The organism is Pseudomonas sp. S2_B07 (assembly GCF_054668435.1).
Genome location: NZ_CP162769.1, coordinates 3583297 through 3640967, shown reverse-complemented (window position 1 = coordinate 3640967; position 57671 = coordinate 3583297). Strand labels below are relative to the sequence as shown.

The window sequence follows — 57671 nt, the reverse complement described above, 5'->3', positions numbered from 1 at the left end:
TGATCGGCAACAACGCGGCGGTCAGTAGATCACCCGTGGCCCAGGCACCCAGCATGGCGAGTGCGATCAACTGGTCGGTGATCCCGTGCAAGCTTGGGTAACGCAGGCTGTACCACGCCGAACGCATGACCGGCACGGCCACCAACAGCGAAGCAAAGCCAAGCAGCAATTGACTGACGCCGGTCTGTTCCGGTGACAGCCAGCGCCAGATCAGACCGAGCCCGAGCAAGCCCAGTGCGAGCATGGCCAGCGTCAGTTGGCGAGCGGCGCTGCGTTGTTCGGCCGAGGACAACATGCTCGGTGCAGCGGCGGATTGCGCGGTCATTGTGCAGCTCCCTGAATGATCAGGCGGGAATCGTCTTTCGGATCAACCGTGGTCACGGAACCGGCCTGACCAAGAATTTTCGGCATCCGTTCGCGGTAAGTACGCAGCAGCATTTGCGGGTCGGTGCCCTGCTGTTGAGCCGTGGCCAGGCTCAGGACGGTGGCGGTGTCGGCAGACGCTTTTGCCAGTCGTTCGCTGGCTTGTGCATGGGCCACTTGCAACGTTCGATCCGCTTGTTCGTTAGCGGCCTGGGTTGCCTTCTCGGCTTCGGTACGTGCGTTCGCCACGGCTTTGTCGGCTTGTTGACTCGCGGTCAGTACCGCGTTGAAGGCGTTAACCGCAGGGCCGGGCAAACTCGATTGCACGTCGACTCGGGCGACTTCGATGCCCAAGCCCTGCCCTGTTGCCCTCAGTTCGGCCAACCGCTGATTGATGCCCTGCACCAGATCACCGCGCAGACGTTCACGGCGTTCGGCAGCCTGATTGTCGGCGCCGATCAGCTCCGGACGCGCCACCAAAATGGTGTCCAGATCTCGCGCGGCGGTCAGGGCCACGGCACTGCGGGTGACCAACCGATCCAGCGCGGGCAGCACATGTTCACCTTGCAGCACGAACGCATAGGGCTCGGTGACTTTGTAGAACACCCGCACATCGAGTTGCACCACGCCGGCATCACCCGTCAGCAAATAGCCGGACCCGGCGAGTGCATCACTGAGCGGTGTGGCGAACGTGGCCACGCGATCAGCCTGCAAGGCGACATCACTGCGCAACAGGTTTTCCACCCGGCGTTCTATGACCCGATCAGCGGCGGGCAGTAAAACCACCTGCTCAAACGGTCGCGGCCACGCCAGTAATAAACCGGCATTCTGAATGCGATCCAGCGCCCCGAAATGCAGAACCACTGCGCGATTCTGTGGATCAATCTGCCGCACATTGGAGAACGCCCAAGCCAATGCAGCCAGAACCGTTACGGCATACAGCGCCAGAAAAGCCAGGCGTCCGGCCTGAATCCAGGGACTGCTTAACTCATGTGTTCCACGTGGAACTAAACTCATGGCTGCGACCCGGACTTGTTTTCGAGGGTCTGCGGGCCGTCAACCAACACCCGGAACGGCGCGGCATCGGTGCGCAATATCAGTTTGGTGCCCGGCGAAACAATGGTGCCCAAGGTGTCGAGGGAGCGCAGCAAGTTGTAGAGCTGCGGAGATCCGGCGTACGCACGGCCGTAAATCTGTGCTGCTTCGACCCGCGATTGAGCTTCGATGTCAGCCGCCTTTACCGTTGCATCGGCCTGCACAATTCGCGCATCCCGCTCGGCAGCGGACCGGATTTGCGCAGCTTCACGCTTGCCGATTGCGGTGCGTTCGGTCGCAATTGTTTCACGCTCGGCGCGCATGCGATCAACCGTGGCAGTGAGCGTTACCGACGGCAGGGTCAAACGTTCGATGCCGACTTGCAGCACGCGCACGCCATAAGTGGTGAGCAATTGCTGATCGATCTGCTGCCGCAGTTGCGCCTCAAAGTCGGCAATGTGCACTTGATTCGCATCGGTATTAACCAGGTTTGCCAAGTCAAAACTGCTGGCCGTGGTTTCCAGCGCGGAGCCGACAAACGTGCGGATCTGCCGTGCCGCTTCATCCGGCTGGTTTTGCACGGCGCGCATGAAGCGTTGCACGTTGTCTGGATCGCCCTGCACCTGCCACGCCACGTAGGCCTGAACGATGATGCGCAAACCGTCGCGGGTGCCGACATCCTGCAAACCACTGGAAGTGGTCCGTAGCCGCAAGTCGACAGGAATGGCCGCTTCAAACGGTGCCGGCCAGCGCCAGCCAAGACCCGGCTCCAGCAATACTCGCGATGGATTGCCGAAGCGCGTGATCACGGTGGCCTCCCCCGAGCGCACCTGGACCAGGCTGGCGGCAGCGATGGCAAACGCCACGAGCAACGCCGCCCAGCCCATGCGCCGCCATGGGAACGGGCCGGCTTCTTGTGGATCGCCGTGGTGGTGATGGTGGTGCCCGTGGTGATGCCCATGTCCGCCATGGCCGTGATCGTGGCCGGCGTGGTCATCGTGATCGTGTGTGTGCGACTGGCTCAATGGGTAGCTCCTGGCTGGGCGCTCGTACGCGGCGACGCAGGATCAGCCGGCAGCGTGAATGTACGGAGGTCGATGGTCGGCGCATTACTGCTGCCACCCAGACGATGATCAAGAATCAGCAGCTTGGCGTTGGCCAGGCCCTGGCTCAGTTGGCTGAGGTATTGTTCGAGCACAAAGGCTTGGCCGGCGCTGGCGTAAGCTTTCCGTTCGGCGTTGAATTTCAGGTCTGCCGCCTGGGCCGTGGCGTTGATTTCATGCGCGCTGGCGGTCGCTTGGTCGCGGGCAATGCTGGCCTGCAGTTGCGCCTGGTTGGACGCCTCCGCAGCCGCACCGCGTTCCCGCGAGATCAAGGCTTGCGCGCCAATCTGCGCAGCCTGCACACCGTGATAGGCATTGGCGGCGCCGGCCGGTGGGTGAATCGCCTCGACCACGGTGGCGAGAATTTCCACACCGCTATTGAGTTTCCGCAAGTCAGCCTGCACTGCCCGGCCGATCTCTTCAGCGAGCCCTAACCTGTCCTCGCCGAGCAAACCGTCGAGGGTTCGCGAGGCGAAGTCATGCACCAGAATCCGGCTGGCGGTACTGCGAATCAGCGTTGGCACGTCCGCGCTGTTGTAGGTGGCCGCCAGCGCCGCTTGATCGGTCAGGCCGATGCGATAGACAAAACGCACGTCCATGTTGACGATCTGGAAGCTCTGTTTGTCGGCGCGACTGCTGGCGATGACCTGGGATTTATCGTTCACGTGGCTGGCGTCCCATAGCCGATTGGCAATCGCCGGCGCCGGGCCTTCGGCAGGCTCGGGCACGACCGGTGTCGACGCTTCGCCAACACTGGTAGCCAACTCGTGAACTACGCCATTTTCAATACTCAGCACGCGCCCCAACGGCCACGGCAAACCAGCGTGCAAGCCAGGTCCAAACACCTCCACCGGTTTGCCGAAACGCTCGTAGATGCCCCGCCCTTGCAACGGTATTTCGTGAATACCGGTAAGTGACCAGCCGACAAAGGCAATCACCGCCAGCACCGGCAAAAACGCCCGGCGCATGTAAGTGAAGGCCCAGATCTGCCGCAAGTCGATGCCAAAACGGTTGTGCAGTTCGTGTTGCAACGCAAGCAGCGGTTGCGGCGGCCAGCGCAGCATGTCGGCGACAAAACTGCGCGCCAGCAACGTCGGTTCCAGTTGTTCACGCTTCGGGCTGAACAGCGACAACACCGCACGCAGTAGCAACTCGACCGCGACCAGCCCCGGCAGCAAACCGATCAGCACCGCCAATCGCACCGGCCATACCGAGGTTTCACTGGCGAACAACAGACACAACGCGCCGATCACCAGGCAAATGATTGCCACCCGCGTCAATTGCGCCAACGGCCCGGCTTCGGGCCATTGAGCGATGTTTTCCTGGGCCAGTTGCCGCTCGACCACCAGCAGACCAAACGCCAGCAGCAATGCCAGCGCCGCGCCGACGCTGGCCGATAACCCCAGCGCGGCGGGCGGTAATGCGAGGTTCCAGAACTGACTGATGCTGAACAACGTCAACAGCGCCCAACCGCCGAGCCAGAGCGTTGGCGCGCCGATCTGGCCAAGCATTCTCATCGAGCCCTGACTGAGTCGCTCCAGCAGCCGCTCATACCACCCTTGCGGTGCAACGGCTTCTTCGACCACGACCACGGACAGCGGCGGGTCCATCGCCTGCGTTCGCCACCGGGTCACCCACCAGGCGGATTGCAGACCGGCGACCAGCACCAGTAAAGCGGCGCTCTGACTCACCAACAACGCGCCCCACAATGACTGCGGCGCAAACAACCCGACAAACAACGCCAGCACCAGCCCGGCCGCTGCCAAAGCACTCAGGCCAATGGCGAACTGGCGCAATCGCCGCCCCTGAAAGAGCGCCTGCTGAAAGCGCGGCAGCCCTGCTACCTGCGCGCCATCGACTTCGAGATCGACTTGCATACCACCCCAGTGCTTATTCAATGCGGACATCGCGTTTCGTTACGATATAACGAAAACGGTGAAATTTTTGTATTAAATCCTGCTATCTAAAGGCGCTGAACCTGTCTCTTGGCTGAAGCCTTGACCGAAACTGCGACAAACGCTCATATTACGCTCGTAATTTTTATCAACTACTATTTTTAACCAGCCCGATCCCTTCACTTCAGGAGTACATCCATGAGCAGCTACGACGTCGTGATTCTGGGCGGTGGCCCCGGTGGTTATAACGCCGCGATTCGTGCCGGCCAGCTAGGCTTGAAAGCGGCCTGCGTCGAAGGTCGCGCGACCCTGGGCGGCACTTGCCTGAACGTCGGCTGCATGCCGTCCAAGGCGCTGTTGCACGCTTCCGAACTCTACGACGCAGCCATGGGCGCGGAATTCGCCAACCTGGGCATCGACGTAAAACCAACCCTCAACCTCGCCCAGATGATGAAACAAAAGGATGAAAGCGTTACCGGGCTGACCAAGGGCATCGAGTTTCTGTTTCGCAAAAACAAAGTCGACTGGATCAAGGGCTGGGGCCACATCGACGGGCCGGGCAAAGTCACGGTCACCGACAGTGCCGGCGGCAAGACCGAGCTGAGCGCCAAGGACATCATCATCGCCACCGGCTCCGAGCCCACTCCCCTGCCGGGCGTCGACATCGATAACCAACGCATTCTCGATTCCACCGGGGCGCTGTCGCTCGCCGAGGTGCCCAAACACCTGGTGGTGATCGGTGCCGGCGTCATTGGCCTGGAACTGGGCTCCGTGTGGCGGCGCCTGGGTGCTCAAGTCACGGTAGTCGAATTTCTCGATCGCATCTGCCCGGGGGTGGACATTGAGGCAGGCAAAACCCTGCAGCGCTCGCTGAGTAAACAGGGCATCACCTTCAAGTTGAGTTCGAAAGTCACCAGCGCCACGTCAACGGCGAGCGGTGTTCAGCTCAGCATTGAACCGGCGGCCGGCGGCACCGCCGAGTGGCTGGAGGCCGATTACGTGCTGGTGTCGATCGGGCGCCGGCCGTACACCCAAGGCCTGGGTCTGGAAAACGTCGGCCTCGTCACGGACAAGCGCGGCATGCTCGCCAACAAGGGTCACCGCACCGAAGCGCCTGGCGTGTGGGTAATCGGTGACGTCACGTCCGGGCCGATGCTCGCCCACAAGGCCGAAGACGAAGCCATGGCCTGCGTGGAACAGATTGTCGGCAAGGCCGGCGAAGTGAATTACAACCTGATTCCCAGCGTGGTCTACACCAAACCGGAGCTGGCCAGCGTCGGCAAGACCGAAGAGCAGCTCAAGGCCGAAGGTCGCGCGTACAAGGTCGGTAAATTCCCGTTCACTGCCAACAGCCGGGCCAAGATCAACCACGAAACCGAAGGCTTCGCCAAAGTGCTGGCCGATGAACGCACGGACGAAATTCTCGGCGTGCATCTCGTAGGCCCGAGCGTCAGTGAAATGATTGGCGAGTATTGCGTGGCGATGGAATTCAGCGCCTCGGCCGAGGACATTGCGCTGACGTGCCATCCACACCCGACACGGTCGGAGGCGTTGCGTCAGGCGGCGATGAATGTGGAGGGGATGGCGACGCAGATGTAAGGCTGTAGGTTTTCGTTATCCGGTCTACCGCTGTCGCGAGCAGGCTCACTCCTACAGTTGATTTGTGGCGTTCACAAAACCGTGTAAAAGTGAGCCTGCTCGCGATGGGGGCGATGCGGTCTAAAGCGGAAGATGCCCCAACGGCAACGCCCCGGGCGTCTTCACCGTGTGAATCGCAAAGTTACTGCGGATATCGCTCACACCCGGCAACTTCAGCAGCCTCTCGGTGAGAAAGCGGTCATACCCACGCAAATCCGGCACCACCACCTGCAGTAAAAAATCCGATTCGCCAGACACCAGAAACGCCGAAATCACTTCCGGCAACGCCGTTACCGCCACACGGAACGCTTCGGCTTGCTCGTCGTTGTGACGCTCGACCTTGACCCCGACAAACACCGTCAGCCCTAGCCCCACTTCATCGCGATCCAGATTCGCCTGATAGCCGCGAATCACCCCGGCCTCTTCCAGCATCCGCACTCGACGCAAACAGGGCGAGGCAGACAAACCGATTTCGTCAGCCAACTGCACATTGCTCAGTCGACCGTCCCGTTGCAGGGCCGCGAGGATCTTGCGGTCGTAGGCGTCCAGTTTCATGGTTCGGCAGATCCTGATGGTTCAATCATGTTAAAGCAGCAGGTTATGCCAATTTTCCATGCTTTAGAAGCTGACTTCGCAACCACCTGCCCTGTCCTTGCGTCCTAGACTGGCCCTACCGAATCGACAACGAAAGGGGCGCAACATGGCAGGACTCTGGCTGTTTTTCATGGCATTGGCGGTGGTGTATTTGTTGCCTGGGCCGGACATGATCCTGCTGTTGCAAACCGGCGCCCGTCAGGGAAAAGGAGCGGCATTGGCGACGGCGGTGGGCTTGGGGATTGCCCGTGGCTGCCATGTGGCGTTGGCCGCGTTGGGGTTGGCGGCATTGTTCAAAGCGGCGCCCTGGACGTTCGATGTGGTACGTCTGGCCGGGGCCGCGTATCTGCTGTGGATGGGTATTCAATGTCTGCGGACGACGATGCTGCCGAACCTGAACGGCACCGAAACGACGGCAGTAAAACCGCGCTGGTCGGCGTCGATTCAGCGCGGCCTGCTCACCAATTTGCTCAACCCCAAGGCGTTGCTGTTCTGTTCGGTGCTGCTGCCACAGTTCATCGATCCACACACCGGTTCAGTCCTCAGGCAATTCGCGATCCTGGGCATGGTGCTGGTCAGTGTCGGCTTCCTCTTCGACAGCGCCTACGCATTGGTCGGCGCGGCACTGGGCCGTTGGCTGCAACGCAGTCCTTCGGCCCAGCGACTCCAGCAATGGCTGTTTGGCAGCCTGTTGATCGGTTTCGCAGTGCGGCTGACCTTTGTGCAACAAGCGTAAGCCTTACCGCGTCCGACGACGGCGACGGTTGATCAACAGCAATGCCACCGCCGTCACGCCGAAGACACCGCCGATCTGCAGCGGCCACTTGTAGGGCCGCAGTATGGAACGCGTTGCGTCAGTGGCCTGGGTTACATATCGCTTGCTGGCGTTTTCGAAGTCGGGATAAGGGCACTGGTGACCAAAATCCACCGCCCAATCCACATAAGGTCCTTCTTTTACATAGCGCTGGTACAGCGCACTTTGCTCTTCAAGGCTGCTGTTCCAGCCCGCCGCCGCGCACAGCACCGCCGCAAACGCCTGGCTGGTGTGCGGCAAGTTATCAGCGGCGCGACTGGCCAATGCCGTGGCCACGAACCGATAGTGATAGCGCTCGTCAGGTTTGGCGGCACTGGCTTGCTGGCGCCGGACTTCACCTTCAGCCACTAACGGTCCGACCTTCAGCTCAGTGTTTTCGAGGCTGTAATTGCCGCCAAACGTGGCGTAGTCCGGGGCCATCTCGTAACCGAGAATGTCCATGCCCCACTCGCGCGCCGTCCAGGCGGCATTGAACAGGGCGGCGGCGCGTTTGGTCGGCCACCATGCTGCATCAGCCAATTGACGCTGTTGCGCATACAACCGGGCTTTCTTCTGCAGATCAGGATTGTCGAAGTACACCAGCGCTTCGTCGTAACGCTCTTCGCGCAACAACCGACGGCCGAGCAGATTTCGCAGTTTCGCCGCCACCGGCAGTGGCACGTAGTTGTCACGGTCCTGCTGGGTCAACGGCGGTGGCTTGGGCACCTGAGTGTCGACGTAATGCTTGAGTTCATCGACGGTCAGCACCCGTTCGGCCACCGTCGCGGCATCGAACCAGTAGAGGCTTTGGCTGCGATACAACTGATCGAACGCTTGCAGATAATCCCCGCGTTGCAGCGCCAGAATTGCGCTTTCGCCTTCGACCCGACACTTGGGCTGAAGCGTTTCGTAATCGTAGTCCGGCGTGCGACGCTCACCCCACGATTCATTCTGCGGGAACGCTTGAGCCGCCTTCGCATACGCCGCAGCCGCCGCGGTTCTATCGCCATCGCGCAACGCCAGTTTCGCCCGCAACCACCACGCCAGGCCGCCGTCACCGGCGTGTTCCAGGAAGGCCTTGGCGCTCGCGTAATCGCCTTGTTGATAATTCATCGCGGCCAGTCGATCCGCGTTATCCAGGCTGCCGCGGGTGCTGCTTTGCAGCAGTTTGATCAGTTTCAATTCGTTGGGTGGTTGATCACCAAATGACCAGCCCAGGCGGCTGATCAACGACGCGGTGACCAGTTGTTGTACCGGTTTACCTTTGAGCAACGCGGTCAATTGATCGTCAGGCATCGCCAGCAGATCGGCCATCAGCAGCTTCAATGAGGTGTAACCCACCGCCGAGCCGTGCAGGTTTTGCGTGGCGTAGAGTTCGATGGCGCTGTCCCAGTCGCCAGCGGTACGGGCCACCCGAGCTTCTTCGCCGAGGCTGGCGACACCCAGTTCCAGCGGATCGCTGAAGCCATCGATACTCAGCTGACGGGTTTGCTCGAACGCCTTGCGCGACTGCGCCAGCCGATCGGGTGATGCGTCCACCTCGGCGCTCATGGCAAACAGCGTCCGGCCCAGCGAATACGCGGCCCAGGTGCTGCGCAAGGCGCGTTGATCGGCCGGCAGCGCCAGCACTTTTTCGAAGTATTCGGCAGCCAAACGATGATCGCCCGCACTGAATGCCGCAGCGCCCGCCAGATACAGCTTGAGCTCGGCCGGCAGGCTCGCACCTTGTTCTTCGACCTGATGCGCCTGCGGCAGGCTGCGCAATTGTTTCACCAGCGCTTGCTGTTCCGCCGTCAGCCCGGTCTGCTCAGCGGTGTCCCGCTGCGCTGCGTAATCCGTCGCCTCCATACTGTAGGGCGACTGCGCGACATTCTTGAGCCCCGCGATCGCATGCCCGAGTCGATTGACTTCAAACTGGAAGTTGCCTTCCGGCAGCTCCGCCAATGACTGGCTGCGGTTATCCAGCAGGCGCATCGGGAAGTCCGGCCCGCAGGCCAGCGCCGAACCCAGCGGCAGGCTAAGGCTCAGGCAGAGCAGATGGCGGGGCCAGTTACGGGGAAACATTCGAACCTCCTTGATCAATTTTTGTGCAGCGTGCCCAACCGATTGCACGCTGCCCACCGGCGGCTATTCGGCCGTCGTTAAGGCGGGTGAAGGTAAGCAGATCGGGGCTTTGTTGCAACGCGTAACCGGCCAGCGCATCGGCGCCGTCACAGTCCTGCACGGCCAGGGTCACGCGTTCGGGCCACGGGCGGTCGAGGTTGCCCTGGTTGCTGACGCTGATGTCATAGAGACCGTCTTGCGCACTAAGTTTCACACTCAAGCGGCTGTCGAGTGCGTCACCGCGTGCCACCGCAGCCAGGGTTGTCAAACTCCAGGCCCGACGGTCGCCCGCCAGCGGCAGGCGAAACCAGATCAGGCCGGCCAGATGAGCCGGCGGATCGGCGCGTAAATCCATGGCGAGTGTGCGCAGTTGCAATGGATCAGCCAGCAGTTCACGGCGCTCGCCGCCACGTCCCACCGGCACTTCGCTTTCCACCACCGGCGCACCACTGGCGCCGGACAATAAGGCCACGCCGTAGGCCGGGAGTGCCAGATAGAAAGGCTTCGTCGTGACGCGCCCCCAGCCCTTGGCCCACTTTCGTGCCTGATCCGGGTCGAACAACCCGCGCCGAGGATCGCTCACCGCATGCACCTGCAACACGCTGCTGTCGACGGTCGATAACAGCGCCGGCAGTTCGGGGCTGTCCAGCCAGGCCGGCAGCGCCGTGATGCTCAGCGGTAATGTGGTCGGCAAAACCGTACGCAGGTGCGTCAGAAATGCTCGATAGGCCGCTAGCCGGGCATTCCCCGCATCATGGTCAATTTCCACACCAGACAGCGTCAGCCCCTGGCCTTGCCAGTCGCTGAGCAGCTGTTGGATTTGCGCAGTGACCTCATCCTGGTCCAACGACTGGAGCTGACCATCCAGGCGAATCACCGCGATCAGCGGCCGATCATCGCGTTTAAGCAACGCCGCATCGACCCGTGCACGACGCCAGCCGTCCTTGGGAAACGCCTGTAAGGCCAACACCCGTAACGTCGAAAAGTCCCCCCGACTGTCGCGCAGGGCCGCGTCATGGGCGGGCGTCCATTGCCGTTGCCAGACGTAGAGTTGTTGATCGAGCGGCGGCACGTCGTGTTGCTCGCAGCCGTTGAGCAGCATCAGCACCGTCAGCCAGACGATCAAACGCGGGGAAAACACCATTGAAACCCTTGAGCCAAAACCGACCTTTGTAGCAGCTGCCGTAGGCTGCGGCTACCTGGGTGTCTACACCATCGGCTTGCGGGCGATGATCACCTGACTTTTCGCCACGACCGCGTCCAGCGCCTGTTTGATCTGTGCGCCGCGAGGGGACGCCAGCACCGCTTGCCAAGTGTCGGCCCAGTGGTTGAGCAACGGGTGGTCGGCATTGCTGAAGTCGACCTTGGCTTCCCAAAACAGCAACATCCACATCGACCAGTAAAACCCGTACTGGCTGTGGCTGAGCACTTCCAGGCCGGCATCGCTGACCATCGCCTTGAACTGCTCTTCGCTGATGATGCGAATGTGGTTGGGCTTCTGGAAATACTCCGGCGCGGCGATGTCCTTTTGCAGGTCTTCGGAGCTCGGGTGCGGAACGCTGAGCAAATACAGCGCCCCCGGCTTGCCGACCCGCACCAGTTCGGCGAGGAACTGCGCAGGATCGTCCACATGCTCGATGACTTCGGTGGACACCACACGGGTAGCGGTGGCGTCGGCAATCGGCAGCGGATTGCAGTCGGTGACATGACATTCAACATCGCGCGCCGGGGTATCGCCGAGGCGCTGGCGGGTGGCTTCGACCTTGGCCGCGTCGATGTCGGCGATGATGATCTTCGCCCCGCGCATGCCGCAGAAATGCACGTTGCCGCCGTCACCACAGCCCACGTCCAGCAGCGTGTCTTCGGCGCTCACCGGGAACCCGGTGAACAGCTCGCCGGTTTGCTGATTGAACCAGCCACTGAGCATCGCATCGTGCAGGCCGAGCATGTACGGGTCGACTTTCTCGACTTTCTCGACCTTGTCTGCCGCAGGCGTCGCGGGAGCGGGCGTGCCCGCCGTGAGTTTCTTCAAAAGGCTCAGCATGAGGTAGCTCCAGAGGATGGGACGGCTGTTCGGGACGTGCTCAGGCGTTTGACCAGCGAGGCGCCGCGGTTGCGCATGGGCATTTCGATGTAGCGGTAGTTGAGTTCACTCAGCAGCACGATCAGGCCGCCCGCCATCAGCAACGTCAGGACCGGATGGCCCGCCGGGCTGGGCAGCCCGGCAGCCTGTAAGCGGAACGTGAATTCACGCACCAGCAAGTAGGCCGGGATGTGGATCAGGTAAATCCCGTAAGACCGGCTGCCGACCCACGTCATGACATTTTTCAGCAGGCCTCGAGGCAGCAGATAATCACGGTTGTAAGACGCGACCCAAACCAGCACCGCGCACAACACGGCAATCACGCCGATGCGGTATTGGGTAAAGGTAAAGCGATCAGTCGCCATGAAACTGAGCGCCAGCGACAGCACGATCAACGCCAATACGCCAGCCCAGGGGCGACGCAGAAACGTCGGTTCCCAGCGCCGGTACGAAGGCTGCGCACTCCACATCGCCAACAACACGCCGAGGGCCAGCGCATCGGTGCGAACCACCATCAGGATCGGTGTGCGCAACGTGAAAATCTGCACCGCGACCAACGCCAGCAACGCCCAGACCAGATGCTTGCGGCAGACCAGGATCAGCAGCGGAAACAGCAGGTAGAACTGCTCTTCCAGCGACAGGCTCCAGTACACAAAACTGGTGCCGTATTCGTAGTGATAGAAGCTGTCGGCGAAGCGGAAGTTGGCGTATTGCGCCACACCGGCCAGCGTCGCCTGCACGTTGGCGTGCAGCGTACCGAACGCACCGGAGCGGTTGAGAAAGAGGCACGCCAGCAACATCAGCGCCAGCCACAACCAGGCCGACGGCAACAATCGAAAGGCTCGGCGCAGCCAGAAATTACGCGTCTGCTGCCAGTACTCCTGACGGGTGCTGCACCCTTGCAACGCCGGGATCAAACTGCGCGCGATGACAAATCCCGAGATCGCGAAAAACAGATCGACGCCCCACCACGGCTGACCGAACGCGGTAATGGTTTGCAGCAACGGCACCGAGGCTGCAAAAAGGCTGTCTTGCAGGTGATGAAACAGCACGCCAAGTACCGCGATACCGCGCAACAACTCGATGTCCATGATCCGTTTGTCATTACTCATGCCGTCCTCCTGGACGCTGCATCGGCATTCACCGGTTTGCGCGCAATGATCACCTGGCTCTTGGGCATGAACTGATCGAGCATCTGCTTGATCGCCAAGCCGTCGGGTTGCGCCAGCAAGTCTTGCCAGGTTTTCGCCCAGCTTTCCATCAGCGGCGGGTACGGCGCCTGAATGCGGTCACGCACCGCGCCGCCCAGATCCCGACCGGCAGCCCGCTCGCTGGCCCAGAAGAAGATCATGCCCATCACCCAGAAAAACCCGGTGGCCTGACGATGCTCGATCACCAGCCCCGCGTCCTCCACCAGTGCGGCAAAGCGTTCCGGGGTAAAAATGTGTACGTGATTGGGCGATTGGAAGTAATTCGCCGGGGCGATGCCCTTTTGCAAATGTTCGCCCACCGGTGCCGGAACGCTGAGCAGGTACAACGCACCAGGTCGGCCCATGCGCACCAACTCGGCCATGAACGGCTCCGGTTGATCGATATGCTCCAGCACTTCCATGCACACCACTTTGCTCGCGCAACCGTCCGCCAGCGGCAATGGCAGGCTGTTGCTGACCAGACCGAGATTGGCTTTATCCGATTGCGTCTCCACTTGCCGGGCCAGGTCGCGGACCTTGTCATGTTCGCTGTCGGTGAAGATCACCGACGCGCCTTGGCGCACCGCAAACAAGGTGGCGACCCCTTCGCCACAGCCGACGTCCAGCAAGGTGTCGTCGGCGGTAATGGCAAACCCCTTGAGCAGTTCGCCACTGTCACCTGAAAACCAGCCGTCATGCATCGCATCATGCAAACCGACTTCTCTTGGCGACACACGGGTGGGCTCAACCGGCAACGGCGCGGGTTCTGGCTTCGCTTCAGGAAAGAAACGTCTGACCAATGCGCGGATCATGCCTCGGGGGTTTCCACGGCGCGGGTTTCGAACAGCCGGGCAAAAAAGGCCTTCAGGCGCTGCTCGGCAGTGGCCTGGCTGCAGAATGCCTTGAGGCTGGCCACGGCGTGCGCGGACATCTGCGCATAACGTTCAGGGTCGTTCCTGGCGACGTCGTAGCTTGTCCGGTATGCGCGGCACAACGACGACCAGTTGGTGACGTATCGCAATGTCCGGAATGCCCGGCGCGGATCATGCGGCCAGGCGGTCAGTTCGTCCGTGGACTCGATGAGGAACGCATTGTCGACATCCAGGTAATCGATCATCGCCGTGGTCCGTGGCGCCACCGCCGGTTTTCCACAGGACATGAACTCCATCAGCGGCAGGCACTGGCCCTCGCCGTAGGACGTGTTGACTGCGTAACTGGTCGCCTGCACCAGACGCTCATAATCCGCATCCGCGAGGTAGCCATAAATCAGCACGATGCGGCAGCGATAGGACTGGTTTTTGTACAAGTGGTGAAGGATGTCGGTCAGCGCGGCTTCGGCATCGTGGTGGGTCAGTTTGAGCACCAGTGTCGCGTCATCCACTTCGCGGAACGTCACGCAAAAAGCACTGAGCATGTCTTCCCAGTTCTTGCGCCCGTCGCCGGGATTGAACACCGAGGTGTAGATCACGCCGTCCAGAACCAACTCGTGTTCACGTGGCGGGGCCTCGAAGTCGATGCCTACGCCTTCGCGCGATGACGCAGGCCCGAAGGCTCGCAAGTCGAGTTCGCGGCTGTCGGCCAGCAGCCCTTTGATCTTCAATCGCACCTGGCTGGCCAAGGGCTGACGCTGCAATTGCGCGCCGCGCTCGGCAAACCGGTCCCACACCGGAGCCGGCACCGCGACGATCGGATAGTCGGCGCCCATCGCCTCGCGCACTGCCGTCACGGTGTAGCTGGAATGCGTAATCGCCGCACCTGCTGCCCGCAGCACCGTGCGCCAGTCATTGAGCGGGTCACCGGCAAAGGGCTCGTTGGGGATGGTGCTGAACTCCCACGCGAACACCGGCAGCGTCGGGCAAGCAAGATTGACCGGCGTGCGATGAGGGGGCGAAAACGACAGAAACACACAGTCTTCGCCTCGGGACAGACACTCCCGGTACAAGGCATCAACTTCAGTCTGCGGGTCGCGGACTTCCACCACGCGCCCCAGCCTTTCCAGCACGGGCCGGTACTCCTTGAGCACGAAGTAGTAGCTGTATTCCGAACGGCCCAGGTTCTGGGCGATGGTGTGCTGGTTGGTTTCCGAATGAATGATGATCAGCATGCGGCGTTATCCGTTGCGGTCGCTGCCGGCGAGCCCTGTGGCGCAAGCCCGAAAAAGTCCGCCAGGCGCTTTTGCACCGGGGCGAAAGCGCAATAGTCGTGCATACGCTCGACGGCGGCTTGGGACATGCGCTGATAGTCCTGCGGTTGCGCCTTGGCCATCCGGTAGCTGTTTTCGTAGGCTGTTTTAAGCGAACCCCAGTCCGGTCGATAACGCAGGGTGCGGTAGATGATCCGGGTGTCCTGCGGCCAGATGGTCAGTTCTTCGCTGGACTTGACCACAAAGGCCACGCGCTCATCGATGTAATCTTCCATGGCCGTGTGATCCGGAGCGATCACCGGTTTGCCGCTGGCCATGAATTCCATCAGCGGCAGGCACAGCCCTTCGCAGCGCGAGGCATTGACGTAGAAACTGGCCGCTGCGTAAAGCCGGGCGTATTGCGGATCGTCCAGGTAACCGTGCATCACCACCACCCGACAGGCGAATGGCGAGAGTTGCGCGAGCAAGGTCATCAGCTCGTCGTAGTAAGACGACAGGTCGCTTTGGGTAATCTTCAGCACCAGCGTGGCGTCAGACGTTTCACGAAAGGCCCAGCAGAATGCGGTGATCAAGTGATGCCAGTTCTTGCGCCCGTCACGCGGGTTGAACACGGTGACGTAGATCACGCCATCGACCCGGGTTTCTACCAAAGAGGTGGTGTCTGGCCAATTGCGCGGTTCAGGTTCTGGCACAGCAATTGTCAGCGGGCCGGCGATGGCTGGCAGGTATTCGGCCACTCGAGCATGCGCTGCATCGGAGAGCAAATCGCGGATGCCTTCCCAGTACCACTGGCTGAGATAGTGCGTGCGAGGCAATGGAACCGGCAGCGTTTTGCCCATGTCTCGGCGCCACATGTGCACGTAATGCCGGGCAATGACCAAGCGGCGTTTCAGTGTCAGTGGCGGCGGCTTCAACGCTTCCAGCGCCGCGAGTTCCTCGGCCGTGGGCGGCGACGGAATCAGCGCATCGGCGCTGAGCCCGAGGGTACGCGAATCGAAAATGCAGCCCTTGATGTCCAGCGTCGAACCGGTGTTCACCGGGACGCTGGTGTGCTGGCTGCGAATGGCCGCAAAGTTTTCCCACAACGGCGTCGGCAACACCAGCACCGGGAAGTCCTCACCCATGGACCGACGAATCGCCCGGGCGGTATGAGTGGATAGCGTGATCACCCGGCCCTGACGCGCGAGCATTTGCGTCCAGTCCTGACGCGGGTCGTTGTCCCACTGCTCATCGGGAATCGAATCAAACTCCCAGGCCACCACGCAAATCGTCGGGCACTCAAGGTCGTTCGGGGTTTTCTGTGGCGGCGTAAAAGACAGGAACAGACTGTCCTCGCCAGCGGCCAGCAGTTGTTTGTAGAGGGGATCGACCTCGGCGGTGGAGGACACCACGTGCACGCGCCCAAGGCTTTCGAGCACCGGGCGATACGCCTTGAGCACGAAGTAGTAGCTGTATTCGGGACGACCGAGGCTCTGACTGATCGAGCTGTCGTTGACGTCCGAGTAAAGAATGAAATTCATGGCATCCCACGATGAAACCGCCATCCCGGCAGCCCCACTCTATGACGGCAAAGCCAACAGAGCGCCGGTGTTTGCCGGTCGTCGTCCATCGTCTTTTTGCTCGTCTACGTTCTTGTTTTAATGGTCAGTCTCGTGGGGTCCGGGAGCAACCCGCACGAACACTGGATAATCGTGACGAGGGGCATTCTAAACACATCCGTCGAGGATTCGTGAACCGCCCGGCGAGAATAAATCAGCCTACGCTAACGAGAACTGACCAGTCACGGTTGGACCTGTTGAAATTGATGAGCAATTGGCACAGATTGGATACCAAACAACTACAACAATGCATTTCTCCTGTCTTTCGACCAACCCATCCACCCGGTCTGTCAGACATCTCCATAAAGCCTGTGGGGAAACGGACGAAATGAATGACCAAGGGGCTGCTGTTTGAAAAAGCGTCTGTTCGTGACGGGTCTGAGTGGATTCGTCGGACAACACATCCAATCTCGCCTGAACGCTGATGCCTCGGCATGGACACTTCTGCCTGCCGCTTCCCGTTACGATCTCGCCGAGCCCGGCAGCCTCGAAGGCCTGTGGCCCGAGATGCCCGATGCAGTCATTCACCTGGCCGGCCAGACCTTCGTCCCCGAAGCCTTCCGCGATCCGGCGCGCACGCTCAACATCAACCTGCTCGGCACCCTGAACCTGCTGCAAGCCCTGAAGGCCCGCGGTTTCACCGGGACGTTTCTGTACATCAGTTCTGGCGACGTCTACGGCCAGGTCATCGAAACCGACCTGCCCATTACCGAACAACAGCCACCCTGCCCGCGCAATCCCTATGCCGTGAGCAAACTGTCGGCGGAATTCCTTAGCCTGCAATGGGGCCTGAGCGAAGGCTGGCCGGTCATGGTTGCCCGTCCGTTCAACCACATTGGCACCGGCCAGAATGAAAGCTTCGCCATCGCCAGCGCAGCCCGGCAGATCAGCCGAATCAAACAAGGCTTGCAAGCGCCGCAACTGGAAGTCGGTGACATCGACGTCACGCGCGATTTTCTCGACGTTGACGACGTGATTTCGGCCTACCTGGCGCTGCTGGAAAAGGGCGTGCCGGGACAGGTCTACAACATCTGCTCGGGACACGAGCAGAGCATTCGCAGTTTGATCGAACAACTGGGGGACCTCGCCCAGGTCGACATGCAATTGATTCAAGACCCCGCGCGCCTTCGTCGCGCAGATCAGCGTCGCGTTTGTGGCAGCCATGCCAAGCTTGCCCAGACCACAGGATGGACGCCTGAAATCACAACACAACAATCCCTGCGGGCGATCCTGTCCGACTGGGAGAAGCGAGTACGACAAGAATGACTAAAAGTGCACTGATCACAGGGATCACCGGCCAAGACGGCGCTTATCTGGCCAAACTGCTGCTCGACAAGGGGTATAAAGTCCACGGCCTGGTGGCGCGGCGCAGCAGCGATTCACGCTGGCGCTTGCGTGAAATGGGCGTCGAGGGCGACATCGTTTACCTGGACGGCGACATGGCCGATGCCTGCTCGGTGCAGCGCGCGGTCATCAAGTCAGCCCCGGACGAGGTCTATAACCTGGCGGCGCAAAGCTTTGTCGCCGCCTCCTGGGACCAACCCGTCACCACCGGTATCGTCGACGGCCTGGGCGTGACTCACCTGCTCGAAGCCATTCGCCAATTCAGTCCGCACACGCGTTTTTATCAAGCGTCCACCAGCGAAATGTTTGGCCTGATCCAGGCCGAGCAGCAAGACGAAAACACTCCGTTCTATCCGCGTAGCCCGTACGGCGTGGCCAAACTGTATGGCCACTGGATCACCGTGAACTACCGCGAAAGTTTCAATCTGCACGCCAGCAGCGGGATCCTGTTCAACCACGAATCGCCCCTGCGCGGCATCGAGTTCGTGACCCGCAAAGTGACCGACGCCGCTGCCCGCATCAAGCAGGGCAAACAGCAGGAACTGCGCCTGGGCAACATCGACGCCAAACGCGACTGGGGATTTGCCGGCGACTACGTCGAAGCCATGTGGCTGATGCTGCAACAAGACAAGCCTGATGACTTTGTGGTCGCCACCGGCATCACCACCACCGTGCGCGAAATGTGCCGGATCGCCTTCGAACACGTCGACCTGAACTACCGCGACTTCGTGAAAATCGACCCGGCGTTTTTCCGCCCGGCCGAAGTGGAAGTGCTGCTGGGCAACCCGGCCAAAGCCCAGCGCGTACTGGGCTGGAAGCCGAAGACCGATCTGGATACCTTGATCCGCATGATGATGGATGCGGACATGAAACGCGTCGCCAAGGAGTAGGCCATGCTGATTCCCGTGATTCTCTCCGGCGGTGCCGGTACGCGCTTGTGGCCGGTGTCCCGCGAGGGCCATCCCAAGCCGTTCATGACCTTGCCCGACGGTCAGTCGCTGCTGGGCAAAACCTATCGGCGGGCCGCCGGCCTGCTCGATGGCTGGGGCGATATCGTCACGGTGACCAACCGCGACTACTACTTCCAGAGCAAGGATCACTATCAGGAGGCGCAGCTCAGCCGTCATCGCGGGCACTTCATGCTGGAGCCGACGGGCCGCAACACGGCCCCGGCCATCGCCGCCGCCGCCCTGTCACTGCAAGCCCTGCACGGCGATGAAGCGATCATGGTGGTGATGCCCGCCGACCATTTGATCCTCAACGAAGATGCTTTGAAGACCGCCGTGGAACACGCCGTGGCACTGGCCAGGGAGGGTTTCCTGGTGACCTTCGGCGTGGTGCCGACCGCGCCGGATACCGGTTTCGGCTACATCGAAACCGGCGCTGCGCTGGACGGAAAAGGCGCTGCCAAAGTGCAGCGCTTCGTCGAGAAACCTGATTTGCAAACCGCGACACATTACCTGGAGAGCGGCCATTTCCTGTGGAACTCCGGGATGTTCTGCTTCTCGATCGCCACCGTGCTGGCCGAATTGCAGATCCACGCCCCCGAGTTGCTCGAGCAGACGAAAACCTGCATGGCGGCCAGTAGCCCGGTGGAAACCGTCGGTTGCCTGCAACAGGAATTGTCCCCGGCGTTGTTCGCCGAGATCACCGACATCTCCATCGACTACGCGCTGATGGAACACTCCGACAAAGTGGTCGTGGTGCCCGCCCGATTCGACTGGAGTGATATCGGCTCCTGGGGCGCAGTGGCCGCACTCGTGCCTGCCGATGCACAAAACAACCGTGCCAGCGGCGATGCCGTGTTCATCGACAGCCACAACAACTTTGTCCAGAGCGAAGAACGGTTGGTAGCGGCCGTGGGTGTGGATAACCTGATCATCATCGACACCGCCGACGCCGTGTTGGTCGCCCACGCCGATCGCGCGCAGGACGTGCGTCGGGTGGTCAAGCAGCTCAAGGACAAGAAGCACGAAGCCTATCGCCTGCACCGTACGGTCAGCCGGCCGTGGGGCACCTACACCGTGCTCGAAGAAGGCCCTCGCTTCAAAATCAAACGCATCGTGGTCAAGCCCGGTGGTAAGTTGTCGCTGCAGATGCACCACCATCGCAATGAACATTGGGTGGTGGTCGAAGGCATGGCCAAGGTCACCAACAACGGCACCGGTACTCATCTGGTCGCGAAGAACGAATCAACGTTCATTGCCGCCGGCCACAGGCATCGCCTGGAAAATCCCGGCGTGATTGACCTGGTGATCATCGAAGTGCAAAGCGGCGAATACCTGGGAGAGGACGATATCGTCCGCTTCGAAGACCAATACGGCAGGACGGTTTGAATGCTGCTTTCTTTGTACCGCTCGCTGTGGGGCTATCGGGGATTCATCCTCGGTAGCGTCAAGCGAGAATTCCAGGCGCGTTACCGAAATTCGTTGTTCGGTGCCCTGTGGACCGTGCTTAACCCGCTGTCGATGATCATCGTCTACACAGTGATCTTCTCCCACATCATGCGCGCCCGTTTGCCAGGGGTGGATGACGGTTTGGCCTACAGCATTTACCTCTGCGCCGGCCTCCTGACGTGGGGGTTGTTCGCAGAAATCACCGTGCGCAGTCAGAACATGTTTCTCGACAACGCCAACCTGCTGAAGAAAATCAGCTTCCCGCGGATCTGCCTGCCAGTGATCGTGTTGTTCAACGCCGGCATCAACTTCGCGATCATCATCGGCTTGTTCATCGGCTTTCTGCTGATTAGCGGGCGACTGCCCGGCATGGCGCTGCTGGCGCTTATTCCGCTGTTGGCCTTGCAGGTTATGTTTTGTGCCGGGTTGGGGATGATTCTGGGTGTATTGAATGTGTTCTTTCGCGATGTCGGACAATTTTTCGCCATCTGCCTGCAATTCTGGTTCTGGCTGACGCCGATCGTGTATCCGATGAGCATCCTGCCGGAATGGGTACAACGCCTGCTGCAACTCAATCCCCTGACCAATCTGATTACCAGCTATCAGAATGTGTTCCTTTACGGCCAATGGCCGATCTGGAGTTCTCTGCTGCCAATATTCGTGAGCGGCACGGTGTTCTGCGTGATCGGGCTGCGGTTGTTCCGTCAGCGGGTCGGTGAAATGGTGGATGAACTCTGATGGGGCACATACGCGTCACCGGCCTGGGCAAGGCCTACAAGCAATACCCCAATCGCTGGAGCCGACTGGCTGAATGGCTGATCCCGTTTTCGCCGATCCGTCATCGCCAGCACTGGGTGCTGCAAGACGTGGCCTTCGAAATTGCGCCCGGCGAGTCCGTGGGCATCGTCGGAGTCAACGGCGCGGGCAAAAGCACCTTGCTGAAAATGATCACCGGCACCACCCAACCCACCTGCGGCAGCATCCAGCTCGAAGGCCGCGTTGCCGCCCTGCTGGAACTGGGCATGGGTTTTCATGCGGACTTCACCGGCCGGCAGAACGCGGTCATGGCCGGCCAACTGCTGGGCATGCAAGTCGAAGAAATCGAAGCATTGATGCCCGAGATCGAACGCTTCGCGGAAATCGGCGACGCCATCGATCATCCCGTGCGTACCTATTCCAGCGGCATGCAGATGCGCCTGGCATTCAGCGTGGCCACCGCGCGGCGACCGGACATTTTGATCGTCGACGAAGCACTGTCAGTGGGCGACGCCTACTTCCAGCACAAAAGTTTCGACCGCATCCGCAGCTTCCGCAAAGCCGGTACCACGCTGTTGATCGTGTCCCACGACCGCTCGGCAATTCAGTCGATCTGCGACTCGGCGATCCTCCTGGAAAAGGGACGGATGGCCATGCACAGCACACCCGAAGCCGTCATGGATTACTACAACGCGCTACTCGCCGAGCGTGAAGGCCAGACGGTGCGTCAGGAAATGCTCTCAGGCGGCCAGGTCAGCACTATTTCAGGCACCGGTGAAGCCGGGATTTTGCGGGTGCGCTTGCTGGACGAGCACGAACGGTCCATCGATGCGGCGGAAGTCGGTCAGCCGGTGGTGCTGGAGGTGGACGTCGAAATCCGCCAGGACATCGAGCGGCTGGTGCTGGGCTTTATGATCAAGGATCGCCTGGGCCAGGCTATGTACGGCATCAACACCCATCGCCAGGACCAGGCGCTGAATGATCTGAAGGCCGGGGAGCGCGTGACCTACCGCTTTGCTTTCATCATGGGACTGGGCAAGGGTAACTATTCGGTGGCCCTGAGTCTGTCCCGTCTGGATTCGCACCTGGACCGCAATTTCGAATGGCGGGACTACGGTCTGGTGTTCCACGTGATCAATAACCGCCACGAAGACTTCGTGGGCTGCTCGTGGCTGGGGGCGAAAACCACCATCACCCGCTCCGTTGAAACGCTGATGCCGGAAAACACACCATGACGCGCCTTCTGGTGGAATGCACCCACGTTTTCCAGCACCCCAAGGTCAACTCGGGCATCCAGCGAGTGGTGCGCAACGTCGTCAATCAATTGCCGGAATCGGTGGATGGTGTCGACTGCATCCCGGTAGTGATGCTTAAAGGCAAACTCTATCGAGTGCTGATGCTCGGCGCGTTGAACATCCCGTTTTTCGATCACTTGATGACCTTCGGTGGACGCCTGGAACGCCTGGCTCACCGTTTCTGGCAACTGCACCAACGCCTGCATAACCGCAGCCACTCGCGAGTGATCAAACGCTTGCTGCACGTGGCCTACCGTTTGACGGCGATCACCTGCTTCAGCATTCCACTGCGGGTGATCGAAGGCATCAACCAGTATCAACTGCCCAAACGCTGCACGCCGTTGCTGCATCAGCCAGGGGATCAACTGGTGTTGCTCGACTCATCCTGGCATACCGACTTTTTCCCGTTTGCCGAACAGCTGAAACGTGAAGGCGTGGGCATCATTTCGGTGGTCTACGATCTCATCCCCCTGACTCACCCGCAGTTCTACGACACCCGGCTAGTCCAGGTTTTCAATGAATGGTTCGATTGGATCACCCGAACGGCCGATGGCTACATGGCAATTTCTGCCACGGTGCGTGACCAGGTGCGTGAGGAATTACAGCGCCGTCTCGGTCCTGCCAAGGCCAATGAGCTGTGGTTCGACTATTTCCACCTTGGTTCCGAACTCGACCTCAGCGAAGCAACCGCGGCTGTGGAACCGCGCCTTGCCCGGCTATTTGAAACACCGGAACCGGTGTTCTTGATGGTCAGTACTATCGAGCCGCGCAAGAACCATGATTACCTGCTGGACGCTTTCGAATTGGCTTGGGCGGCGGGCTCCAAGGCCCGGTTGTGCGTTGCCGGTCGAATCGGCTGGAAGTGCGACGCCCTGCTCGCGCGGGTACGCAATCACCCGCAACTGAACCAGCGTCTGTTCATGTTCAACGACCTGAGTGACACCAGCCTCGAACACGCCTACAGCCACGCCAGCTCACTGGTGTTTCCATCGTATGTCGAAGGCTTCGGCCTGCCACTGGTGGAAGCCATGCAGCGCGGACTGCCGGCCATGGGCAGCGATATTCCGGTCTTTCGCGAAATCGGTGGCGAGTTCATGGCGTACTTCGATCTGGCCGAGCCACACAGCCTGTGCGACCTGGTCGTGGATTTCGAGCGCAGCGGTCAATTCCCGGCCACCCGCGACGTCGCGCACTGGCGCTGGATCGGCTGGCGTGAAGCGAGTGCCCAGTTGGCCGAACGAACCCTGCACAATCTTGTAGAAGCGCCGGTCATGACAGAGAGGCAACATGCGAATTGCCCTTAATGCCCGGATCCTCCAGGCTCCGCGTACCGGCATTGGCCACTACGTCGCCGAACTGGCGAACGCGTTAGCCGATGAGCCGGATATCGAACTGGCGCTGTTTCATGGCTGGGGTTGGAGCTCGGCTCTGCCGGAAGCGGCCATGCCCGGTTATTCGCGACTGACGCCGCTGCTGCGGCAGATTCCAGGGGCCTATCAGGCCCGGCGCTGGCTGGAGCAGAAACGCTTCGATCAAGGTCGCGCGCAATCCATCGACCTCTACCACGAACCAAGTTTGTGGCCGCTGTCGTTCGACGGCCCGACGATCATCACTCTGCATGACCTGACTCACCTGCACTACCCCGACACACAGCCGCCCGCGCGTTTGCGGGAAATCGAACGGCGGCTGGCCGACGGCGTACGCCAGGCGAGCCTGATTCTTACCGACTCGCAGTTTATTGCCGACGAAGCCCAGGCGCATTTCGGGCTTCCAGCCGAGCGGTTTGTCGTCGCACCACTGGGTGCAGCGGCGCGTTTCCACCCACGGACTCCCGAGGCCATCGACGCCGTTCTCAAGGCCCATGGCGTCGTCGCGCGGGAATATTTCCTCTGCGTCGGCACCTTGGAACCGCGCAAGAACCTGACCCTCGCCCTGCGCGCCCACGCTTTGTTGCCGGAGGCGGTGCGTCAGCGTTTTCCGCTGCTGATCGTCGGTATGGCCGGCTGGCAACACGAGCAGTTCAGTGAAGAATTGCGCACAGCCCTGGCCACAGGCGACGTATGCCTGCTCGGGTATCTGCCGGATGAAGATCTGGCGCAACTGCTGGCCGGTGCCCGGGCATTGATCTTTCCTTCGCTGTACGAAGGGTTCGGGCTGCCCGTTCTTGAAGCCATGGCGAGCGCAACGCCGGTCATTCTGACGCGCCATTCGGCCATGCCGGAGGTCGCTGCAACCGCTGGCAACTACATCGAGCCGGATAATCCAGACCATTTACGCGATGCCATGAACCGGTTGATCGACGACCCCATTCACTGGCAGGCATGCCGCGACGCCGGTTTGCAACAAGCGAAGCTTTTTTCCTGGAAGCGTTGCGCGAAGGTCACGGCCCGAGCCTACCGTCAGGTTATGGGAGACTGATATGCGTGTATTGCACTTTTACAAAACCTACTTGCCCGACTCCATGGGCGGTATCGAACAGGTCATTTTTCAGTTGTGCGAAAGCGGCGCGCGACATGGGGTCGACAGCACTGTCCTGACCTTGAGTAACAACCCGGCACCTGGCGTGATCCAGATCCGTGAACATCAGGTCCATCAGGCCAGAATGGACTTTCAACTGGCGTCCACCGGCTTCTCCTACAGTGTGTTCAAGCAATTTCGTGAGCTGGCGGCAGAGGCCGACGTGGTCAACTACCACTTCCCGTGGCCATTCATGGATCTGGTGCATTTTTGTAGCGCAACCAAAAAGCCCTGCGTAGTGAGTTACCACTCGGACATCATTCGCCAGCGTCATTTACTCAAACTGTATCGACCCTTGATGCGCCGGTTTCTGGACAGCGCCGATCGAATCGTCGCCGCTTCACCCAACTACTTTCATACCAGTGAAATTCTTCAGGATTACCGCGAAAAAACCCGGGTAATCACCTATGGGTTGGACAAGGCAGGTTATCCACAGCCTGAAATGGAGCGCACTGACCGCTGGCGTCGACAGTTGGGCGACAAGTTCTTCTTGTTCGTCGGCGTTATGCGTTACTACAAAGGACTGCACATTCTTCTCGAAGCGATGCAGGGGCTGAATTATCCGGTGGTGATCGTCGGCGCCGGCCCCCTGGAAGCTGAACTGCATGCTCAGGCCAAAAAACTGGGTTTGCAGAACCTGCACTTTTTGGGACGTTTGGGTGATGAGGATAAAGTGGCCTTGCTGCAGCTGAGCTATGCCGTGGTGTTCCCGTCGCATTTGCGCTCTGAAGCGTTCGGCATTTCGCTGCTGGAAGGTGCGATGTACGGCAAGCCGATGATTTCCAGCGAGATCGGCACCGGCACCAGTTACATCAACATCCACAATGAAACCGGGCTGGTGGTGCCTCCAAGTCATCCACAAGCCTTCCGTGAAGCGATGCGCACGCTGTGGGAAAACCCGACACGTGCGGCAGAAATGGGCGTGAAGGCTGAGGCCCGGTATCGGCAGTTATTCACAGCCGACGACATGGGTCGCAAATGGACCGAATTGTACGAAGAGCTGCTTGAGGAAAAATCCCTGTCTTACGCCTGACTGCTTTCCTGCAGGAGCCGGGCTTGCCCGCGATGGCGGCGTGTCAGTCAACATGAATGTTGAATGTTAAACCGTCATCGCGGGCAAGCCCGGCGCCCACAGGGGTTGAGCCGCAGGACCTGGGTTTACAGATCCAGCACCAGCGGCTTCGAACCCTGCGCCGGCACCGCACAGCAAATCAGTACCTCTCCAGCGCCGGGCACTTCTGCCGGCACTTGTGGATAAGTCACTTCGCCGCTGATCAGGCGCGTCTTGCAGGTCCCGCAGGAACCGCCACGGCAGCTGAATTCCGGGCGCAAACCACGGCTTTCAGCCAACTCCAGCAAACTGCCGCTATCGGGTTTCCAGCGCGCCTCTTTGGCCGAGCGCTCGAACACCACCGGTACTGACGTCGTGGCGGCCGGTGGTTGCTCGATGATCACTGCATCCGGATCGGCTACCCGGCGCAACGTCGACGGCCCAAAGGTCTCGGCGTGAATCGTTGAATCGCGGATGTCCATGTCACGCAAGCTGTCGTACATCGCCTGGGTGAACGCTCCTGGGCCGCAGAGGACAAAATCCAGCTGATCGTAGTCTTCCACCTCAAGCACGTTCTTGAGCAGGTCGGCGTCGATTCGCCCGGTCAGGTCGAAATCTTCCCCTTCGCGCGCCTCGGGCTCCGGCTGACTGAGCAAACGCAGGACTCGCACCGCGTCGCCGAGCCCGTCGAGCAAGCGGTTCAGTTCAGGGCGGAATGGTTGATCGGCCAGGGTTCGCGAGCTCTGGATGAACCAGGTCGGGCGGATGCTCCGCGTGCGCAGGCCTTGATAAACCACCTCACGCACCATCGACAGCAGCGGCGTAATGCCCACGCCAGCGGCCAGCAATACCAGCGGGCGCCGCTCATGCGGTGCCACGGTGAAATGCCCTTGAGGCGCACGGGCTTCCAGCACGTCACCGACACGAATCCGCTCATGCAGGTGCGATGACACCAATCCGTCACGCTTCACACTGATACGGAAAAAGTCATCGGACGGCGCACTCGACAGGCTGTACGTGCGGATATGCACGTCACCGTCAATGTTGAACCGCAAAGGTAAATGCTGCCCGGCCTGGAACACCGGCAATCCGGCGCCATCGGCAGGCTCCAGGTAGATCGAACGAATGTGGTGGCTTTCCTGTTCGATTCGCGCCACCCGCAGCGACCGCCAATGATCGCCCAAAGCCTTGGCTTGCAGGCGTGCATTGGCCTGCGCCCAGGTGCCGGTCAGCAGACTGGTGGGCGATACGCCGTCAAAGCGCCAGCGCAAAGCCAGCGCTGCAGGCCGGCGCACCACGTGCTCGACCTCGAAGGTCCACAGCCGCTCGGCACCTTGAAAGGCTTCGATTAGCGGGCCGTCGAGGATGATTTCGGTACGCCCGCTGAGGTGCAGCAGGTCACCAGAATTGAAATCGATGAACAACAAACCGGCGCGAGGATTGACCAGCAGATTGCCCAGCGTATTGAAATGCAGGTTGCCGGCGAAGTCAGGGATCGTCAGGCGATTCCCTTCCACCTGTACGAAACCGGCCTGGCCGCCCCGGTGAGAAACATCCACCGAACGCTGTCCATCGACGTCCACGTAGCTGGCGACAAAGAATGTGTCGGCGTCGACGATCATGGTCCTGGCCGCATCATCCAGTTCAGTCAGGTGCTGCGCAACGCGACTCGAAGGGTCCGCCAAGGGCACCGAACGAAACTGGCGCAATTGGATGTATTGCGGGCAGTTGCCGAACGATTGCTCCACCGTGACGCCGAATCCGCTGGCCGTAACGGCGCTGACTCGGCCATTGAGGCGATTGCGGCGCCGGGTGTGCAACTCAATACCGAGCAAACCGATGGCAGCACCGTCTTGCAGCTGCGCAGGGTCATCGGCGCCCGGCAGGTGGTCGAACTGCAACAGCGATGGATCGGGGGAATGAGCGAAACCCGGTTGCCCTTCAAGAATGCTGGCCCAGGGGTTGCCTTCGACATCAACGGCGCCGTACAGCATGAAAGGCAGTTGCTGATAGAACGTGCGGTGCTGATCCGGCATCTGACTGCGAATCACCTTACGTCCGAACGCCTCCATTCGCTCGGCAACCCCCACATGAGCCTGCAACTGTTTCTCGCCGGCGTGCCAAGGTGAATGTTCCATAACGGCTCCTCCCCTGCGCCCATGGCGCATCGTGAACGGCCCGAGCGGATCGGGCCGTGAACATCAGGCAGTTTTTTGCAGGCCGGCCACCGTGCGTGGCATGCCGACAAACCCTGGCAGGGCTTCAATGCGCGCCAGCCAGGCACGGATGTGGGGGTAGTCGTCGAGCGAGACATTGCCTTCCGGCGCATGGGCGATATAACTGTAGGCCGAGACGTCGGCGATGGTCGGCTCGCTCCCCGTCAGATATGGCGTGGCAGACAGTTCCTGATCGATGATTTTCAGCAAAGCGTGGGAATTGGCGATCACTTCTTCAGCGTTGTAGGACGCGCCGAACACGGTGATCAACCTGGCTCTGGCCACACCAAAGGCAATCGGCCCGGCAGCAATCGATAACCAGCGCTGAACCTTGGCAGCGCCGACAGGATCAGTCGGTAGCCAGCGACCGTTGCCATACTTCTGCGCCAGATACACCAGGATCGCATTGGAGTCGGCCAACACGACGCCTTGGTCATCGATGGCAGGCACCTGACCCATCGGGTTGATCGCCAGGTAATCCGGCTGCTTGTGCGCCCCCTTGGCCAGATCGACAAAGACTAGCTCTGTCGGCAATTGCAGCAGGGACAGCATCAGCTCCACACGGTGAGCGTGGCCAGAGCGTGGGAAGTTGTAGAGTTTGATGGCTTGCATGGTCGACTCCGCTGGGTGGAGGCGCCCTTTGGAAAGAGTCGGCGCCGATGGGTTGCCATCTTCCGCCTGCTACCGAAACAATAGAATAACCAGCAAATGCAATCCATTATTTCAGCTGGAGCAATAGTGCCTCGTTCTTCAAGGCTGGATGCTCGCGCAAGGCCTTCACCGTGAAGTCGACAAAACTGCGCACTCGCGCTGGCGCTTTGCGCCCGCCCTGATAAATCACGTGAATCGGCAACGGCGCCAATTCGAATTCAGACAGGATGATTTGCAACTCACCCGCCGCCACCTTTCCCGCGACCTGATACGACAACACGCGGGTAAACCCCAGCCCCAGGCAGGCGGCCGTGATGGCAGCCTGATTGGCGGTGACCACCAGCCGAGACTCCGTACGCACCGACAGCGGTTCGCCATTTTCAAGGAAGGGCCAGTTACGTAATTGGCCCGTGGCCGATGTTGCAATAATCGGCGCCTGTACCAGTTCCTGCGGATGCAAGGGCCGGCCATGTGCCGCGATCAGCGCTGGCGAACCACAAATCACCCGCCGTACCTCGCCGACCCGGATCGCATGCTGATTACTGTCGGGCAAATCGCCGATGCGCACCGCCACATCGATGCCCTCTTCCGTGATGCTCACCACGCGATCAAGCAACAGCGCATTGATGCAGACCTCTGGGTACTGCGCCAGGTAATCAACCATCACTGGCGTGACAAACAACTCTCCAAACAATACCGGCGCGGTGATCGTCAATTGCCCACGGGGTTGTGCATGACTCCCCGCCGCCGAATCCTCCGCTTCCTGCACCTCGGCGAGAATCCTGCGACAGTCGTCCAGATAACGCTGCCCCGCCTCGCTCAAATGCACGCTGCGGGTCGTACGGGTGATCAACTGCGTGCCAATGCGCTGCTCCAGTGCCGCGACGGCCCGGGTGACGCTCGCCGCCGACATCCCCAGAATTCGCGCCGCCGCCGAGAAACCTTGCGCCTTGGCGACGGCGGCGAAGACCTGCATTTCCTGGAATCGGTCCACGGGGCATGTCCTTTATTCAGATAAAAAAAATCGCAACCGTAGGCTGCGATTTTTAAGGGTTTCGGTCACCTGTGGATAACTTATTCCACTGTCACCGACTTCGCCAGGTTACGCGGCTGGTCAACGTCCGTGCCTTTCAGCACAGCAACGTAGTACGACAGCAACTGCAGCGGGATGGTGTAGAGGATCGGCGACAGGATGTCGTGGATGTGCGGCATGTGCACAACGTGCGTGCCTTCGCCATTGGTCATGCCGGCTTTCTCGTCTGCGAAGACGATCAACTGGCCACCACGGGCGCGGACTTCCTGGAGGTTGGATTTCAACTTCTCCAGCAGCTCGTTGTTCGGCGCCACAGTCACCACCGGCATGTCGTTATCCACAAGCGCTAACGGACCGTGTTTCAGTTCGCCAGCCGGGTAGGCTTCAGCGTGGATGTAGGAGATTTCCTTGAGTTTCAGGGCTCCTTCCATCGCTACCGGGAATTGCGCGCCACGGCCGAGGAACAGCGTGTGGTTTTTCTCGGCGAACAGCTCGGCGATTTTCTCCACGGTGCTGTCCATGGCCAAGGCTTCGCCCAAGCGGGTTGGCAGACGGCGCAGTTCTTCGACCAATGTGGCTTCGACGCCCTTGGCCAAAGTGCCGCGAACCTGCCCCAGGGACAGGGTCAGCAACAGCAGGCCTACCAATTGAGTGGTGAAGGCTTTGGTCGAGGCCACGCCGATTTCGCGACCGGCCTGGGTCAGCAAGGTCAGGTCGGATTCACGCACCAGCGAACTGATGCCGACGTTGCAGATCGCCAGGCTCGCGAGGAAACCCAGTTCCTTGGCGTTGCGCAGGGCAGCCAGGGTGTCGGCGGTTTCGCCGGACTGGGAAATGGTCACGAACAGCGTGTCGGGTTGCACCACGACTTTGCGGTAGCGGAATTCGCTGGCAACTTCGACCTGGCACGGGATCCCGGCCAACTCTTCGAGCCAGTAACGGGCAACCATACCGGCGTGATAGCTGGTGCCGCAGGCAACGATCTGCACGTTGCGCACTTTGGCGAACAGCTCGGCAGCCTGTGGACCGAATGCCTGTACCAGCACGCCGTTCGGGCTCAGGCGGCCTTCGAGGGTGCGCTGAACAACAGACGGTTGCTCGTGGATTTCCTTGAGCATGAAGTGGCGGAACTCGCCCTTGTCGGCGGCTTCGGCACCGTCGCGGTACTGCACGGTTTCGCGCTCGACAGCTTTGCCGTCAACGTCCCAGATATGCACGCTGTCGCGGCGAATCTCGGCGATATCGCCTTCTTCCAGGTACATGAAACGGTCAGTGACCTGACGCAGGGCCAATTGGTCGGAAGCTAGGAAGTTTTCACCCAGGCCCAGACCAATCACCAACGGGCTACCACTGCGAGCGGCGACCAGGCGATCCGGCTGCTTGGCGCTGATGACCGCCAGGCCGTAAGCACCGTGCAACTCCTTGACGGTGGCTTTGAGGGCCGCGGTCAGGTCGGGCAAATCCTTGAGTTTGTGGTTCAGCAGGTGAGCGATGACTTCGGTGTCGGTGTCCGAGGTGAACACATAACCCAAGGCTTTCAGCTGTTCACGCAGGGCTTCGTGGTTTTCGATGATGCCGTTGTGCACCACGGCCAGGTCGCCGGAGAAATGCGGGTGGGCGTTGCGCTCGCACGGCGCGCCGTGGGTGGCCCAGCGGGTGTGGGCGATGCCGAGGCGACCGACCAGAGGCTCGGCCTCGAGTGCCAGTTCCAGCTCGCTGACCTTGCCCGGACGACGCATGCGCTCGAGTTTCTCATCGTTGGTGAAGACCGCCACACCGGCGCTGTCGTAGCCACGGTATTCCAGGCGCTTGAGGCCTTCGAGCAAGATGGCGGTAATGTTACGTTCTGCGACTGCGCCGACAATTCCACACATGCTATTTCTCCTGACTGACAGCCGCGCAAATCAAATTGATGCCGCGGGCCTGAATCTGATCGCGTGCCTCCAGCGGCAAGCGATCATCGGTAATAAGGGTATGGACGCTGCTCCATGGCAGTTCCAGGTTGGGGATTTTGCGGCCGATCTTATCGGCCTCCACCATCACGACGACTTCACGGGCGACTTCGGCCATGACCCGGCTGAGCCCCAGCAATTCGTTGAAGGTGGTCGTACCGCGGACCAGGTCGATACCATCGGCACCGATAAACAACTGATCAAAGTCGTAAGAGCGTAGTACCTGCTCAGCGACCTGCCCCTGAAAGGACTCGGAATGCGGGTCCCAGGTGCCGCCGGTCATCAACAGCACCGGTTCGTGCTCAAGCTCGCTCAAGGCATTGGCCACGTGCAACGAGTTGGTCATCACCACCAGCCCCGGTTGCTGACCGAGTTCCGGGATCATGGCCGCCGTGGTACTGCCGCTGTCGATGATGATCCGCGCATGCTCGCGAATCCGCGTGACCGCGGCGCGAGCAATGGCTTGTTTGTATTTGGAGACAGGTTGGCCGATGTCAGCCACCAATTCTTGAGGCATGGTGATCGCTCCGCCGTAACGACGTAGCAGCAGGCCATTACTCTCAAGCGCCGCCAGATCCTTGCGAATCGTAACTTCCGACGTTTCGAAGCGTTTTGCCAGCTCGTCCACACTGACTTCGCCCTGCTCGTTGAGCAAGGTGAGGATATTGTGGCGGCGTTGGGGTGTATTGCGCTTCGACATGGCTTAGTAAGTTTCGATTCGAAAGATAACGGAAGCAATCAAAACCTATCGGCGAAACTTCGTCAAGCGTGTTGGGATAAAAAGGCCTGTGTATAACCAAAAAAAATCGCAGCTTGAGGTGAGGGCTCTGAAGGCCGTTCTCAGGCTGCGATTTTGTTGTTTAGAAGGGCTGTGGATAACTCAGCTCTTCTTGACCTTCTCCGGCCGCTTCCAGCCGTCGATATTCTTCTGCCGTGCCCGACCTACCGCCAATTGTGCGTTATCCACATTCTGCGTAATGGTTGAACCGGCCGCCGTGGTCGCACCGGAAGAGATATCCACAGGCGCTACCAACGAATTGTTGGAACCGATGAAAACGTCTTCACCCAGCACGGTTTTCCACTTGTTGGCGCCGTCGTAGTTGCACGTGATGGTGCCCGCGCCAATGTTGGTGCGCGCGCCGACCTCGGCATCACCCAGGTAAGTCAGGTGACCGGCCTTCGCGCCTTCGCCCAAGTGAGCGTTCTTCAGTTCAACAAAGTTACCCACATGCGCGCGCGCGTCAAGGACAGTGCCCGGACGCAGGCGTGCGAATGGGCCGGCATCGCTGCCTTCGCCCAGAATCGCACCTTCGATATGGCTGTTGGCCTTGATCACCACGCCTTTGCGCAGGGTGCTGTCCTTGATCACACAGTTAGGGCCGATCACCACGTCGTCTTCAATGACGACTTTGCCTTCGAGGATCACGTTGATGTCGATCAGCACATCGCGGCCAACGGTGACTTCGCCGCGCACATCGAAACGAGCCGGGTCGCGCAGGGTCACGCCTTGGGCCATCAAACGGCGGCCGGAGCGCAATTGATAGTGACGCTCGAGTTCGGAAAGTTGCTTGCGGTCGTTGGCGCCCTGCACTTCCATGGCGTCGTGCGGCTGCTCGGTGGCGACCACCAAACCATCGTTGACCGCCATGGCGATCACGTCAGTCAGGTAATACTCGCCCTGGGCATTGTTGTTGGAGAGACGGCTCATCCAGCTACCCAGTTGGGCGAAAGGCAGGGCGAGAATCCCGGTGTTGCCTTCAGTGATCGCACGCTCGGCTTCGTTGGCGTCTTTTTGCTCAACGATTGCCGTGACCTTGCCAGCGTCATCGCGGACGATGCGGCCATAGCCGGTCGGGTCGTCCAGCTCGACAGTCAACAGGCCCAGTTGTTGCGGCGCGACTTTCTTGAGCAGGCGTTGCAGGGTGTCGACTTCAATCAGCGGCACGTCGCCGTAGAGAATGAGTACGGTATCGGACTCAATGAACGGCACAGCCTGAGCCACGGCATGACCGGTACCCAATTGTTTGTCCTGAAGGACGAAATTCAGGTCATCCGCCGCCAGGCGCTCACGTACGGCTTCAGCGCCATGGCCGATCACCACATGGATGCGCTGTGGATCAAGTTGGCGGGCGCTGTGGATAACATGGCCAAGCATCGAGTTGCCGGCAATCGGGTGCAGAACTTTCGGCAACGCCGAACGCATGCGCGTGCCTTGGCCGGCAGCGAGAATAACGATTTCAAGTGACATGACTGGCTACCAATCCTGGGTGGTCAGCGGCTGCGACCAGGTTATGAACGTCGGAAAAGAAAAAGGGTAGCCGAGGCTACCCTTTTTAATCAATCGCGCAACAAGTGATGGCCTATTAGCGGCCAAACTTCTTGCGGATCTGCTGGACGGTGCGCAGCTGTGCTGCAGCCTCGGCCAGACGTGCGGAAGCAGAACCGTAGTCGAATTCCGCGCCCCGCTCATGCAGGGCTTTCTCGGCAGCCTTGACGGCTTCCTGAGCGGAGGCTTCATCCAGGTCGCCAGCACGTTGCACGGTGTCGGCAAGAACCTTGACCATGTTCGGCTGAACTTCGAGGAAACCACCAGAGATGTAATACACCTCCTCTTCCCCGCCCTGCTTGACCAGGCGGATCGGGCCCGGCTTGAGATTAGTGATCAACGGCGCGTGACCCAGGGCGATACCAAGATCACCCAGTGCACCGTGCGCAATCACCATCTCGACCAGACCGGAAAAGATTTCTCCTTCCGCGCTGACGATATCGCAATGGACTGTCATAGCCATCTGATTGCCTCAACCTAAATTAGCGCCCGTTTCCGGGCGCCGGGATTACAGTTTCTTGGCTTTCTCGATCGCTTCTTCGATGCCGCCGACCATGTAGAACGCTTGTTCTGGCAGGTGGTCGTAGTCACCGTTGAGGATGCCTTTGAAGCCAGCAATGGTGTCTTTCAGGGAAACGTATTTACCCGAAGCACCGGTGAAGACTTCAGCCACGAAGAACGGCTGCGACAAGAAACGCTGGATCTTACGAGCACGGTTTACCAACTGCTTGTCGGCTTCCGACAGCTCGTCCATACCCAGGATCGCAATGATGTCCTTCAGTTCTTTGTAACGCTGCAGAACATACTGTACACCGCGAGCGGTGTCGTAGTGGTCCTGGCCGATTACGTTCGGGTCCAGCTGGCGCGAAGTCGAGTCGAGTGGATCGACCGCTGGGTAGATACCCAGGGAAGCGATGTCACGGGACAGAACGACGGTGGCGTCCAAGTGGGCGAAGGTGGTCGCTGGCGACGGGTCAGTCAAGTCATCCGCAGGTACGTATACCGCTTGGATCGAGGTGATCGAACCGTTTTTGGTCGAAGTGATACGCTCTTGCAGAGTACCCATCTCTTCGGCCAGGGTCGGCTGGTAACCTACTGCGGAAGGCATACGGCCCAGCAGTGCGGATACTTCAGTACCGGCCAGGGTGTAACGATAGATGTTGTCGACGAACAGCAGAACGTCGTTACCTTCGTCACGGAACTTCTCGGCCATGGTCAGGCCGGTCAGTGCTACGCGCAGACGGTTACCCGGCGGCTCGTTCATCTGACCGTAAACCAGTGCCACTTTGTCCAGAACGTTGGAATCCTTCATCTCGTGGTAGAAGTCGTTACCCTCACGAGTACGCTCACCCACACCGGCGAACACGGAATAACCGCTGTGCTCGATGGCGATGTTACGGATCAGTTCCATCATGTTTACGGTTTTGCCTACACCGGCACCACCGAACAGACCGACTTTACCACCCTTGGCGAACGGGCAAACCAGGTCGATAACCTTGATGCCGGTTTCCAGCAGGTCGTTGCCGCCCGCTTGTTCTGCGAAGGTTGGCGCAGGACGGTGAATGCCCCAGCGCTCGTCGGTGTCGATCGGGCCAGCTTCGTCGATCGGGTTGCCCAGAACGTCCATGATCCGGCCCAGAGTCGCTTTACCGACCGGTACGGAAATGGCTGCGCCGGAGTCGATGACGTCCAGACCACGCTTCAAGCCCTCGGTGGAGCCCATCGCAATGGTACGAACCACGCCGTCGCCCAGCTGTTGCTGAACTTCCAGAGTGGTTGCGGCCGCGCTTTGTACAGTCAGCGCGTTGTAGATGCTCGGTACGCTGTCGCGTGGGAATTCCACGTCGATAACGGCGCCGATGATTTGAACGATACGTCCGCTACTCATAGCTGGATCCTCTGAATATTTGAACCGTTAAACCGCGGCAGCGCCGCCGACGATTTCCGAGATCTCTTGGGTGATCGCAGCCTGACGCGCCTTGTTGTAGACCAGCTGCAAATCGCTGATCAAATCACCGGCGTTGTCGGTAGCGTTCTTCATCGCGATCATCCGCGCAGCTTGTTCAGCCGCGTTGTTCTCGACCACCGCCTGGTAGACCTGCGACTCCACGTAACGGACCATCAAGCCGTCAAGCAGCTCTTTGGCATCCGGTTCGTAGAGATAGTCCCAGTGGTGCTTGAGGCCTTGATCCGGGGTTGCCACCAATGGAATCAACTGCTCCACGGTAGGCGTTTGCGTCATGGTGTTGATGAACTTGTTGGACACCACGGACAGGCGATCAATACGGCCGTCCAGGTAGGCATCCAGCATCACCTTGACGCTGCCGATCAAGTCATTGATCGACGGCTCTTCACCCAGGTGGCTGATAGCTGCTACGACGTTGCCGCCGAAGTTGCGGAAGAAAGCCGCACCCTTGCTACCCACTACACACAGATCGATCTCGACGCCGTTTTCGCGGTTTACCGCCATGTCCTTGACCAGGGCCTTGAACAGGTTGGTGTTCAAACCACCACACAAACCACGGTCACTGCTCACCACGACGTAACCGACGCGCTTGATTTCGCGGTCGATCATGAACGGGTGGCGATATTCCGGGTTGGCGTTGGCCAAATGACCAATAACCTGGCGGATGCGCTCCGCGTAAGGACGGCTAGCAGCCATGCGCATTTGTGCCTTGCGCATTTTACTGACCGCCACTTTTTCCATGGCGCTGGTAATCTTTTGCGTGCTTTTGATGCTCGCAATCTTACTGCGAATCTCTTTTGCGCCTGCCATGTAACACCTATCAGGTTAGCAAGCGGGAGCCTTGCGGCTCCCGCTGCGGCTTACCAGGTTTGGGTGGCCTTGAACTTCTCGATACCGGCTTTCATGCCAGCATCGATTTCGTCATTGAAGTCACCCTTCACGTTGATCTTCGCCATCAATTCGGCGTGATCGCGGTTGAAGAAAGCAATCAGCGCTTGTTCAAAGCTGCCGATCTTGGCGATTTCGACGTCAGTCAGGAACCCACGCTCAGCGGCATACAGCGACAGCGCCATGTCAGCGATCGACATAGGTGCGTATTGCTTCTGCTTCATCAGCTCGGTAACGCGCTGACCATGCTCAAGTTGCTTACGGGTCGCTTCGTCCAGGTCAGAAGCGAACTGGGCGAATGCCGCCAGTTCACGGTACTGAGCCAGAGCGGTACGGATACCACCGGAGAGCTTCTTGATGATCTTGGTCTGAGCGGCACCACCCACACGGGATACCGAAACACCGGCGTTCACAGCAGGACGGATCCCGGAGTTGAACATGGCCGATTCCAGGAAGATCTGACCGTCGGTGATGGAAATCACGTTGGTCGGAACGAACGCGGAAACGTCGCCAGCCTGGGTTTCGATGATCGGCAGTGCGGTCAGGGAACCGGTTTTGCCGGTCACTGCGCCGTTGGTGAACTTCTCTACGTATTCTTCCGAAACGCGGGATGCGCGCTCCAGCAGACGGGAGTGGAGATAGAACACGTCGCCTGGGTAAGCTTCACGGCCTGGTGGACGGCGCAGCAGCAGGGAAATCTGGCGGTAAGCCACTGCTTGCTTGGACAGATCGTCATAAACGATCAGCGCGTCTTCACCGCGGTCGCGGAAGAATTCACCCATGGTGCAACCGGAGTACGGTGCCAGGAATTGCAGTGCTGCAGATTCCGAAGCGCTCGCTGCCACGACGATGGTGTTAGCCAGTGCGCCGTTTTCTTCCAGCTTGCGAACCACGTTGGCGATGGTCGATTGTTTCTGACCAATGGCTACGTAGACGCAGAAAATGCCGCTGTCTTTCTGGTTGATGATCGCGTCGATCGCCAGAGCGGTTTTACCGATCTGACGGTCACCGATGATCAGCTCACGCTGGCCACGGCCGACAGGGATCATGGCATCGACAGCCTTGTAGCCAGTCTGTACAGGCTGGTCTACCGACTTACGCCAGATCACGCCTGGAGCAACTTTCTCGACCGCGTCGGTCAAGGTGTTGTTCAGCGGACCTTTGCCATCAACTGGGTTACCCAGTGCGTCGACTACGCGACCCAGCAGTTCCTTACCAACCGGAACTTCGAGGATACGGCCGGTGCACTTGGCGCTCATGCCTTCAGCCAGAGTCTGGTATGCGCCCAATACAACGGCACCTACAGAGTCTTGCTCCAGGTTGAGAGCCATACCGAAGACGCCGCCCGGAAACTCGATCATCTCGCCGTACATTACGTCGGCCAGACCGTGAATCCGCACGATACCGTCAGATACGCTGACGACAGTGCCTTCGTTACGGGCTTGGGAGGTCACATCGAGCTTGTCGATGCGGCCCTTGATAATTTCACTTATTTCGGAAGGATTGAGTTGCTGCATTGCTCTGCTGCCCCTTCAAACTCAAGATTTCAATGCTTCGGCAAGATTCGCGAGTTTGCCGCGAATCGAACCATCGATTACCAGGTCGCCGGCGCGAATGATGACACCACCAATAAGGGCGGCATCCTCCGCAACTTGCAGGCGCACTTCCCGGTTGAGTCGTGCACTGAGAACCTTGGCGAGTTTGTCTTGCTGTTCTTGGTTCAATGCAAAAGCACTGGTGACTTCAACGTCTACCGACTTCTCTTGTTCGGCCTTGTACAGGTCAAACAGAGCGGCGATCTCCGGCAACAGCGGGAGACGGTCGTTTTCGGCAACGACGTTAATGAAGTTCTGTGCCTTGGCATCAAACTTGTCGCCGCACACGTCAATAAACGTGGCGGCCTTGTTTGCGCTCGTCAGTCGCGGGGCCTTGAGCACGCGCTGCATGGTGTCGTCTTGCGACACTGCTGCAGCCAGGCCGAGCATGGCTGACCAAGAGGCCAGTTGCTGGTGGGCCTGGGCGTGCTCGAAGGCTGCCTTAGCGTAAGGTCGGGCCAACGTGGTCAATTCTGCCATGATCGCCCTCGCTTAAATTTCAGCAGCCAGTTTGTTTACCAGCTCCGCGTGCGCGTTTTGATCGATTGTGGCACCCAGGATCTTCTCGGCGCCGCCGACAGCCAGAGCACCCAGTTGGGCACGCAGCGCGTCTTTGACACTGTTCAGTTCCTGTTCGATCTCGGCCTGAGCCTGAACCTTCACACGGTCAGCGTCGATACGGGCCTTTTCAACAGCCTCTTCAACGATCTGGTTACCGCGTTTCTTGGCTTGCTCAATGATTTCGGCTGCCTGAGCTTTAGCTTCGCGCAGTTGTTGACCCGCTTTATCTTGGGCCAATTCCAGGTCGCGAGCTGCTCGGGCGGCAGCGTCCAGTCCATCCGCAATCTTCTTCTGACGTTCGTGCAAAGCCGCGATGACCGGAGGCCACACGAACTTCATGCAAAACAGTACAAAAATGAAGAACGCAACGGACTGGCCAATCAGGGTTGCATTAATGTTCACGCCAACACCTCGCTCGTTCGTTACACATCACACCAACTACTCGAAGGTTCGAGTAATTAGCCAGCGAGTTGACCAACGAATGGGTTCGCGAAGGTGAAGAACAGAGCGATACCAACACCGATCATGGTGACGGCGTCGAGCAGACCGGCAACGATGAACATTTTAACTTGCAGCATTGGAACCATTTCTGGCTGACGCGCTGCGCCTTCCAGGAACTTGCCGCCCAACAGGCCGAAACCAATTGCGGTACCCAGTGCGCCCAGGCCGATCAACAGTGCAACAGCGATAGCGGTTAGACCAACTACAGTTTCCATCTTTCCTCCCGACTTTTACGTCGTATGGTTTAGGTTTTTTAGATTTTAAAGCGGTAAAACAAATCGTTTCATAGCCCTGTTCGGGCACCCACTCGTTTGACCGAGTGGGACATCAGACTAGTCGAGACTGGTCTTAATGGTTCTCTTCGTGCGCCATCGAAAGGTAAACGATGGTCAGCATCATGAAGATAAACGCCTGCAGGGTGATGATCAGGATGTGGAACACAGCCCACGCCCACTGCAGAACTACGCCCAGGCCGCTAAGCCAGAGCAGACCGCTGCCGAACATCACAGCAATCAGAATGAAGACCAGTTCGCCGGCGTACATGTTGCCGAACAAACGCAGTGCCAGCGAGATTGGCTTGGCAACCAGCGTCACGAACTCCAGCAGGAAGTTCACCGGAATCAGCAGGGCCTGAACGAAGATGTTCTTGCTGCCGAACGGGTGCAGGGTCAGTTCGCCGATGAAGCCGCCGATGCCCTTGACCTTGATGCTGTAGAAAATGATCAGCGCGAACACCGACAGGGCCATACCCAGGGTCGCGTTCGGGTCAGTGGTCGACACTGCACGGAACGGAATGTGGTGGTCGCCGGTAATCAGGATGGCCAGCTGAGGAATCCAGTCGACCGGGATCAGGTCGACGGCGTTCATCAGGAACACCCAGACGAAGATGGTCAGTGCCAGCGGTGCAATCACCGGGCTACGGCCATGGAAGCTGTCTTTCACGCTGCCATCGACGAATTCGACCAATACTTCAACGAAGTTCTGCAAAGCACCAGGCTGACCGGAAGTCGCTTTCTTTGCCGCCATGCGGAAAAGAAGAACGAAGATCAGACCCAACGCGACCGACCAGCCGAGGGTATCGACGTGGAAAGCCCAGAAGCCCATTTCCTTGGCTTCTGCTGCGGTGTGGGCAAAACCCCACCCGCCAGTTGGGAGCTGACCGAAAGTCAGGTTCTGCAAGTGGTGCTGGATATAGCCCGAAGCGGTTGTTTCTGCCATGGTTGCCTCAAACGCCCTAAGGTCTCGAAAGTCTTGTTCTCATCAGCAGGGGCGCGAACCAGCTGACCAGTTGGGTCAACACGAAGACGCCGAATACAGCTAGCGGCGCCAATGGCTTCACACCTGCAAACGTCAATGCAAAGAGCACTGCCGTCAAAATCAGTTTGCCCGCCTCGCCGGCATAAAATGACCGGACAATGGCTTGAGCTGCTCGGGCGCCGGAAAACCGAAATGCCCTGTGAGCGAAATAAACATTGGGAAGCAAGGCTATCAGGCCTCCGCAAAGTCCTGAGTACCCGGCAACGACTCCATGCCATTGCCAAAGCGCCAAAGCAGCAATCAGCAAAACGACAAATTGAGCCATTAACACCGGAAAAACTGCCAGGCGATGGAACGGCAAGCGGTTTGGCGTGCGTCTTTCCATCACGTTTTCTCTCCAATGGTCGGCTGCCAGAAATCAATAACTTGGCATAATTTGTGCCGACAAAATGCGCGCAGAGTATAGGGGCGGTTCAGCCCCTATTCAACTGTCAGGTAGTGATTTCCGACTGCACGCTACATGAGGAAATGTTTCAACGAATGTGCGCAAGCACACCTTGCAGTTCGTCGAGGGAGTTGTAACCAATGACCAACTGCCCTTTCCCCTTCTTACCGTGGCGAATCTGCACCGCAGAGCCTAGGCGTTCGGCCAGGCGCTGTTCGAGTCGGGCTATATCAGGGTCCGGTTTTACCGGTTCGGCAGGCTCCTGTTTGCCACTCAACCACTGGCGAACCAGTGCTTCAGTTTGGCGCACCGTCAGCCCCCGTGCGACAACATGTCGCGCCCCTTCTACCTGTTGATTCTCCGGCAAACCGAGCAAAGCACGCGCATGACCCATTTCCAGGTCACCGTGCGACAGCATGGTTTTGATAACTTCCGGCAACGCGATCAAGCGTAGCAGGTTGGCCACGGTCACGCGGGATTTGCCCACCGCCTCCGCAACCTGTTGCTGAGTCAGCTGAAATTCCTGCTGCAAACGCTGCAACGCGACGGCTTCTTCGATCGGATTGAGGTCTTCGCGTTGAATGTTCTCGATCAGCGCCATGGCAATGGCCGTTTCATCCGGCACATCACGAACCATCGCCGGGATGGTTTCCTGGCCAGCCTGCTGGCTGGCGCGCCAGCGGCGTTCACCGGCAATGATTTCGAAGCGACCGCTGCCGATCGGGCGAACCACGATCGGCTGCATCACGCCCTGGGCCTTGATCGACTGCGCCAACTCTTCCAGCGCTTGAGGATCCATGTCCCGGCGGGGTTGGTACTTGCCGCGCTGGATCAGGTCCAGGGGCAGGTGCTGCAGCTCACGTTGGTCAGCTTGTACCGCTTGTTCTTCCAGCGAGCTGACAGTCGGACCACTCAGCAGTGCATCCAGTCCACGTCCGAGACCTCGTTTCTTGACGGCCATGGGGATTCCTTAAGTTGCCTGAGCGGCGGCGGTGCGTGAGTTTTTGCGCTGGCGGCGAACCATTTCGCCCGCCAAGGCCAGGTAGGCAATGGCGCCCCGTGAAGTCTTGTCGTACGCCAACGCCGGCATCCCATAACTTGGCGCTTCAGCCAAGCGAATGTTGCGCGGAATCACGGTGTCGTAAAGCTGCTCGCCGAAGTGTTCCTTGAGCTGCGCGGACACATCGTTCATCAGGCTCAGGCGCGGGTCGTACATGGTCCGCAACAGGCCTTCGACTTTCAGATTCGGGTTCAGCAGTTCAGCGATGCGCTTGATGTTATCCACAAGGTCGCTCAAACCTTCGAGCGCGAAGTATTCGCACTGCATGGGGATAATCACCCCATCGGCGGCCACCAGTGCGTTCAGCGTGAGCATCGACAACGACGGTGGGCAGTCGATCAAAATGTAATCGTAGTTTTCACGGATTGGCGCCAATGCACTGCGCAGGCGACTTTCCTTCATCTGCATTTCCAGCAGAACCACTTCGGCCGCCGTCAGGTCGCGGTTGGCCGGCAACAGCTGGTAACCACCATGCTCGGAGTAGTGCATGGCCTGGGCCAGGTCACATTCGCCGATCAGCAGGTCGTAGACCGAGTTTTCCAGGCCATGTTTATCCACACCGCTACCCATGGTGGCGTTGCCCTGTGGATCGAGATCGATCAGCAGCACCCGACGCTTGGTAGCGACCAGGGAAGCTGCGAGGTTGATGCAGGTGGTGGTTTTACCCACACCACCCTTTTGGTTCGCAATCGCGAATACCTTAGCCATTCTTGCTTGTGTTCCCAATCATGCCGTGCGGCGCAGTATCAGCAGATGGCGTTGGCCTTGGCAACCAGGGACGGCCAGGGCGTGTTCGCTATCGAGGTGGAAGTCTGCTGGCAATGCTACCAGCTCATCGGCCGGATGAACGCCCTTCATTGCCAGCCAGCGCGTATCGGCATCGCCGAGGTGGCGAGTCCAGTTACTGAAATTTTCCATGCTGCTGAACGCCCGGGAAACAATCCCGTTGAATGGCTGTGCAGGCTGGAAAGCTTCGACGCGGCTGTGGATAACTTGCAGGTTATCCAGTTTGAGTTCGAGTTTGACCTGGGTCAGGAAGCGGGTTTTCTTGCCGTTGCTGTCCAGGCAGGTCACTTGCGACTCGGGAAACAGGATGGCCAACGGAATGCCCGGCATGCCACCACCGCTGCCAACGTCCAGCCAGCGACCGTTTTCGATGAACGACATGACGCTCAAACTATCGAGCAGATGGCGAGAGACCATTTCGTCCGGATCGCGCACGGCGGTCAGGTTGTAGGCCTTGTTCCATTTGATCAACAGGGCCAGATAACCCAGCAGCTGCGCGTGCTGGGTTTCTGTCAGTGTGACACCGAGCTGGCGAGCACCTGTGGATAACTCTTCGGCGTGTTGCGAGGTGACCAACGAACTCAAGCGCTTTGCTCCAACTGACGGCCCGCGCCGCGTTTTTTCAAATGAATCATCAACAGCGAAATGGCTGCCGGGGTGACGCCCGGAATACGTGACGCCTGGCCCAGGGTTTCAGGACGGGTCGCGCCGAGCTTGCTCTGGATCTCTTTGGAAAGACCGGAAATGTTCGTGTAATCGATATCCACAGGCAGTTTGGTGTCTTCGCTGGCCCGCAGGCGTGCGATTTCATCCTGCTGACGGTCGATGTAACCGGCGTACTTGGTCTTGATTTCGACCTGTTCGGCGACCTGTGGATCTTCTGCGCCCCCACCGGTCACGGCAATCAGACCAGCGTAGTCGATTTCCGGACGGCTCAGCAGGTTGAGCAAATTGTATTCGTGGGTCAGCGGCGTACCGAACTTCTCGGAAATCGCATCGCCCTGCTCGGTGCCCGGGCGAACCCAGGTACTTTTCAGGCGTTGCTCTTCCAGGTCGATGCTTTCGCGCTTCTTGCAGAACGCCGCCCAACGCGCGTCATCGACCAGACCCAGCTCGCGACCTTTTTCGGTCAGACGCAGGTCGGCGTTGTCTTCGCGCAGGATCAGGCGGTATTCGGCACGGGACGTGAACATCCGGTACGGCTCTTGGGTTCCGAGCGTAATCAGGTCGTCGACCAATACGCCGATGTACGCCTCGTCGCGACGCGGGCACCAGGCATCTTTGCCCTGTGCACGCAGTGCTGCGTTGGCGCCGGCCAGCAAACCCTGGGCGCCGGCTTCTTCGTAACCGGTGGTGCCGTTGATTTGACCGGCAAAAAACAGCCCGCCAATCACTTTGGTTTCCAGGCTGTATTTCAGGTCGCGCGGGTCGAAATAGTCGTATTCGATGGCGTAGCCCGGACGCACGATGTGTGCGTTTTCCATGCCGCGGATCGATTGCACGATCTGCAATTGCACGTCGAACGGCAGGGATGTGGATATCCCGTTCGGGTACAGCTCGTGGGTGGTCAAACCTTCCGGCTCGATAAAGACCTGATGGCTTTCCTTGTCGGCAAAGCGGTGGATCTTGTCTTCGATCGACGGGCAATAACGCGGACCGATACCTTCGATCAATCCCGCATCGGAATACATCGGCGAACGATCGAGGTTCGCGGCAATGATTTCGTGGGTCCGGCTGTTGGTGTGGGTAATCCAGCAGCTCACCTGTTTCGGGTGCTGCTCTTTGGAACCCATGAACGACATCACCGGGATCGGCGTATCGCCTGCTTGCTCGGTCATTACCGAGAAATCCACAGAACGACCGTCGATACGCGGCGGCGTACCGGTTTTCAAACGACCCACACGCAATGGCAATTCACGCAGACGGCGAGCCAGGGCGATCGATGGCGGATCACCGGCACGACCGCCGGAGTAATTCTGCATGCCGATGTGGATAAGTCCGCCGAGGAAGGTGCCAGTGGTCAACACCACGGAATCCGCGAGGAAACGCAGGCCCATTTGGGTGACGACACCGCGCACTTGTTCCTGTTCGACGATCAGGTCGTCAGCGGCTTGTTGAAATATCCACAGGTTCGGCTGGTTTTCCAATGCTTCGCGGACAGCGGCCTTGTACAGAACCCGGTCTGCCTGGGCGCGAGTTGCACGCACGGCCGGACCTTTGCGGCTGTTCAACACGCGAAATTGAATACCACCTTTGTCGGTAGCCATGGCCATTGCGCCGCCAAGGGCGTCAATTTCTTTAACCAGGTGGCTTTTACCGATCCCGCCAATGGCGGGGTTGCAACTCATTGCTCCGAGGGTTTCCACGTTATGCGTCAGCAACAGGGTTTTCGCACCCATACGTGCTGAGGCCAGTGCTGCCTCGGTACCGGCATGACCGCCGCCGATGACGATCACTTCAAAACGGGAAGGGAAATCCACCACGCACCTCGTGCCTGCTTCAGTTAGGTAATCAGGAATAGTTTGAGCTCAGGTTTCTGGACCTGGTCGACAAGTATAGGGACTTCGCCCTTCCTAAAGAACCCTTTGCACAAAATTTAACCAGCTGTGGAGAAGTCGGGGTTATAGAAATTAAAAAGAGAGAAATTTATTAAATCTTTGTTTTTATGTTTATTTCTACTGAGCCACCTTTCTGTGGATAGATCGCTACAGGCCTTTATTATCAATGTGTACAGAGATTTAAAACCCTGTGGTCATGTGGCCAAGAGACCCTTGGATAACCGGTTTAAGCCTGTGGATGAAAGGGGTGGTTATCCACAGAGGTGGTTATCTTCAGTTTTCAGGCCCTGTTATCAACTGCCCTTAGTGGCAGTTATTCACAGGGCTTAATCCACAGAAAAGCGCGTATCGGGTTAATTCCGGGCGAAGGAAAACCGCTCAAGCAGACATTATCTGCTCGGCACTGAGGGACGATTTTTTAAAAAGAGAGGACAGACAGGCGCGAATGGCCTGTCTGTGAACAGCGAAAGGGTTATTTACCGATGCAGAAGCTGGAAAAGATTCGTCCCAACAGGTCATCGGAGCTGAATGCACCGGTGATTTCACCCAGCGAGTGCTGCGCCTGACGCAAATCCTCGGCCAACAGCTCGCCAGCACCGGCCAGGGTCAATTGCGAGCGGCCATGCTCAAGGGATGCACTGGCATGACGCAGGGCCTCAAGGTGACGCCTGCGTGCGCTGAAGCTACTTTCCGACGTCTGCTCGTAACCCATGCAGGCCTTCAGATGGTCGCGCAGTAACTCCAGGCCTTCGCCAGCAGACTTGGCACTCAGGCTGATGGTGACGTGGCCATCTTCACTGACTTCCAGGGCAATGGCTTCCCCCGTCAGATCAGCCTTGTTACGAATCAGCGTGACTTTCGCTGGATCCGGGCGGATTTCGAGGAATTCCGGCCACAAAGCGAAGGGGTCCAACGCTTCAGGCGCCGTTGCATCGACGACCAATAACACGCGATCCGCTTCGCCGATGGCTTTCAGTGCGCGTTCTACGCCAATTTTTTCCACGTGATCGTCGGTATCTCGCAGACCCGCGGTATCCACCACGTGCAGCGGCATGCCATCAATGTGGATATGTTCGCGCAGGATGTCCCGGGTTGTGCCGGCAATTTCGGTCACGATCGCTGCTTCCCGACCCGCCAGAGCATTCAACAGGCTGGATTTACCGGCATTCGGCCGACCGGCAATCACCACGGTCATGCCGTCACGCAGCAAGGCGCCTTGCCCGGCTTCGCGAAGTACTGTGGATAATTCATCGCGCACTTTGTCGAGCATGGCCAAGACATGACCATCAGCCAGGAAGTCGATTTCTTCTTCAGGGAAGTCGATGGCCGCTTCGACATAGATACGCAGGCCTATCAGCTGCTCGGTCAGGTTATGCACACGCTGGGAAAATGCGCCTTGCAAGGAACGCAGCGCATTTCGTGCCGCTTGTGCAGAACTCGCCTCGATCAAGTCAGCAATGGCTTCAGCCTGAGCCAGGTCGAGTTTGTCATTGAGGAAGGCGCGCTCGCTGAATTCACCGGGACGGGCGAGGCGACAGCCCAGTTCCAGACAACGCTTGAGCAACATATCCAGAACAATCGGCCCGCCATGGCCCTGCAGTTCAAGCACGTCTTCGCCGGTGAAGGAGTTCGGCCCCGGGAAATAAAGCGCAATGCCTTCGTCCAGCACCTCTTCGTTCTCACTGAGGAACGGGCCGTAATGGGCAAACCGGGGTTTCAATTCCCGACCGCTGATGGCCTTGGCCGCAAGGCTCGCCAACGGCCCGGAAATACGGACGATGCCCACACCGCCGCGACCTTGAGCGGTAGCAACGGCTGCGATGGTTTCACGAGGAACGCTCATAAACCGGTATCCAGACAAAAGTGACAGATAGCAAAACGCCCCACTAGGGGGCGTTTTGAGTGGTTATCCACAGTGTAAATCAAGCGGCTGCTTTGGTAGCCCGTTCGATTTTACGAGTGATGTACCACTGTTGAGTGATGGACAGGCAGTTGTTCACTACCCAGTACAGCACCAGACCAGCCGGGAACCACAGGAAGAAGAAGGTGAAGATGATTGGCATCAGCTTCATCACCTTGGCCTGCATCGGATCCGGTGGTGTCGGGTTCAACTGCTGCTGGATGAACATGGTTGCGCCCATGATGATCGGCAGAATGAAGAACGGATCCTTGATCGACAGGTCAGTAATCCACAGCATGAACGGCGCTTGGCGCATTTCAACGCTTTCCAGCAGAACCCAGTACAGCGAAAGGAAAACCGGCATCTGCACGAGGATTGGCAAGCAACCACCCAGCGGATTGATCTTCTCTTTCTTGTACAGCTCCATCATGGCTTGCGACATTTTCTGCCGGTCATCGCCATGTTGCTCTTTCAGCGCGGCCAGTTTCGGGGCCACTGCACGCATGCGCGCCATGGATTTGTAGCTGGCAGCCGACAGTGGGAAGAACAAACCCTTGATCAGCATGGTCAGGAAAATGATCGACCAGCCCCAGTTGCCGACGATGGCGTGGATATGTTGCAGCAACCAGAAAATTGGCTGGGCAATGAACCACAGGATGCCGTAGTCGACGGTCAGTTCCAGACCTGGGGACAACTGTTTCAGCACAGCCTGGCTTTTCGGGCCGGCGTACAGAACGGCGCTCACTTCAGCTTTAGCACCTGGCGCAACCGTCAATGCCGGGGCGGTATAGCCGATGATGTAGTTGCCTTTGCTGTCTTTACGGGTCTGGACGACATTGTTTTCGCCCTTCGCCGGAATCCAAGCGGTCACGAAGTAGTGTTGCAACCAGGCAACCCAACCCCCATTGACGGTTTCTTTCAGCTGAGCCTTGTCCATGTCTTTCATCGACACTTTCTTGTACGGCTCGTTACTGGTCCACAGGGCGGCGCCCAGGTAAGTGGCGGTGCCGGTGGCAGTGCTGGAAGAAGGATCGGAGCTGGCGTCACGCTTCAGCTGGGCGAACATCGCACCCGACCAAGGCTTGGCACTTTCGTTGTCGATCAGGTAAGAAACAGTTACGTCATACAGGCCGCGTTTCAGTGTGAAACGCTTGATGTAGTTGACGCCGTCCTTGCTGAACTTCAGGTCTACGACCAATTGGTCCTGACCGTCAGCCAGTTGATAAACCTTCTTCTCCGAAGCGTAAACCGGACGACCGGCAGGACTTGCGTCCGGACCGTCGGTGCCGATCAAACCGCTTTGAGCCAGATAAGTCCGCTCGTTGCCGTTATCGAACAACTGGAACGGGATTTCCGGATGGTCCTGGCGACGTGGATACAGCGGCAGCGTCAGCTGGGCAACATCACCACCTTGTGGATCGATGGCCAGGTTGAGCACATCCGTTTTGATCTGGATGAGGTCTTTGCTTGCAGCTACTGGAGTTTCAGCAGGTGCTGTAGCACTGGTATCGCTTGCGGCGCGTGGAATGTCGTCACTGACAGAAGCATTATTGCCAGTAGCCGAATCCGGTAGGCCCGGTGCGGTAGTACTGGAAGCAACATTCTGAGTCGGCAGGGCAGCCTGACCATAGTCCTGGTTCCATTTAAGAACCATAACGTAGGACACGATTGCCAGGGCGACGATCAGGATCGTGCGTTTGATATCCATGATTACTCGGCCATCGAAGAAGAACGGGAGGTAGGGATAGGTGGAACCGGGTCATAACCACCGGGATTCCACGGATGACAGCGACCTAAACGACGAAAGGCCAGCCAGCCACCGCGCAGAAGACCATGATTTTCTATGGCCTCTAACGCGTAGCAGGAACAACTGGGGTAGAAGCGACAGTGGTTGGCCATCAGGGGACTAATGGCATAGCGATAAAACTGGATCGGAACGAGTGCCAGTTTACGCATCGGGACTGTCTACCCCTACAGTTTCGGTTTTGACTGCTGGTACTGGCGTGCTGCGTGCCAGACGCTTCCAGAGTTTGCCGAAATGCTGAATCAATTCGGGGTTTTCTACGTCACCCAAACCTTTGCGCGCGACGATAACGATGTCCCAGCCGACCAGTGAATCCTGGTGCAGACGGAACGATTCGCGCATCAGACGTTTGAGGCGATTGCGCTCGACGGAGAGCTTTACGCTCTTTTTCCCGATAACCAACCCGAGACGGGGGTGATCAAGATCGTTGTTGCGCGCAAGGAGCAGGAGATTTTTCCCCGGAACCTTGCCGGTAGGGGAGTCAAAGACTGCCTTGAAATGCCGGGGAGTAAGCAGACGCTTTTCCCGACTGAAGTCCTGACTCACCTCCAGTGCCGGATTATCAAACTGCCAGACGCGCACGACCTTTGGCGCGACGACGCGACAGGACGGCACGACCGTTCTTGGTAGCCATGCGAGCACGGAAACCGTGGGTACGAGCGCGTTTGATAGTGCTTGGTTGGAAAGTACGTTTCATTGTCGTGTTACCTGGTTCGTCCACAACGGGCCGGAATGGCCCCCGTTTTAAGAGACCGGGGATTCTAGAGAAAGCAAGCCTCTAGGTCAATTTCCAACCAGCGTTTCCTTATAAATAGATCTCCAGAGGTTTTGTTCGTGATTAACCCCTCGTTAGAAATAGAAATAAGAAAGGAATTATTTAAAGCTTTTCTGTAAAGCTTATAAAAGCTAGGCAGGCGGTCATCTGTGGATAAGTGCCTTCAGGCCTTCTACTACGGGCTGTACAGAGAATGACAACTACCGTGGGAAACAGGGGGCAGCCTGTGCTGCGCTGTCGGATAACCTGTGTGTGAAACAGCTTGTTATCCACAGGCTGGTTATCCACCGAGTTTCCCCCCACTTGTGCAACGACCTTAGACCCGGTTATCCACAGAGCTTATGCACAGACCGCTGGTCGTCTTTTTTGCGTATAAAACGTTGATTCTTCTCGGTCAGTGCTCCACCTCGTGTGGATAAGTCGGCGTCTGGTCGTTACAATGGCCGCTTGTTTTTGCCTCACCGGCTTTCAACTTAGGGGATATCCGTGTCAGTGGAACTTTGGCAGCAGTGCGTGGAGCTTTTGCGCGAAGAGCTGCCTGCCCAACAATTCAACACTTGGATCCGTCCACTACAGGTCGAAGCCGAAGGCGACGAGTTGCGTGTCTACGCACCGAATCGCTTTGTTCTCGACTGGGTCAACGAAAAGTACCTGGGCCGTGTTCTTGAACTGCTGGATGAGCATGGCAACGGCATGGCGCCGGTGCTGTCCTTATTAATAGGCAGCAAACGCAGTTCGACACCGCGAGCTGCGCCTAACGCGCCGTTGGCTGCCGCTGCATCTCAGGCTCAAGCTGCTCAAGCACCTGTCAGCGCTCCGGCGCCAGCATCGATTGCCAACGCACCGACCAAGCGTGCGACGCAAAAAGTGGCCGAGATCAATGAAGAGCCGTCTCGTGACAGCTTCGACCCGATGGCCGGCGCCAGTTCGCAGCAAGCTCCGGTTCGCTCCGAGCAACGCACGGTGCAGGTCGAAGGCGCGCTCAAGCACACCAGTTACCTGAACCGCACCTTCACCTTCGAAAACTTCGTCGAAGGTAAGTCGAACCAACTGGCCCGGGCCGCGGCCTGGCAGGTGGCAGACAATCCCAAGCACGGTTACAACCCGCTTTTCCTTTATGGTGGCGTCGGCTTGGGTAAAACCCACTTGATGCACGCTGTGGGTAATCACCTATTAAAGAAGAACCCGAATGCCAAGGTCGTTTACCTGCATTCGGAGCGTTTCGTGGCCGACATGGTCAAGGCGCTGCAACTGAATGCCATCAACGAGTTCAAGCGTTTCTACCGTTCGGTGGATGCGTTGCTCATCGATGACATTCAATTCTTCGCCCGCAAGGAACGTTCGCAGGAAGAGTTTTTCCACACCTTCAACGCCCTGCTTGAAGGTGGCCAGCAGGTCATTCTCACCAGTGACCGTTACCCGAAAGAAATCGAAGGCCTTGAAGAGCGTTTGAAATCCCGCTTTGGCTGGGGTCTGACGGTTGCCGTCGAGCCGCCGGAGCTGGAAACCCGCGTGGCGATCTTGATGAAAAAGGCCGACCAGGCCAAAGTCGATCTGCCACATGACGCGGCGTTCTTCATTGCCCAGCGTATTCGCTCCAACGTCCGTGAGCTGGAAGGCGCGCTGAAACGCGTGATCGCCCACTCGCACTTCATGGGACGCGACATCACCATCGAGCTGATTCGCGAATCCCTGAAAGACTTGTTGGCGCTGCAAGACAAACTGGTCTCTGTGGATAACATTCAGCGCACAGTCGCCGAGTACTACAAGATCAAGATCTCCGACTTGCTGTCCAAGCGTCGTTCACGCTCGGTCGCACGTCCGCGTCAGGTTGCAATGGCATTGTCCAAAGAGTTGACTAACCACAGCCTGCCGGAAATCGGCGATGTGTTTGGCGGCCGCGACCACACGACTGTTTTGCACGCCTGTCGCAAGATCAACGAGCTTAAGGAATCCGACGCGGACATCCGCGAGGACTACAAGAACCTGCTGCGTACACTGACCACTTGATGAACACCAGCGCAGCTTATTAAGGCAAGGGACTAGACCATGCATTTCACCATTCAACGCGAAGCCCTGTTGAAACCCCTGCAACTGGTCGCAGGCGTCGTTGAGCGCCGACAGACCTTGCCGGTGCTCTCCAACGTGCTGCTGGTTGTCGAAGGCCAGCAATTGTCGCTGACCGGTACTGACCTGGAAGTCGAGCTGGTCGGTCGTGTGCAACTTGAAGAGCCGGCAGACCCAGGTTCCATCACCGTGCCTGCGCGCAAGCTGATGGACATCTGCAAGAGCCTGCCGAACGATGCGCTGATCGACATCAAGGTCGATGAGCAGAAGCTGGTGGTCAAGGCTGGTCGTAGCCGCTTCACGCTGTCGACCCTGCCGGCCAATGATTTCCCGACAGTGGAAGAAGGCCCGGGCTCGCTGACCTGCAGCCTGGAACAAAGCAAACTGCGTCGTCTGATCGAACGTACCAGCTTCGCCATGGCCCAGCAGGACGTTCGTTATTACCTGAACGGTATGCTGCTTGAAGTTTCGGCCGGGATCATCCGTGCTGTTGCCACCGACGGTCACCGTCTGGCCATGTGTTCGATGCAGGCCGATATCGGTCAGCCGGATCGCCATCAGGTCATCGTTCCGCGCAAGGGTATCCTTGAGCTGGCACGCCTGCTGACCGAACCGGACGGCATCGTCAGCATCGTCCTGGGTCAGCACCACATCCGCGCGACCACCGGCGAGTTCACCTTCACCTCGAAACTGGTCGACGGCAAATTCCCGGATTACGAGCGTGTTCTGCCAAAAGGCGGAGACAAGCTGGTACTCGGCGACCGTCAGGCGCTGCGTGAAGCTTTCAGCCGTACTGCGATTCTGTCCAACGAGAAGTACCGTGGCATCCGTCTGCAACTGGCTAACGGTCAGCTGAAAATCCAGGCGAACAACCCGGAGCAGGAAGAAGCGGAAGAAGAAGTGGGCGTTGAATACAACGGCGGCAATCTGGAAATCGGCTTCAACGTCAGCTATCTGCTCGACGTACTGGGCGTGATGACCACTGAGCAAGTTCGCCTGATCCTGTCCGATTCCAACAGCAGTGCGCTGGTGCAGGAATCCGACAACGACGACTCGGCTTACGTTGTCATGCCGATGCGCCTGTAATCATGTTCAGCAGAAGCTAGATGTCGCTAAGTCGCGTCTCGGTCACCGCGGTGCGCAATTTGCACCCGGTGACCTTCTCCCCCTCCCCCCGAATCAACATTCTTTACGGCGCCAACGGCAGCGGCAAAACCAGTGTTCTGGAAGCCATTCATCTGCTGGGGCTTGCCCGTTCGTTTCGTAGCAGCCGTCTGTTGCCGGTCATCCAGTACGAGCAATTGGCGTGTACGGTGTTTGGCCAGGTTGAATTGGCTGAGGGTGGACACAGCGCGTTAGGTATTTCACGCGACCGTCAGGGCGAATTTCAGATCCGCATCGATGGCCAGAACGCCCGAAGCGCGGCGCAACTGGCGGAGATCCTGCCACTCCAGCTGATCAACCCTGACAGTTTCCGCTTGCTTGAAGGCGCGCCGAAGATTCGCCGACAGTTTCTCGACTGGGGCGTATTCCATGTGGAACCGCGATTCATGTCCACCTGGCAGCGCTTGCAGAAGGCGCTGCGCCAGAGAAACTCTTGGCTGCGACATGGTACACTTGACGCCGTTTCGCAAGCGGTTTGGGACAGGGAACTGTGCCAGGCCAGCGCTGAAATCGATGAATACCGCCGCGCTTACATCAAAGCCTTGAAACCAGTCTTTGAACAGACCTTGAGCGAACTGGTCGAGCTTGAAGGCTTGACCCTCAGCTATTACCGAGGCTGGGACAAAGACCGCGAACTGAGTGCCGTACTCGCTGGGTCCCTTCAACGGGACCAGCAAATGGGTCACACCCAGGCCGGACCACAACGCGCTGATTTGCGTCTCAGACTGGGCGCACATAATGCCGCGGACATCTTGTCCCGGGGTCAGCAGAAATTGGTGGTCTGTGCATTGCGGATTGCCCAAGGGCACTTGGTGAGCCAGGCCCGACGCGGACAGTGTATTTATCTGGTGGATGACTTGCCGTCCGAATTGGACGAGCACCACCGACGCGCGCTTTGCCGCTTGCTGGAAGACTTACGCTGCCAGGTCTTTATCACCTGTGTAGATCACGAATTATTGAGGGAAGGCTGGCAGACGGAAACGCCAGTCGCTTTGTTCCACGTGGAACAGGGCCGTATCACCCAGACCCACGACCATCGGGAGTGAAGGCATTGAGCGAAGAAAATACGTACGACTCAACGAGCATTAAAGTGCTGAAAGGCCTGGATGCCGTACGCAAACGTCCCGGTATGTACATTGGTGACACCGACGATGGCAGCGGTCTGCACCACATGGTGTTCGAAGTGGTCGATAACTCGATCGACGAAGCTCTCGCCGGCCACTGCGACGACATCAGCATCATCATTCACCCGGATGAGTCCATCACCGTTCGCGACAACGGCCGTGGCATCCCGGTAGACGTGCACAAAGAAGAAGGCGTTTCGGCAGCCGAGGTCATCATGACCGTGCTGCACGCCGGCGGTAAGTTCGACGACAACTCCTACAAAGTATCCGGCGGTCTGCACGGTGTAGGTGTGTCGGTAGTGAACGCACTGTCCAAAGAACTGATCCTGACCGTTCGCCGCAGCGGCAAGATCTGGGAACAGACTTACGTCCACGGTGTTCCGCAAGAGCCGATGAAAATCGTTGGCGAGAGCGAAACCACGGGCACCCAGATCCACTTCAAGCCATCGGCTGAAACCTTCAAGAACATCCACTTCAGCTGGGATATCCTGGCCAAGCGGATTCGTGAACTGTCATTTCTCAACTCCGGTGTCGGCATCGTCCTCAAGGATGAGCGCAGCGGCAAGGAAGAGCTGTTCAAGTACGAAGGCGGCCTGCGTGCGTTCGTTGAATACCTGAACACCAACAAGACTGCGGTCAACCAGGTGTTCCACTTCAACATCCAGCGTGAAGACGGCATCGGCGTTGAAATCGCCCTGCAGTGGAACGACAGCTTCAACGAGAACCTGTTGTGCTTCACCAACAACATTCCACAGCGCGATGGCGGTACTCACCTGGTGGGTTTCCGTTCCGCACTGACGCGTAACCTGAACACCTACATCGAAGCTGAAGGTCTGGCGAAGAAGCATAAAGTCGCGACCACCGGTGACGATGCCCGTGAAGGCCTGACCGCGATTATTTCGGTGAAAGTACCGGATCCGAAGTTCAGCTCCCAGACCAAAGACAAGCTGGTTTCTTCCGAAGTGAAGACCGCGGTCGAACAGGAAATGGGCAAGTACTTCTCCGACTTCCTGCTGGAAAACCCGAACGAAGCCAAACTGGTCGTCGGCAAGATGATCGACGCGGCTCGTGCGCGTGAAGCGGCGCGTAAAGCCCGTGAAATGACCCGTCGTAAAGGCGCGCTGGATATCGCCGGCCTGCCGGGCAAACTGGCTGACTGCCAGGAAAAAGACCCTGCCCTGTCCGAACTGTACCTTGTGGAAGGTGACTCTGCTGGCGGCTCCGCCAAGCAGGGACGTAACCGCCGCACCCAGGCTATCCTGCCGCTGAAGGGCAAGATCCTGAACGTCGAGAAGGCGCGTTTCGACAAGATGATCTCTTCGCAAGAAGTAGGCACCTTGATCACCGCGCTGGGCTGTGGCATCGGCCGCGACGAGTACAACATCGACAAGCTGCGTTATCACAACATCATCATCATGACCGATGCTGACGTCGACGGTTCGCACATCCGTACCCTGCTGCTGACCTTCTTCTTCCGTCAGTTGCCGGAGCTGATCGAGCGTGGCTACATCTACATCGCTCAGCCGCCGCTGTACAAGGTCAAGAAAGGCAAGCAAGAGCAATACATCAAAGACGACGACGCCATGGAAGAGTACATGACGCAGTCGGCCCTGGAAGACGCGAGCCTGCACCTGAACGAAGAAGCCCCGGGCATCTCCGGTGAAGCGCTTGAGCGCCTGGTGAATGACTTCCGTCTGGTGATGAAGACCCTCAAGCGTCTGTCGCGCCTGTATCCACAGGAGCTGACCGAGCACTTCATCTACCTGCCAGCAGTGAGCATGGATCAACTGTCCGATCATGCAGCGATGCAGGATTGGCTGGCTCAGTACGAAGTTCGCCTGCGCACCGTCGAGAAGTCTGGCCTGGTCTACAAAGCCAGCCTGCGTGAAGACCGTGAACGTAACGTCTGGCTGCCAGAGGTCGAACTGATCTCCCACGGCCTGTCGAACTACGTCACCTTCAACCGCGACTTCTTCGGCAGCAACGATTACCGCACGGTTGTTTCGCTGGGCGCTCAACTGAGCACCTTGTTGGACGACGGTGCGTACATCCAGCGTGGCGAGCGCAAGAAGCCGGTCACCGAGTTCAAGGAAGCCCTTGAATGGCTGATGGCTGAAAGCACCAAGCGTCACACCATCCAGCGATACAAAGGTCTGGGCGAGATGAACCCGGATCAGCTGTGGGAAACCACCATGGACCCAGCACAGCGCCGGATGCTCAAAGTGACTATCGAAGACGCCATTGGCGCAGACCAGATCTTCAACACCCTGATGGGTGATGCGGTCGAACCTCGCCGTGACTTCATCGAAAGCAACGCCCTGGCGGTTTCCAACCTGGATTTCTGATCCAGCGAACCTGCCAAACCAAAAAAGGCCAACGCTCAGCGTTGGCCTTTTTTATTATCTGCAATTCGTACGGAATCATGCCGAATTACCAGCGTCATTCCCCTTAGTACATAGTGTGGAAAACTGCAAATTTCAGGCATAAAAAAACCGGCTATATCCGCCGGTTTTTTTGCGCCCGAAAAAACTTATGCACCATTTTCTGCGTTTTATGTGTTTAAGAAATATGTATATAAATCATTAACTTATAAAACGATATCGCTGTTTTTCGATAAAACGGTACACAGGTTATCCACAGAATCTCAGACAGCCACTTGATCCGTCGAAGTCGGTGCCGCCGGGGCTGCTGGCAGCGACCCCATTTCCCGTTGCATCTGCTCGTTCCAGGCTTGTACCCGGTCGTTCAGATCGGCGATGGCGCGAGGCCCGCTGCCCACGGCGTACATCGGTTCGCCGATGATTACGGTGATGACACCCTGCTTCTTTGCCCAACCAGTTTTAGGCCAGAACTTGCCCGCATTGTGCGCAATCGGCAGTACAGGAAGCTCGGCGTTGACGGCCAACGCGGTGCCACCGCGTGAGAACTTGCCGATGGTGCCAAAAGGAACGCGCGTCCCCTCAGGGAAGATCAGCACCCAGACACCATCCTTGAGCAGCTCATCGCCCTTCTTTGCCACATGCTTGAGCGCGGCTTTCGGATTGTCGCGGTCGATGGCAATCGGTCGCAGCATGGCCATAGCCCAGCCGAAGAAAGGTACGTAAAGCAATGAACGCTTGAGCACCTGGCTCAACGGTTCGAAGTA

51 protein-coding genes (2 of these 51 only partly in view) are annotated in these 57671 nt (G+C 58.7%); 14 read left to right on the top strand and 37 right to left on the bottom strand.

Annotated elements, in window-relative coordinates:
* The 4 genes in view from AB4N43_RS16735 to hflK (AB4N43_RS16720) are tightly spaced (each overlapping or abutting the next) and all read right to left on the bottom strand, a layout consistent with a single transcriptional unit that may run on beyond the window.
* On the bottom strand, positions 1–325 hold the 5' end (the start) of the coding sequence (locus tag AB4N43_RS16735) for a cation-translocating P-type ATPase (protein ID WP_027926243.1). The gene continues 1586 nt to the left of window position 1, outside the view; the window shows 325 of its 1911 coding nt (coding positions 1–325); it begins with the start codon at positions 323–325; the stop codon falls past the left edge of the window.
* Positions 322–1380 (bottom strand): protease modulator HflK, encoded by a 1059-nt coding sequence (gene hflK / locus AB4N43_RS16730; RefSeq protein ID WP_460151734.1) that lies wholly within the window; start codon positions 1378–1380, stop codon positions 322–324. The genes AB4N43_RS16735 and hflK (AB4N43_RS16730) overlap by 4 nt, the downstream gene beginning before the upstream one ends.
* Positions 1377–2423, bottom strand: coding sequence for a protease modulator HflC (gene hflC, locus AB4N43_RS16725; protein ID WP_059181912.1), 1047 nt, complete (start codon positions 2421–2423; stop codon positions 1377–1379). The genes hflK (AB4N43_RS16730) and hflC overlap by 4 nt, the downstream gene beginning before the upstream one ends.
* Complete coding sequence (gene hflK, locus AB4N43_RS16720) at positions 2420–4378, bottom strand: protease modulator HflK (RefSeq protein WP_460154215.1); 1959 nt, start codon at positions 4376–4378, stop codon at positions 2420–2422. Before hflK (AB4N43_RS16720) ends, hflC begins: the two co-directional genes overlap by 4 nt.
* Before the next feature lie 216 nt (positions 4379–4594).
* Here hflK (AB4N43_RS16720) and lpdA point away from each other — a divergent pair, with 216 nt between their 5' ends.
* Entirely contained in the window at positions 4595–5995 is a 1401-nt protein-coding gene (gene lpdA, locus AB4N43_RS16715) for a dihydrolipoyl dehydrogenase (protein ID WP_027926239.1), read from the top strand.
* A 120-nt stretch (positions 5996–6115) separates the two neighbouring features.
* Here lpdA and AB4N43_RS16710 read toward each other — a convergent pair whose 3' ends face one another.
* On the bottom strand, positions 6116–6589 hold the full coding sequence (locus AB4N43_RS16710; RefSeq protein WP_027926238.1) for an Lrp/AsnC family transcriptional regulator: 474 nt from the start codon (positions 6587–6589) through the stop codon (positions 6116–6118).
* Positions 6590–6734: 145 nt separating this feature from the next.
* On the opposite strand from AB4N43_RS16710, the gene AB4N43_RS16705 reads away from it, so the two are divergent.
* Positions 6735–7364 (top strand): LysE family translocator, encoded by a 630-nt coding sequence (locus tag AB4N43_RS16705; protein WP_194940510.1) that lies wholly within the window; start codon positions 6735–6737, stop codon positions 7362–7364.
* Between the two features lie 3 nt (positions 7365–7367).
* Here AB4N43_RS16705 and AB4N43_RS16700 read toward each other — a convergent pair whose 3' ends face one another.
* The 7 genes from AB4N43_RS16700 to AB4N43_RS16670 all read right to left on the bottom strand — a co-directional run bounded on the left by AB4N43_RS16700 (position 7368) and on the right by AB4N43_RS16670 (position 16460).
* Positions 7368–9485, bottom strand: coding sequence for a hypothetical protein (locus AB4N43_RS16700; protein ID WP_460151733.1), 2118 nt, complete (start codon positions 9483–9485; stop codon positions 7368–7370).
* Positions 9472–10668 (bottom strand): DUF3142 domain-containing protein, encoded by a 1197-nt coding sequence (locus AB4N43_RS16695; RefSeq protein WP_460151732.1) that lies wholly within the window; start codon positions 10666–10668, stop codon positions 9472–9474. Before AB4N43_RS16695 ends, AB4N43_RS16700 begins: the two co-directional genes overlap by 14 nt.
* 63 nt (positions 10669–10731) lie before the next feature.
* Complete coding sequence (locus AB4N43_RS16690; RefSeq protein WP_460151731.1) at positions 10732–11568, bottom strand: class I SAM-dependent methyltransferase; 837 nt, start codon at positions 11566–11568, stop codon at positions 10732–10734.
* A complete protein-coding gene (locus AB4N43_RS16685; RefSeq protein ID WP_059181907.1) occupies positions 11562–12719 on the bottom strand; it encodes an acyltransferase family protein in 1158 nt (385 codons plus the stop codon). Before AB4N43_RS16685 ends, AB4N43_RS16690 begins: the two co-directional genes overlap by 7 nt.
* Positions 12716–13609, bottom strand: coding sequence for a class I SAM-dependent methyltransferase (locus tag AB4N43_RS16680; protein ID WP_460151730.1), 894 nt, complete (start codon positions 13607–13609; stop codon positions 12716–12718). Before AB4N43_RS16680 ends, AB4N43_RS16685 begins: the two co-directional genes overlap by 4 nt.
* Positions 13606–14901 (bottom strand): glycosyltransferase, encoded by a 1296-nt coding sequence (locus AB4N43_RS16675; protein ID WP_410921150.1) that lies wholly within the window; start codon positions 14899–14901, stop codon positions 13606–13608. Before AB4N43_RS16675 ends, AB4N43_RS16680 begins: the two co-directional genes overlap by 4 nt.
* Positions 14895–16460, bottom strand: a complete 1566-nt coding sequence (locus AB4N43_RS16670) for a glycosyltransferase (protein ID WP_460151729.1) — start codon at positions 16458–16460, stop codon at positions 14895–14897. Before AB4N43_RS16670 ends, AB4N43_RS16675 begins: the two co-directional genes overlap by 7 nt.
* A gap of 429 nt (positions 16461–16889) precedes the next feature.
* Between AB4N43_RS16670 and AB4N43_RS16665 the strand changes: the two genes are divergently transcribed.
* Genes AB4N43_RS16665 through AB4N43_RS16630 form a run of 8 tightly spaced genes read left to right on the top strand, consistent with a single transcriptional unit; the run spans position 16890 to position 25879 of the window.
* Positions 16890–17804 carry a GDP-mannose 4,6-dehydratase gene (locus tag AB4N43_RS16665; RefSeq protein WP_027926229.1) on the top strand — a complete coding sequence of 305 codons (915 nt, stop codon included), beginning with the start codon at positions 16890–16892 and terminating at the stop codon, positions 17802–17804.
* Entirely contained in the window at positions 17801–18772 is a 972-nt protein-coding gene (gmd, locus tag AB4N43_RS16660; protein WP_027926228.1) for a GDP-mannose 4,6-dehydratase, read from the top strand. Before AB4N43_RS16665 ends, gmd begins: the two co-directional genes overlap by 4 nt.
* Positions 18773–18775: 3 nt before the next feature.
* Entirely contained in the window at positions 18776–20218 is a 1443-nt protein-coding gene (locus tag AB4N43_RS16655) for a mannose-1-phosphate guanylyltransferase/mannose-6-phosphate isomerase (RefSeq protein WP_027926227.1), read from the top strand.
* On the top strand, positions 20219–21016 hold the full coding sequence (locus AB4N43_RS16650; protein ID WP_460151728.1) for an ABC transporter permease: 798 nt from the start codon (positions 20219–20221) through the stop codon (positions 21014–21016).
* Positions 21016–22269, top strand: a complete 1254-nt coding sequence (locus tag AB4N43_RS16645) for an ABC transporter ATP-binding protein (RefSeq protein ID WP_027926225.1) — start codon at positions 21016–21018, stop codon at positions 22267–22269. The genes AB4N43_RS16650 and AB4N43_RS16645 overlap by 1 nt, the downstream gene beginning before the upstream one ends.
* Positions 22266–23633 (top strand): glycosyltransferase family 4 protein, encoded by a 1368-nt coding sequence (locus AB4N43_RS16640; protein WP_460151727.1) that lies wholly within the window; start codon positions 22266–22268, stop codon positions 23631–23633. The genes AB4N43_RS16645 and AB4N43_RS16640 overlap by 4 nt, the downstream gene beginning before the upstream one ends.
* Positions 23617–24747 (top strand): glycosyltransferase family 4 protein, encoded by a 1131-nt coding sequence (locus AB4N43_RS16635; RefSeq protein ID WP_027926223.1) that lies wholly within the window; start codon positions 23617–23619, stop codon positions 24745–24747. The genes AB4N43_RS16640 and AB4N43_RS16635 overlap by 17 nt, the downstream gene beginning before the upstream one ends.
* Before the next feature lies 1 nt (position 24748).
* A complete protein-coding gene (locus AB4N43_RS16630; protein ID WP_027926222.1) occupies positions 24749–25879 on the top strand; it encodes a glycosyltransferase family 4 protein in 1131 nt (376 codons plus the stop codon).
* A 125-nt stretch (positions 25880–26004) separates the two neighbouring features.
* Here AB4N43_RS16630 and AB4N43_RS16625 read toward each other — a convergent pair whose 3' ends face one another.
* The 24 genes from AB4N43_RS16625 to rpmH form a co-directional block, all read right to left on the bottom strand.
* The gene (locus AB4N43_RS16625; protein ID WP_460151726.1) at positions 26005–28035 is read right to left on the bottom strand and encodes a 2Fe-2S iron-sulfur cluster-binding protein; all 2031 of its coding nucleotides are present in this window, start codon (positions 28033–28035) and stop codon (positions 26005–26007) included.
* 63 nt (positions 28036–28098) lie between these two features.
* On the bottom strand, positions 28099–28725 hold the full coding sequence (locus AB4N43_RS16620; protein ID WP_059181903.1) for a glutathione S-transferase family protein: 627 nt from the start codon (positions 28723–28725) through the stop codon (positions 28099–28101).
* Positions 28726–28831: 106 nt separating this feature from the next.
* A complete protein-coding gene (locus AB4N43_RS16615) occupies positions 28832–29758 on the bottom strand; it encodes a LysR family transcriptional regulator (protein WP_027926219.1) in 927 nt (308 codons plus the stop codon).
* 80 nt (positions 29759–29838) lie between these two features.
* Complete coding sequence (gene glmS / locus AB4N43_RS16610) at positions 29839–31671, bottom strand: glutamine--fructose-6-phosphate transaminase (isomerizing) (protein WP_027926218.1); 1833 nt, start codon at positions 31669–31671, stop codon at positions 29839–29841.
* Position 31672: 1 nt separating this feature from the next.
* Complete coding sequence (locus AB4N43_RS16605) at positions 31673–32449, bottom strand: DeoR/GlpR family DNA-binding transcription regulator (protein ID WP_027926217.1); 777 nt, start codon at positions 32447–32449, stop codon at positions 31673–31675.
* Positions 32450–32629: 180 nt separating this feature from the next.
* Positions 32630–33997 carry a bifunctional UDP-N-acetylglucosamine diphosphorylase/glucosamine-1-phosphate N-acetyltransferase GlmU gene (glmU, locus tag AB4N43_RS16600; protein WP_460151725.1) on the bottom strand — a complete coding sequence of 456 codons (1368 nt, stop codon included), beginning with the start codon at positions 33995–33997 and terminating at the stop codon, positions 32630–32632.
* 115 nt (positions 33998–34112) lie between these two features.
* On the bottom strand, positions 34113–34538 hold the full coding sequence (locus AB4N43_RS16595; protein WP_123433228.1) for a F0F1 ATP synthase subunit epsilon: 426 nt from the start codon (positions 34536–34538) through the stop codon (positions 34113–34115).
* A gap of 45 nt (positions 34539–34583) precedes the next feature.
* Positions 34584–35963 (bottom strand): F0F1 ATP synthase subunit beta, encoded by a 1380-nt coding sequence (gene atpD, locus AB4N43_RS16590; RefSeq protein WP_027926214.1) that lies wholly within the window; start codon positions 35961–35963, stop codon positions 34584–34586.
* 27 nt (positions 35964–35990) lie between these two features.
* A complete protein-coding gene (gene atpG / locus AB4N43_RS16585) occupies positions 35991–36851 on the bottom strand; it encodes a F0F1 ATP synthase subunit gamma (RefSeq protein WP_027926213.1) in 861 nt (286 codons plus the stop codon).
* A 50-nt stretch (positions 36852–36901) separates the two neighbouring features.
* Positions 36902–38446, bottom strand: a complete 1545-nt coding sequence (gene atpA / locus AB4N43_RS16580; RefSeq protein WP_027926212.1) for a F0F1 ATP synthase subunit alpha — start codon at positions 38444–38446, stop codon at positions 36902–36904.
* Between the two features lie 21 nt (positions 38447–38467).
* Positions 38468–39004, bottom strand: coding sequence for a F0F1 ATP synthase subunit delta (locus AB4N43_RS16575; protein WP_027926211.1), 537 nt, complete (start codon positions 39002–39004; stop codon positions 38468–38470).
* A 12-nt stretch (positions 39005–39016) separates the two neighbouring features.
* Positions 39017–39487, bottom strand: a complete 471-nt coding sequence (locus AB4N43_RS16570) for a F0F1 ATP synthase subunit B (RefSeq protein WP_008027535.1) — start codon at positions 39485–39487, stop codon at positions 39017–39019.
* 56 nt (positions 39488–39543) lie between these two features.
* Positions 39544–39801: a F0F1 ATP synthase subunit C gene (atpE, locus tag AB4N43_RS16565; RefSeq protein ID WP_002555987.1), complete on the bottom strand. Its 258-nt coding sequence runs from the start codon at positions 39799–39801 to the stop codon at positions 39544–39546.
* Between the two features lie 133 nt (positions 39802–39934).
* Positions 39935–40804, bottom strand: coding sequence for a F0F1 ATP synthase subunit A (gene atpB, locus AB4N43_RS16560; protein WP_027926210.1), 870 nt, complete (start codon positions 40802–40804; stop codon positions 39935–39937).
* 16 nt (positions 40805–40820) lie between these two features.
* Entirely contained in the window at positions 40821–41228 is a 408-nt protein-coding gene (locus AB4N43_RS16555; protein WP_027926209.1) for a F0F1 ATP synthase subunit I, read from the bottom strand.
* 148 nt (positions 41229–41376) lie between these two features.
* Positions 41377–42249, bottom strand: coding sequence for a ParB/RepB/Spo0J family partition protein (locus AB4N43_RS16550; protein WP_008027541.1), 873 nt, complete (start codon positions 42247–42249; stop codon positions 41377–41379).
* Positions 42250–42258: 9 nt separating this feature from the next.
* Positions 42259–43056 (bottom strand): ParA family protein, encoded by a 798-nt coding sequence (locus AB4N43_RS16545; RefSeq protein WP_027926208.1) that lies wholly within the window; start codon positions 43054–43056, stop codon positions 42259–42261.
* A gap of 18 nt (positions 43057–43074) precedes the next feature.
* Positions 43075–43719 carry a 16S rRNA (guanine(527)-N(7))-methyltransferase RsmG gene (gene rsmG / locus AB4N43_RS16540; RefSeq protein ID WP_027926207.1) on the bottom strand — a complete coding sequence of 215 codons (645 nt, stop codon included), beginning with the start codon at positions 43717–43719 and terminating at the stop codon, positions 43075–43077.
* On the bottom strand, positions 43716–45614 hold the full coding sequence (mnmG, locus tag AB4N43_RS16535; protein ID WP_027926206.1) for a tRNA uridine-5-carboxymethylaminomethyl(34) synthesis enzyme MnmG: 1899 nt from the start codon (positions 45612–45614) through the stop codon (positions 43716–43718). The genes rsmG and mnmG overlap by 4 nt, the downstream gene beginning before the upstream one ends.
* A gap of 550 nt (positions 45615–46164) precedes the next feature.
* Complete coding sequence (mnmE, locus tag AB4N43_RS16530; RefSeq protein ID WP_027926205.1) at positions 46165–47535, bottom strand: tRNA uridine-5-carboxymethylaminomethyl(34) synthesis GTPase MnmE; 1371 nt, start codon at positions 47533–47535, stop codon at positions 46165–46167.
* Positions 47536–47614: 79 nt separating this feature from the next.
* Positions 47615–49300 (bottom strand): membrane protein insertase YidC, encoded by a 1686-nt coding sequence (gene yidC / locus AB4N43_RS16525; RefSeq protein ID WP_027926204.1) that lies wholly within the window; start codon positions 49298–49300, stop codon positions 47615–47617.
* A 2-nt stretch (positions 49301–49302) separates the two neighbouring features.
* The gene (gene yidD, locus AB4N43_RS16520) at positions 49303–49548 is read right to left on the bottom strand and encodes a membrane protein insertion efficiency factor YidD (RefSeq protein WP_077430980.1); all 246 of its coding nucleotides are present in this window, start codon (positions 49546–49548) and stop codon (positions 49303–49305) included.
* Positions 49541–49942, bottom strand: coding sequence for a ribonuclease P protein component (rnpA, locus tag AB4N43_RS16515; RefSeq protein ID WP_027926203.1), 402 nt, complete (start codon positions 49940–49942; stop codon positions 49541–49543). The genes yidD and rnpA overlap by 8 nt, the downstream gene beginning before the upstream one ends.
* A gap of 16 nt (positions 49943–49958) precedes the next feature.
* Complete coding sequence (rpmH, locus tag AB4N43_RS16510; RefSeq protein WP_003213577.1) at positions 49959–50093, bottom strand: 50S ribosomal protein L34; 135 nt, start codon at positions 50091–50093, stop codon at positions 49959–49961.
* A gap of 564 nt (positions 50094–50657) precedes the next feature.
* Between rpmH and dnaA the strand changes: the two genes are divergently transcribed.
* From dnaA to gyrB, 4 genes are read left to right on the top strand one after another with little or no spacing between them, the layout of a single operon-like run.
* On the top strand, positions 50658–52181 hold the full coding sequence (dnaA, locus tag AB4N43_RS16505) for a chromosomal replication initiator protein DnaA (protein WP_027926202.1): 1524 nt from the start codon (positions 50658–50660) through the stop codon (positions 52179–52181).
* A 39-nt stretch (positions 52182–52220) separates the two neighbouring features.
* Complete coding sequence (gene dnaN, locus AB4N43_RS16500) at positions 52221–53324, top strand: DNA polymerase III subunit beta (RefSeq protein ID WP_017341709.1); 1104 nt, start codon at positions 52221–52223, stop codon at positions 53322–53324.
* A gap of 20 nt (positions 53325–53344) precedes the next feature.
* Complete coding sequence (gene recF, locus AB4N43_RS16495; RefSeq protein WP_008007898.1) at positions 53345–54448, top strand: DNA replication/repair protein RecF; 1104 nt, start codon at positions 53345–53347, stop codon at positions 54446–54448.
* A gap of 5 nt (positions 54449–54453) precedes the next feature.
* The gene (gene gyrB, locus AB4N43_RS16490) at positions 54454–56871 is read left to right on the top strand and encodes a DNA topoisomerase (ATP-hydrolyzing) subunit B (RefSeq protein WP_027926201.1); all 2418 of its coding nucleotides are present in this window, start codon (positions 54454–54456) and stop codon (positions 56869–56871) included.
* 299 nt (positions 56872–57170) lie between these two features.
* Here the strand turns inward: gyrB and AB4N43_RS16485 are convergent, their stop codons facing one another.
* Positions 57171–57671: the 3' portion of a lysophospholipid acyltransferase family protein gene (locus AB4N43_RS16485; protein WP_194940518.1), read on the bottom strand. It continues 279 nt past the right edge of the window; the window shows 501 of its 780 coding nt (coding positions 280–780); its start codon lies off the right edge, out of view; the stop codon is at positions 57171–57173.

What these genes read in the sequence shown, in the direction of transcription:
- atpA (WP_027926212.1), bottom strand. Translation starts at nt 38,446, where the DNA reads ATGCAGCAACTCAATCCTTCCGAAATAAGTGAAATTATCAAGGGCCGC.
- rpmH (WP_003213577.1), bottom strand. Translation starts at nt 50,093, where the DNA reads ATGAAACGTACTTTCCAACCAAGCACTATCAAACGCGCTCGTACCCAC.
- hflK (WP_460151734.1), bottom strand. Translation starts at nt 1,380, where the DNA reads ATGAGTTTAGTTCCACGTGGAACACATGAGTTAAGCAGTCCCTGGATT.
- AB4N43_RS16695 (WP_460151732.1), bottom strand. Translation starts at nt 10,668, where the DNA reads ATGGTGTTTTCCCCGCGTTTGATCGTCTGGCTGACGGTGCTGATGCTG.
- AB4N43_RS16605 (WP_027926217.1), bottom strand. Translation starts at nt 32,449, where the DNA reads ATGTCGAAGCGCAATACACCCCAACGCCGCCACAATATCCTCACCTTG.
- gmd (WP_027926228.1), top strand. Translation starts at nt 17,801, where the DNA reads ATGACTAAAAGTGCACTGATCACAGGGATCACCGGCCAAGACGGCGCT.
- AB4N43_RS16685 (WP_059181907.1), bottom strand. Translation starts at nt 12,719, where the DNA reads ATGAGTAATGACAAACGGATCATGGACATCGAGTTGTTGCGCGGTATC.
- AB4N43_RS16700 (WP_460151733.1), bottom strand. Translation starts at nt 9,485, where the DNA reads ATGTTTCCCCGTAACTGGCCCCGCCATCTGCTCTGCCTGAGCCTTAGC.
- atpE (WP_002555987.1), bottom strand. Translation starts at nt 39,801, where the DNA reads ATGGAAACTGTAGTTGGTCTAACCGCTATCGCTGTTGCACTGTTGATC.
- AB4N43_RS16710 (WP_027926238.1), bottom strand. Translation starts at nt 6,589, where the DNA reads ATGAAACTGGACGCCTACGACCGCAAGATCCTCGCGGCCCTGCAACGG.
- atpB (WP_027926210.1), bottom strand. Translation starts at nt 40,804, where the DNA reads ATGGCAGAAACAACCGCTTCGGGCTATATCCAGCACCACTTGCAGAAC.
- atpG (WP_027926213.1), bottom strand. Translation starts at nt 36,851, where the DNA reads ATGGCAGGCGCAAAAGAGATTCGCAGTAAGATTGCGAGCATCAAAAGC.
- AB4N43_RS16550 (WP_008027541.1), bottom strand. Translation starts at nt 42,249, where the DNA reads ATGGCCGTCAAGAAACGAGGTCTCGGACGTGGACTGGATGCACTGCTG.
- AB4N43_RS16575 (WP_027926211.1), bottom strand. Translation starts at nt 39,004, where the DNA reads ATGGCAGAATTGACCACGTTGGCCCGACCTTACGCTAAGGCAGCCTTC.
- AB4N43_RS16620 (WP_059181903.1), bottom strand. Translation starts at nt 28,725, where the DNA reads ATGCAAGCCATCAAACTCTACAACTTCCCACGCTCTGGCCACGCTCAC.
- yidD (WP_077430980.1), bottom strand. Translation starts at nt 49,548, where the DNA reads ATGCGTAAACTGGCACTCGTTCCGATCCAGTTTTATCGCTATGCCATT.
- AB4N43_RS16670 (WP_460151729.1), bottom strand. Translation starts at nt 16,460, where the DNA reads ATGAATTTCATTCTTTACTCGGACGTCAACGACAGCTCGATCAGTCAG.
- glmU (WP_460151725.1), bottom strand. Translation starts at nt 33,997, where the DNA reads ATGTCACTTGAAATCGTTATTCTCGCTGCCGGCCAAGGCACGCGCATG.
- AB4N43_RS16595 (WP_123433228.1), bottom strand. Translation starts at nt 34,538, where the DNA reads ATGGCTATGACAGTCCATTGCGATATCGTCAGCGCGGAAGGAGAAATC.
- AB4N43_RS16680 (WP_460151730.1), bottom strand. Translation starts at nt 13,609, where the DNA reads ATGATCCGCGCATTGGTCAGACGTTTCTTTCCTGAAGCGAAGCCAGAA.
- yidC (WP_027926204.1), bottom strand. Translation starts at nt 49,300, where the DNA reads ATGGATATCAAACGCACGATCCTGATCGTCGCCCTGGCAATCGTGTCC.
- AB4N43_RS16630 (WP_027926222.1), top strand. Translation starts at nt 24,749, where the DNA reads ATGCGTGTATTGCACTTTTACAAAACCTACTTGCCCGACTCCATGGGC.
- recF (WP_008007898.1), top strand. Translation starts at nt 53,345, where the DNA reads ATGTCGCTAAGTCGCGTCTCGGTCACCGCGGTGCGCAATTTGCACCCG.
- AB4N43_RS16640 (WP_460151727.1), top strand. Translation starts at nt 22,266, where the DNA reads ATGACGCGCCTTCTGGTGGAATGCACCCACGTTTTCCAGCACCCCAAG.
- dnaN (WP_017341709.1), top strand. Translation starts at nt 52,221, where the DNA reads ATGCATTTCACCATTCAACGCGAAGCCCTGTTGAAACCCCTGCAACTG.
- AB4N43_RS16655 (WP_027926227.1), top strand. Translation starts at nt 18,776, where the DNA reads ATGCTGATTCCCGTGATTCTCTCCGGCGGTGCCGGTACGCGCTTGTGG.
- AB4N43_RS16625 (WP_460151726.1), bottom strand. Translation starts at nt 28,035, where the DNA reads ATGGAACATTCACCTTGGCACGCCGGCGAGAAACAGTTGCAGGCTCAT.
- AB4N43_RS16635 (WP_027926223.1), top strand. Translation starts at nt 23,617, where the DNA reads ATGCGAATTGCCCTTAATGCCCGGATCCTCCAGGCTCCGCGTACCGGC.
- AB4N43_RS16545 (WP_027926208.1), bottom strand. Translation starts at nt 43,056, where the DNA reads ATGGCTAAGGTATTCGCGATTGCGAACCAAAAGGGTGGTGTGGGTAAA.
- AB4N43_RS16705 (WP_194940510.1), top strand. Translation starts at nt 6,735, where the DNA reads ATGGCAGGACTCTGGCTGTTTTTCATGGCATTGGCGGTGGTGTATTTG.
- hflK (WP_460154215.1), bottom strand. Translation starts at nt 4,378, where the DNA reads ATGCAAGTCGATCTCGAAGTCGATGGCGCGCAGGTAGCAGGGCTGCCG.
- lpdA (WP_027926239.1), top strand. Translation starts at nt 4,595, where the DNA reads ATGAGCAGCTACGACGTCGTGATTCTGGGCGGTGGCCCCGGTGGTTAT.
- atpD (WP_027926214.1), bottom strand. Translation starts at nt 35,963, where the DNA reads ATGAGTAGCGGACGTATCGTTCAAATCATCGGCGCCGTTATCGACGTG.
- mnmE (WP_027926205.1), bottom strand. Translation starts at nt 47,535, where the DNA reads ATGAGCGTTCCTCGTGAAACCATCGCAGCCGTTGCTACCGCTCAAGGT.
- AB4N43_RS16555 (WP_027926209.1), bottom strand. Translation starts at nt 41,228, where the DNA reads ATGGAAAGACGCACGCCAAACCGCTTGCCGTTCCATCGCCTGGCAGTT.
- AB4N43_RS16675 (WP_410921150.1), bottom strand. Translation starts at nt 14,901, where the DNA reads ATGCTGATCATCATTCATTCGGAAACCAACCAGCACACCATCGCCCAG.
- AB4N43_RS16690 (WP_460151731.1), bottom strand. Translation starts at nt 11,568, where the DNA reads ATGCTGAGCCTTTTGAAGAAACTCACGGCGGGCACGCCCGCTCCCGCG.
- AB4N43_RS16650 (WP_460151728.1), top strand. Translation starts at nt 20,219, where the DNA reads ATGCTGCTTTCTTTGTACCGCTCGCTGTGGGGCTATCGGGGATTCATC.
- AB4N43_RS16645 (WP_027926225.1), top strand. Translation starts at nt 21,016, where the DNA reads ATGGGGCACATACGCGTCACCGGCCTGGGCAAGGCCTACAAGCAATAC.
- glmS (WP_027926218.1), bottom strand. Translation starts at nt 31,671, where the DNA reads ATGTGTGGAATTGTCGGCGCAGTCGCAGAACGTAACATTACCGCCATC.